54 protein-coding genes, 3 pseudogenes and 1 riboswitch (1 of these 58 running past the window's edge) are annotated in these 56027 nt (G+C 67.8%); of the genes and pseudogenes, 30 read left to right on the top strand and 27 right to left on the bottom strand.

What is annotated here, in order from left to right; translation table 11 throughout:
• Nucleotides 1-227, top strand: the 3' end of a protein-coding gene (locus AC5Y4N_RS20390; protein ID WP_499911440.1) for an error-prone DNA polymerase. Its footprint begins 3097 nt before the window's first position; only the last 227 of its 3324 coding nucleotides appear in the window; the start codon falls outside the window, past its left edge; the stop codon is at nt 225-227.
• A gap of 48 nt (nt 228-275) precedes the next feature.
• On the opposite strand, the gene AC5Y4N_RS20385 is transcribed toward AC5Y4N_RS20390, so the two are convergent.
• Nucleotides 276-686 carry a TIGR03667 family PPOX class F420-dependent oxidoreductase gene (locus AC5Y4N_RS20385; RefSeq protein ID WP_499911442.1) on the bottom strand — a complete coding sequence of 137 codons (411 nt, stop codon included), beginning with the start codon at nt 684-686 and terminating at the stop codon, nt 276-278.
• Nucleotides 687-709: 23 nt separating this feature from the next.
• Between AC5Y4N_RS20385 and AC5Y4N_RS20380 the strand changes: the two genes are divergently transcribed.
• Nucleotides 710-1357, top strand: a complete 648-nt coding sequence (locus AC5Y4N_RS20380; protein ID WP_499911444.1) for a nitroreductase family protein — start codon at nt 710-712, stop codon at nt 1355-1357.
• 25 nt (nt 1358-1382) lie between these two features.
• Here AC5Y4N_RS20380 and AC5Y4N_RS20375 read toward each other — a convergent pair whose 3' ends face one another.
• Nucleotides 1383-1835, bottom strand: a complete 453-nt coding sequence (locus AC5Y4N_RS20375; protein WP_499911446.1) for a tRNA (cytidine(34)-2'-O)-methyltransferase — start codon at nt 1833-1835, stop codon at nt 1383-1385.
• A gap of 334 nt (nt 1836-2169) precedes the next feature.
• On the opposite strand from AC5Y4N_RS20375, the gene AC5Y4N_RS20370 reads away from it, so the two are divergent.
• The 6 genes from AC5Y4N_RS20370 (at nt 2170) to AC5Y4N_RS20345 (ending at nt 8621) form a co-directional block, all read left to right on the top strand.
• Nucleotides 2170-4776, top strand: a complete 2607-nt coding sequence (locus AC5Y4N_RS20370; RefSeq protein WP_499911448.1) for a HAMP domain-containing sensor histidine kinase — start codon at nt 2170-2172, stop codon at nt 4774-4776.
• On the top strand, nt 4773-5180 hold the full coding sequence (locus AC5Y4N_RS20365; protein ID WP_499911450.1) for a roadblock/LC7 domain-containing protein: 408 nt from the start codon (nt 4773-4775) through the stop codon (nt 5178-5180). Before AC5Y4N_RS20370 ends, AC5Y4N_RS20365 begins: the two co-directional genes overlap by 4 nt.
• A gap of 6 nt (nt 5181-5186) precedes the next feature.
• Complete coding sequence (locus AC5Y4N_RS20360) at nt 5187-5543, top strand: DUF742 domain-containing protein (protein ID WP_499911452.1); 357 nt, start codon at nt 5187-5189, stop codon at nt 5541-5543.
• Nucleotides 5524-6099: a GTP-binding protein gene (locus AC5Y4N_RS20355; protein WP_499911453.1), complete on the top strand. Its 576-nt coding sequence runs from the start codon at nt 5524-5526 to the stop codon at nt 6097-6099. Before AC5Y4N_RS20360 ends, AC5Y4N_RS20355 begins: the two co-directional genes overlap by 20 nt.
• Nucleotides 6100-6197: 98 nt before the next feature.
• On the top strand, nt 6198-7733 hold the full coding sequence (locus AC5Y4N_RS20350; RefSeq protein ID WP_499940551.1) for a flavin-containing monooxygenase: 1536 nt from the start codon (nt 6198-6200) through the stop codon (nt 7731-7733).
• Between the two features lie 39 nt (nt 7734-7772).
• A complete protein-coding gene (locus AC5Y4N_RS20345; RefSeq protein WP_499911457.1) occupies nt 7773-8621 on the top strand; it encodes an SDR family NAD(P)-dependent oxidoreductase in 849 nt (282 codons plus the stop codon).
• 14 nt (nt 8622-8635) lie between these two features.
• On the opposite strand, the gene AC5Y4N_RS20340 is transcribed toward AC5Y4N_RS20345, so the two are convergent.
• Together AC5Y4N_RS20340 and AC5Y4N_RS20335 are read right to left on the bottom strand one after the other, a co-directional pair.
• Nucleotides 8636-9310, bottom strand: a complete 675-nt coding sequence (locus AC5Y4N_RS20340) for a Crp/Fnr family transcriptional regulator (protein ID WP_499911459.1) — start codon at nt 9308-9310, stop codon at nt 8636-8638.
• A 192-nt stretch (nt 9311-9502) separates the two neighbouring features.
• Nucleotides 9503-10399: a L,D-transpeptidase gene (locus AC5Y4N_RS20335; protein ID WP_499911461.1), complete on the bottom strand. Its 897-nt coding sequence runs from the start codon at nt 10397-10399 to the stop codon at nt 9503-9505.
• A gap of 178 nt (nt 10400-10577) precedes the next feature.
• Here AC5Y4N_RS20335 and AC5Y4N_RS20330 point away from each other — a divergent pair, with 178 nt between their 5' ends.
• Entirely contained in the window at nt 10578-10892 is a 315-nt protein-coding gene (locus AC5Y4N_RS20330; RefSeq protein ID WP_499911463.1) for a hypothetical protein, read from the top strand.
• 27 nt (nt 10893-10919) lie between these two features.
• Here the strand turns inward: AC5Y4N_RS20330 and AC5Y4N_RS20325 are convergent, their stop codons facing one another.
• Both AC5Y4N_RS20325 and AC5Y4N_RS20320 read right to left on the bottom strand, forming a co-directional pair.
• Nucleotides 10920-13520 (bottom strand): FHA domain-containing protein, encoded by a 2601-nt coding sequence (locus AC5Y4N_RS20325; protein WP_499911465.1) that lies wholly within the window; start codon nt 13518-13520, stop codon nt 10920-10922.
• Nucleotides 13521-13558: 38 nt separating this feature from the next.
• Nucleotides 13559-14752, bottom strand: a complete 1194-nt coding sequence (locus tag AC5Y4N_RS20320; protein WP_499911467.1) for an NADH:flavin oxidoreductase — start codon at nt 14750-14752, stop codon at nt 13559-13561.
• A 38-nt stretch (nt 14753-14790) separates the two neighbouring features.
• On the opposite strand from AC5Y4N_RS20320, the gene AC5Y4N_RS20315 reads away from it, so the two are divergent.
• Nucleotides 14791-15639, top strand: a complete 849-nt coding sequence (locus AC5Y4N_RS20315) for a bifunctional methylenetetrahydrofolate dehydrogenase/methenyltetrahydrofolate cyclohydrolase (RefSeq protein ID WP_499911469.1) — start codon at nt 14791-14793, stop codon at nt 15637-15639.
• A complete protein-coding gene (locus tag AC5Y4N_RS20310; RefSeq protein ID WP_499911471.1) occupies nt 15636-15929 on the top strand; it encodes a DUF3017 domain-containing protein in 294 nt (97 codons plus the stop codon). The genes AC5Y4N_RS20315 and AC5Y4N_RS20310 overlap by 4 nt, the downstream gene beginning before the upstream one ends.
• Nucleotides 15930-15986: 57 nt before the next feature.
• On the opposite strand, the gene AC5Y4N_RS20305 is transcribed toward AC5Y4N_RS20310, so the two are convergent.
• The 5 genes from AC5Y4N_RS20305 to AC5Y4N_RS20285 are packed head-to-tail and all read right to left on the bottom strand — an operon-like array spanning nt 15987 to nt 20209.
• Nucleotides 15987-16625, bottom strand: a complete 639-nt coding sequence (locus AC5Y4N_RS20305) for an ATPase (protein WP_499911543.1) — start codon at nt 16623-16625, stop codon at nt 15987-15989.
• Complete coding sequence (locus AC5Y4N_RS20300; RefSeq protein WP_499911473.1) at nt 16622-16978, bottom strand: type II toxin-antitoxin system prevent-host-death family antitoxin; 357 nt, start codon at nt 16976-16978, stop codon at nt 16622-16624. The genes AC5Y4N_RS20305 and AC5Y4N_RS20300 overlap by 4 nt, the downstream gene beginning before the upstream one ends.
• 32 nt (nt 16979-17010) lie before the next feature.
• A complete protein-coding gene (locus tag AC5Y4N_RS20295; protein ID WP_499911476.1) occupies nt 17011-17742 on the bottom strand; it encodes a class I SAM-dependent methyltransferase in 732 nt (243 codons plus the stop codon).
• Complete coding sequence (gene metX, locus AC5Y4N_RS20290) at nt 17739-18860, bottom strand: homoserine O-acetyltransferase MetX (protein WP_499911478.1); 1122 nt, start codon at nt 18858-18860, stop codon at nt 17739-17741. Before metX ends, AC5Y4N_RS20295 begins: the two co-directional genes overlap by 4 nt.
• Nucleotides 18857-20209: a bifunctional o-acetylhomoserine/o-acetylserine sulfhydrylase gene (locus AC5Y4N_RS20285; RefSeq protein WP_499911480.1), complete on the bottom strand. Its 1353-nt coding sequence runs from the start codon at nt 20207-20209 to the stop codon at nt 18857-18859. The genes metX and AC5Y4N_RS20285 overlap by 4 nt, the downstream gene beginning before the upstream one ends.
• 49 nt (nt 20210-20258) lie before the next feature.
• Nucleotides 20259-20378, bottom strand: a riboswitch (SAM riboswitch).
• 160 nt (nt 20379-20538) lie between these two features.
• Here AC5Y4N_RS20285 and AC5Y4N_RS20280 point away from each other — a divergent pair.
• Nucleotides 20539-22776, top strand: coding sequence for an NADP-dependent isocitrate dehydrogenase (locus tag AC5Y4N_RS20280; RefSeq protein WP_499911482.1), 2238 nt, complete (start codon nt 20539-20541; stop codon nt 22774-22776).
• 40 nt (nt 22777-22816) lie between these two features.
• A complete protein-coding gene (locus AC5Y4N_RS20275) occupies nt 22817-24040 on the top strand; it encodes an NADP-dependent isocitrate dehydrogenase (RefSeq protein ID WP_499911484.1) in 1224 nt (407 codons plus the stop codon).
• Here the strand turns inward: AC5Y4N_RS20275 and ephH are convergent.
• Nucleotides 24037-24870: an epoxide hydrolase EphH gene (ephH, locus tag AC5Y4N_RS20270; protein ID WP_499911486.1), complete on the bottom strand. Its 834-nt coding sequence runs from the start codon at nt 24868-24870 to the stop codon at nt 24037-24039. The genes AC5Y4N_RS20275 and ephH overlap by 4 nt on opposite strands.
• A gap of 75 nt (nt 24871-24945) precedes the next feature.
• Between ephH and trpS the strand changes: the two genes are divergently transcribed.
• Together trpS and yhjD are read left to right on the top strand one after the other, a co-directional pair.
• Complete coding sequence (gene trpS / locus AC5Y4N_RS20265; protein WP_499911488.1) at nt 24946-25956, top strand: tryptophan--tRNA ligase; 1011 nt, start codon at nt 24946-24948, stop codon at nt 25954-25956.
• A 10-nt stretch (nt 25957-25966) separates the two neighbouring features.
• Nucleotides 25967-26977, top strand: a complete 1011-nt coding sequence (gene yhjD, locus AC5Y4N_RS20260) for an inner membrane protein YhjD (RefSeq protein ID WP_499911490.1) — start codon at nt 25967-25969, stop codon at nt 26975-26977.
• 55 nt (nt 26978-27032) lie between these two features.
• On the opposite strand, the gene AC5Y4N_RS20255 is transcribed toward yhjD, so the two are convergent.
• The 3 genes from AC5Y4N_RS20255 to AC5Y4N_RS20245 all read right to left on the bottom strand — a co-directional run bounded on the left by AC5Y4N_RS20255 (nt 27033) and on the right by AC5Y4N_RS20245 (nt 30215).
• Nucleotides 27033-28292: a D-alanyl-D-alanine carboxypeptidase family protein gene (locus AC5Y4N_RS20255; protein ID WP_499911492.1), complete on the bottom strand. Its 1260-nt coding sequence runs from the start codon at nt 28290-28292 to the stop codon at nt 27033-27035.
• Nucleotides 28293-28371: 79 nt separating this feature from the next.
• Nucleotides 28372-29757, bottom strand: a complete 1386-nt coding sequence (locus AC5Y4N_RS20250; protein WP_499911493.1) for an aspartate aminotransferase family protein — start codon at nt 29755-29757, stop codon at nt 28372-28374.
• On the bottom strand, nt 29754-30215 hold the full coding sequence (locus AC5Y4N_RS20245) for an Lrp/AsnC family transcriptional regulator (protein ID WP_499911494.1): 462 nt from the start codon (nt 30213-30215) through the stop codon (nt 29754-29756). The genes AC5Y4N_RS20250 and AC5Y4N_RS20245 overlap by 4 nt, the downstream gene beginning before the upstream one ends.
• A gap of 146 nt (nt 30216-30361) precedes the next feature.
• Between AC5Y4N_RS20245 and AC5Y4N_RS20240 the strand changes: the two genes are divergently transcribed.
• Nucleotides 30362-31267, top strand: a complete 906-nt coding sequence (locus AC5Y4N_RS20240; protein ID WP_499911495.1) for a sigma-70 family RNA polymerase sigma factor — start codon at nt 30362-30364, stop codon at nt 31265-31267.
• Between the two features lie 312 nt (nt 31268-31579).
• Here AC5Y4N_RS20240 and AC5Y4N_RS20235 read toward each other — a convergent pair.
• The 4 genes and pseudogenes from AC5Y4N_RS20235 to sdhC form a co-directional block, all read right to left on the bottom strand.
• Nucleotides 31580-32239 (bottom strand): annotated as a pseudogene (locus tag AC5Y4N_RS20235) (Imm52 family immunity protein); the annotation flags it as partial.
• A 153-nt stretch (nt 32240-32392) separates the two neighbouring features.
• Complete coding sequence (locus AC5Y4N_RS20230; RefSeq protein WP_499911496.1) at nt 32393-32986, bottom strand: carboxymuconolactone decarboxylase family protein; 594 nt, start codon at nt 32984-32986, stop codon at nt 32393-32395.
• Between the two features lie 41 nt (nt 32987-33027).
• Entirely contained in the window at nt 33028-33417 is a 390-nt protein-coding gene (locus AC5Y4N_RS20225; RefSeq protein ID WP_499911546.1) for a succinate dehydrogenase hydrophobic membrane anchor subunit, read from the bottom strand.
• Entirely contained in the window at nt 33411-33746 is a 336-nt protein-coding gene (gene sdhC, locus AC5Y4N_RS20220) for a succinate dehydrogenase, cytochrome b556 subunit (RefSeq protein ID WP_499911548.1), read from the bottom strand. Before sdhC ends, AC5Y4N_RS20225 begins: the two co-directional genes overlap by 7 nt.
• A gap of 122 nt (nt 33747-33868) precedes the next feature.
• Between sdhC and AC5Y4N_RS20215 the strand changes: the two genes are divergently transcribed.
• The 4 genes from AC5Y4N_RS20215 to AC5Y4N_RS20200 all read left to right on the top strand — a co-directional run bounded on the left by AC5Y4N_RS20215 (nt 33869) and on the right by AC5Y4N_RS20200 (nt 36992).
• Nucleotides 33869-34288, top strand: a complete 420-nt coding sequence (locus tag AC5Y4N_RS20215) for a cytidine deaminase (RefSeq protein ID WP_499911497.1) — start codon at nt 33869-33871, stop codon at nt 34286-34288.
• Nucleotides 34285-35553 carry a thymidine phosphorylase gene (locus AC5Y4N_RS20210; protein ID WP_499911499.1) on the top strand — a complete coding sequence of 423 codons (1269 nt, stop codon included), beginning with the start codon at nt 34285-34287 and terminating at the stop codon, nt 35551-35553. The genes AC5Y4N_RS20215 and AC5Y4N_RS20210 overlap by 4 nt, the downstream gene beginning before the upstream one ends.
• Nucleotides 35550-36638, top strand: coding sequence for an adenosine deaminase (locus AC5Y4N_RS20205; RefSeq protein WP_499911501.1), 1089 nt, complete (start codon nt 35550-35552; stop codon nt 36636-36638). Before AC5Y4N_RS20210 ends, AC5Y4N_RS20205 begins: the two co-directional genes overlap by 4 nt.
• A gap of 150 nt (nt 36639-36788) precedes the next feature.
• On the top strand, nt 36789-36992 hold the full coding sequence (locus tag AC5Y4N_RS20200; RefSeq protein WP_499911504.1) for a VOC family protein: 204 nt from the start codon (nt 36789-36791) through the stop codon (nt 36990-36992).
• Here AC5Y4N_RS20200 and satS read toward each other — a convergent pair whose 3' ends face one another.
• Together satS and AC5Y4N_RS20190 are read right to left on the bottom strand one after the other, a co-directional pair.
• Nucleotides 36993-38267, bottom strand: coding sequence for a protein export chaperone SatS (gene satS / locus AC5Y4N_RS20195; protein ID WP_499911506.1), 1275 nt, complete (start codon nt 38265-38267; stop codon nt 36993-36995).
• 14 nt (nt 38268-38281) lie between these two features.
• Nucleotides 38282-39805, bottom strand: coding sequence for a PE-PPE domain-containing protein (locus AC5Y4N_RS20190; RefSeq protein ID WP_499911508.1), 1524 nt, complete (start codon nt 39803-39805; stop codon nt 38282-38284).
• Nucleotides 39806-40017: 212 nt separating this feature from the next.
• On the opposite strand from AC5Y4N_RS20190, the pseudogene AC5Y4N_RS20185 reads away from it, so the two are divergent.
• Both AC5Y4N_RS20185 and AC5Y4N_RS20180 read left to right on the top strand, forming a co-directional pair.
• A pseudogene (locus AC5Y4N_RS20185) lies at nt 40018-41064 on the top strand (ABC transporter permease); the annotation flags it as partial.
• Nucleotides 41065-41070: 6 nt separating this feature from the next.
• Nucleotides 41071-42063 carry an ABC transporter ATP-binding protein gene (locus tag AC5Y4N_RS20180; RefSeq protein WP_499911550.1) on the top strand — a complete coding sequence of 331 codons (993 nt, stop codon included), beginning with the start codon at nt 41071-41073 and terminating at the stop codon, nt 42061-42063.
• 48 nt (nt 42064-42111) lie between these two features.
• Here AC5Y4N_RS20180 and AC5Y4N_RS20175 read toward each other — a convergent pair whose 3' ends face one another.
• Both AC5Y4N_RS20175 and AC5Y4N_RS20170 read right to left on the bottom strand, forming a co-directional pair.
• Nucleotides 42112-43209 (bottom strand): C40 family peptidase, encoded by a 1098-nt coding sequence (locus AC5Y4N_RS20175; RefSeq protein ID WP_499911510.1) that lies wholly within the window; start codon nt 43207-43209, stop codon nt 42112-42114.
• Between the two features lie 2 nt (nt 43210-43211).
• Nucleotides 43212-43514, bottom strand: a complete 303-nt coding sequence (locus AC5Y4N_RS20170; RefSeq protein ID WP_499911512.1) for a hypothetical protein — start codon at nt 43512-43514, stop codon at nt 43212-43214.
• 65 nt (nt 43515-43579) lie between these two features.
• Between AC5Y4N_RS20170 and upp the strand changes: the two genes are divergently transcribed.
• Complete coding sequence (gene upp, locus AC5Y4N_RS20165; RefSeq protein WP_499911514.1) at nt 43580-44203, top strand: uracil phosphoribosyltransferase; 624 nt, start codon at nt 43580-43582, stop codon at nt 44201-44203.
• On the opposite strand, the gene AC5Y4N_RS20160 is transcribed toward upp, so the two are convergent.
• Both AC5Y4N_RS20160 and AC5Y4N_RS20155 read right to left on the bottom strand, forming a co-directional pair.
• Nucleotides 44185-45741 (bottom strand): phospho-sugar mutase, encoded by a 1557-nt coding sequence (locus tag AC5Y4N_RS20160; RefSeq protein ID WP_499911516.1) that lies wholly within the window; start codon nt 45739-45741, stop codon nt 44185-44187. The genes upp and AC5Y4N_RS20160 overlap by 19 nt on opposite strands.
• Entirely contained in the window at nt 45738-46178 is a 441-nt protein-coding gene (locus tag AC5Y4N_RS20155) for a MarR family winged helix-turn-helix transcriptional regulator (protein WP_499911518.1), read from the bottom strand. Before AC5Y4N_RS20155 ends, AC5Y4N_RS20160 begins: the two co-directional genes overlap by 4 nt.
• A gap of 76 nt (nt 46179-46254) precedes the next feature.
• Here AC5Y4N_RS20155 and AC5Y4N_RS20150 point away from each other — a divergent pair, with 76 nt between their 5' ends.
• Nucleotides 46255-47352 carry an AbrB family transcriptional regulator gene (locus AC5Y4N_RS20150; RefSeq protein WP_499911520.1) on the top strand — a complete coding sequence of 366 codons (1098 nt, stop codon included), beginning with the start codon at nt 46255-46257 and terminating at the stop codon, nt 47350-47352.
• Here the strand turns inward: AC5Y4N_RS20150 and AC5Y4N_RS20145 are convergent.
• The gene (locus tag AC5Y4N_RS20145) at nt 47298-48092 is read right to left on the bottom strand and encodes a purine-nucleoside phosphorylase (RefSeq protein ID WP_499911522.1); all 795 of its coding nucleotides are present in this window, start codon (nt 48090-48092) and stop codon (nt 47298-47300) included. The two genes, AC5Y4N_RS20150 and AC5Y4N_RS20145, sit on opposite strands and share 55 nt — an antisense overlap.
• A 37-nt stretch (nt 48093-48129) precedes the next feature.
• Between AC5Y4N_RS20145 and AC5Y4N_RS20140 the strand changes: the two are divergent.
• Both AC5Y4N_RS20140 and AC5Y4N_RS20135 read left to right on the top strand, forming a co-directional pair.
• Nucleotides 48130-49310, top strand: a pseudogene (locus tag AC5Y4N_RS20140) (M20 family metallopeptidase).
• A complete protein-coding gene (locus AC5Y4N_RS20135) occupies nt 49307-50479 on the top strand; it encodes a M20 family metallopeptidase (RefSeq protein ID WP_499911525.1) in 1173 nt (390 codons plus the stop codon). The pseudogene AC5Y4N_RS20140 and the gene AC5Y4N_RS20135 overlap by 4 nt, the downstream one beginning before the upstream one ends.
• Before the next feature lie 7 nt (nt 50480-50486).
• Here AC5Y4N_RS20135 and AC5Y4N_RS20130 read toward each other — a convergent pair whose 3' ends face one another.
• A complete protein-coding gene (locus AC5Y4N_RS20130; protein ID WP_499911527.1) occupies nt 50487-50966 on the bottom strand; it encodes a gamma-glutamylcyclotransferase family protein in 480 nt (159 codons plus the stop codon).
• 27 nt (nt 50967-50993) lie between these two features.
• On the opposite strand from AC5Y4N_RS20130, the gene AC5Y4N_RS20125 reads away from it, so the two are divergent.
• The 4 genes from AC5Y4N_RS20125 to AC5Y4N_RS20110 form a co-directional block, all read left to right on the top strand.
• Complete coding sequence (locus AC5Y4N_RS20125) at nt 50994-52400, top strand: NAD(P)H-quinone dehydrogenase (RefSeq protein ID WP_499911552.1); 1407 nt, start codon at nt 50994-50996, stop codon at nt 52398-52400.
• A 49-nt stretch (nt 52401-52449) separates the two neighbouring features.
• Nucleotides 52450-54207: a glycerol-3-phosphate dehydrogenase/oxidase gene (locus AC5Y4N_RS20120; protein WP_499911529.1), complete on the top strand. Its 1758-nt coding sequence runs from the start codon at nt 52450-52452 to the stop codon at nt 54205-54207.
• Between the two features lie 7 nt (nt 54208-54214).
• Nucleotides 54215-55069 carry a pseudouridine synthase gene (locus tag AC5Y4N_RS20115; protein WP_499911531.1) on the top strand — a complete coding sequence of 285 codons (855 nt, stop codon included), beginning with the start codon at nt 54215-54217 and terminating at the stop codon, nt 55067-55069.
• Nucleotides 55070-55364: 295 nt separating this feature from the next.
• The coding region (locus tag AC5Y4N_RS20110; protein WP_499911533.1) for a DUF222 domain-containing protein at nt 55365-56027 on the top strand (663 nt) is incomplete at its 3' end.

Below are 56027 nucleotides of genomic sequence, written 5' to 3'. Positions count from 1 at the left end.
GCACTGCACGGGGAGTGACCTTTTTGAACCTCGAGGACGAAACCGGAATGGTCAACGTACTGTGCACGCCGGGGGTGTGGGCACGGCACCGTCGCGTCGCGCAGACCGCCCCGGCCATGCTGATCCGCGGCCAGCTGCAGAACGCCACCGGCGCGGTCACCGTGGTGGCCGAGCGGATCGGCCGCATCGAGCTGGCGATCGGCTCGAAGTCCCGCGACTTCCGGTGATTTCGGTGCGCTAACCGGCGCTCAGCGCACGTTAGCGCACCGAAATCGCTACTCGGCGGTCGGTGTGGTCCAGACCCGCTCGACGTTGATCCTCAGCCGTGTGCTGTACGCGGCGATCGCCTCTGTCAGCCCGAACTGCTCCGCGTCCGCGCGGTACTTCTCCCAATACGGCCCGTCTTGGCGGGGGTCGACGCCCACCTCGTCGACCACCGCGTTGCCACCGACGACGACGATCCCGCCGCCGTTGCCGTCAGAGTCCAGGTTCAGGCTCACTCGCGACCGCGCCTCGATGTGAGAAACCTTGGCGGCGTTGGGCATTGAGTACACGATCAGGTCGTCGCCGTCGAAGTAGAACCACACCAGCCGCGGGACGGGTTGCCCCGACTTCGCGACGGTGGTCAACCACCCGTAGTGGTCGTTGGAGAGCCTGTCGGTGACTTCTGGTGTCAGTTCGGCCATGAAGCGAATGTAGTCTCCACAAGATGGCCCCCCTCAATCTTTCCGTCGACGAACTGCTGACCACCACACGATCGGTACGCAAGCGCCTCGATTTCGACAAGCCGGTGCCGCGGGAGTTGCTGTTGGAGTGCCTCGAGCTGGCAATCCAGGCGCCGACCGGCTCCAACCAGCAGGGCTGGCAGTGGGTGTTCGTCGAGGACGCCGACAAAAAGAAGGCGCTCGCCGACATCTACCGCAAGAACTTCCAGTGGTACGGCGCGCAGCCCGGTCCCGAGTACGCCGAAGGCGACACCCGCGCCGAGCGGCGCGACCGAGTGGTCTCGTCGGCCATGTATCTGGCCGAGCACATGCACGAGGCGCCGGTGCTGCTGATCCCGTGCTTGCAGGGCACGGTCGAAGACGCGTCGCAGAGCCCGGCGTCGTTCTGGGGGTCGCTGCTTCCGGCCGCGTGGAGCTACATGCTGGCGCTGCGGTCGCGTGGGCTCGGGTCGGCGTGGACGACGCTGCATCTGATCAACGGCGGCGAAGAGCAGGCGGCTGAGCTGCTCGGCATCCCCTACGAGGACTACCGCCAGGGTGGGCTGTTTCCGATCGCCTACACGAAGGGCACCGACTTCAAGCCGGCCAAGCGGCTGCCGGTCGAGCAGATCGTGCATTTCGACAGTTGGTGACGCCGAGCGCGGTCGGCCTCGAAACTCAGCGGCCTCCGGCAAACCCGTGCTGGCGCCACGCCTCGTACACGGCGACGGCCGCGGCATTGGACAGATTCAACGATCGGCGCCCGGGGATCATCGGAATCCGTACTGCGGCGGTGACATGCGGGTCCGTCAGCGTCTGCGCGTCCAGCCCCGTCGGCTCCGGGCCGAACAACAGCACGTCACCGGGCTGGTAGCTGATATCGGCGAACGACGCCGCCGCGTGGGCGGTGAAGGCGAACACGCGTGCCGGCCAAACCGCCCGCCATGCGTCGGCCAGGGATGCGTGCACAGTGACGGATGCGAGGTCGTGGTAGTCGAGTCCGGCGCGTCGGAGCTTCGGCTCGGACAGGTCGAACCCGAGCGGCTCGACGAGGTGCAACTCGCAGCCGGTGGCCGCCACCATCCGAATTGCGTTGCCTGTGTTCGGCGCGATCCGCGGCGAGAAGAACATCACCTTGAACAACGGCTGAGCACGATCGAGGTCGTCACTTGCATTGCATCCGATCGTATTCGCCTCCGGCGACGGGCCGGACTCGGACGAGCGTCAACGTAGAAATTCGGATCGCAGTGTGCAAAAGGACAGGCGCACGAATGCGAACAGCGCACAACCGAAAGAAAAACCAGCCGTCCTGCGGACACCCGAATTCACTCGCGTAGAATTCCAGCGCGGCAAACGCCTCTGAACTGCGCTTGTTCTGCAGGCGGTTACCGCGCCGCCCGACGTCGGGGTCGACAAAAGCAGGAAAGTCTATGAGCCAGGCGCACATTCGAAACAGCGTGCAGCGATGACGATGTTCGAGCAGCCGGTGCTGCCCGACGACGCGGAAGAAAGTCCGCCGGAAGCGCCGCCCAAACGTCCGCCGTCGTGGTCGCCGTCGAATTGGCCGGTGGCCTGGAAGGTACTCGCGATCGTCGTCATCCCGATCGCGCTGGCGGTGGCGTTCGGCGGTCTGCGCGTGTATCACAGCGTCAACGACGCCCGGAATCTGCGCGCCGCCGCCGCCCGCGCGGACCTCGTCGCACCGATCGAGGACTACACCGGCGCCTTGGAGAGCGCCCTGCTGGCCTACGCATCGGGTCCTGACGGCCCGGTCGCCCGCAAGGCCTTCGACGACTCCCGCGCGGCACTGGAGCGCAAACTGGCCGGCACCGACGTCGACGCGGATGTCCGCTCCGGCATCACCACGCTGTTGAACAGCGGTCCTGCGCTACTCGACCAGGCCGCGTCGAACAGCATGGCAGTTCGCGACACCGTGACCACGTACGCACCGATCCTGCTGACCGCCGAAGACGCGATCAACGGGTCGGTGCGGGTTGACGACGAACAGATCCGCGCACAGGCCCAAGGGCTCAGCCGCGCCGTCGGGGCGCGCGGCCAGATGACGATGCAGAAACTTCTGGTCAACCGTGGTGGCGAGCTGCCGGAGCCGGAGCTGCGCACGTCGATGATCACGCTGGCCGGCACCGAGCCTTCCACGCTGTTCGGCATGAACCAGGTGCTCGGCGTCGGCTCCGCGGACGCCAAGGCACTGCAACAGCAGATGGTCAGCCGGATGGCCGTCATGTCCGATCCGAACGCCGTGCTCGCCGGCAATCCCGACCTCCTGCAGTCCCTGCAGGCCACCGAGGACATCGCCAAGAAGGTGATCAGTGACACCACGCCCTCGGTGACCGCCGCGGTGGACCAGCAGGCGTCAGCGGCGCGTGCCGCCGCGATCCGGGATGCGGCGATCGTCCTGGTCGCGCTTTTGCTCGGCATTGTCGCCGTGGTCCTGGGCGCTCGGTCGCTGGTCCAGCCGCTGCGCCGGCTGCGGGAGGGCGCGCTGCGGGTGGCCCACGAAGACCTACCCGCCGAAGTGGAACGTATCCGCGCCGGCCACGAGCCCGAGCCCGTCGTGCCGATTCCCGTCTACACCACCGAGGAGATCGGCCAGGTCGCCCACGCGGTCGACGACCTGCACGAGCAGGCATTGATGATGGCGGCCGAGCAGTCGCGGCTTGCCCTGCACGTCAGCGACATGTTCGAGACGATGTCGCGGCGCACCCGCTCGCTGGTGGACCAGCAGCTGTCGTTGATCGACGAGCTCGAACGCAACGAGGACGACCCGCGGCGGCTGGAGGCGTTGTTCAAGCTCGACCACCTGGCCGCGCGGATGCGCCGCAGCGGCAGCAACCTGCTGGTGCTGTCCGGGGCGAAGCCTCGCCGCGAGCACGCCGAATCGATGGCGGTGGCCGATGTCGTCAAGGCGGCGACCTCGCAAGTCGAGGATTACCAACGGGTGGTCATCACCACGGTGCCCGACAGCGCGGTCGTCGGCTCCGCGGCACCCGACGTCGTGCACCTACTCGCGGAGTTGATCGACAACGCGCTGCGCTACTCGCCGCCCACCTCCGAAGTTCGGGTGTCTGCGGTGCGCACCGGTCCGCGCGGGCTGGTCATCGAGATCAGCGACAGCGGCCTCGGCATGACCGAGGGCGACCTGCGGATGACCAACATGCGCCTGGAGTCCGGCGGCGAGGTGACCCCCTACACCGCCCGCCACATGGGGCTGTTCGTGGTCGGGCGGCTGGCCCAGCGGCACGGGCTGGTGGTGCGGCTGCGCAGCTCGGTGGCCGGCGAGCCGGGCTCAGGCCTGACCGCCGGCGTGTTCATCCCCGCCGAGCTGATCGAACGGCCGGGCGCGACGGGCTGGACCCGCCCCGAGCAGCACGACGAAACCCTGGAAAGCGACGACGCGACGGCGGCCATCAGCCAGGCTGCCACCCGCCCTGCATTCGCGGAACCATCGCACCGCAACGACATTCCGGCGCAGGACGACCAGGACTCGCTGCTACCGCGGCGGGCTCCCGGCGCCAGCGGCATCGTCGCGCTGCCGGGCGAGCAGCTAGAGCAGCCAGCCGAGCCCCGCACGCCCGCGGACACGTCGGCGTACTTCGCTTCCCGTGAGCAGGCCGCCGAACCGCAGGAGCCTGCGGCCCGCACCCGGCCGCCGTCGTCACCGCTGGGCGACACCGACGTGATCTTCCAGAAGATGGTCTCGGAGTGGCTGATCGATCCGCAGGAGTTGATGCAGCCGTTCCAGTCGTGGGAATCGGTATGGGACAGCGGCTGGGAGGCGGCCGCGCAGGCCGAAGAGGTGCCGGTCGAACAGCGCACCGAGCATGGCTTGCCGGTGCGCGAGCCCGGCGCACGGCTGGTGCCCGGCTCGGCTCAGGCCTCCACCGGGCGGCCGAACGGCGCCGCGCACCGCAAACCTGACGACGACCGCGACGTGGATGCGACGGCCGAGCGTGACCCCGAAGCCGTGCGGGCGTCGCTGTCCAGCCACTGGAGCGGGGTGCGCGCCGGCCGGTCGCACGCGCGCGAAGACGACGCGGGAGACGACGAATGACGCGTCCCGCGCGCAACCAGTCGCTGGACTGGCTGGTGTCGGCGTTCGCACGGGACGTGCCCGGCGTGTCGCATGCGATCCTGGTGTCCGCCGACGGCCTACTGGTGGCCGCCAGTGCGCATCTGCCGACAGAACGCGCCGACCAATTGGCCGCTGTCAGTTCGGGATTGGCGAGCTTGTCGACAGGCGCGGCGCAACTGTTCGAAGGCGGCCGTGTGCTGCAGTCGGTGGTCGAGATGGAAAACGGCTACCTGCTGCTGATGCGGGTGGGCGACGGGTCGCACCTGGCGGCGCTGGCGTCCACGTCGTGCGACATCGGTCAAGTCGGCTACGAGATGGCGGTCTTGGTGGAACGCGTTGGGGCAGTGGTGAAGTCGGCACGGCGAGCGACGCAGCAGTCGTGAGGCGTAGTGAACCCCCGCAGTGAACCGAACCTGGTCCGGCCGTACACTCTGACGGCCGGGCGGACGAGCGCGAGCATTGCGCTGCCGCTTGAAGCGCCGATTGCGCTCTGCCGGTCCGCCGACGACAACGGCTGGCTTCCCAACGACGTACGAGAGGACATCGTGAAGCTCTGTGCCGCAAGGCCGTCCGTTGCGGAGATCGCGTCGAAGCTGAGCCTGCCGCTCGGCGTGACGCGGGTGCTGGTGGCTGACCTAATCGAATCCGGGCACCTGCGGGTACTCGCCACTCTCGACGACGACTCGTCGGTCGAGGAGCGGCGTGAGTTGATCGGAAGGACGCTGCGTGGCCTCCGCACACTCTGAGACCCAAGCCTCCACCAAGATCGTGATCGCCGGCGGATTCGGCGCAGGCAAAACCACTTTCGTCGGTTCGGTGTCCGAGATCATGCCGCTGCGCACCGAGGCGATCCTGACCGAGGCCTCGGTGGGTGTGGACGAACTCGACGGCACGCCCGACAAGAGAACCACCACGGTGGCCATGGACTTCGGCCGCATCACCTTGGCAGAAGAGGACCTGGTGTTGTACCTGTTCGGCACGCCAGGGCAGCGCCGCTTCTGGTTCATGTGGGACGACCTGGTGCGCGGTGCGATCGGCGCGATCGTCCTGGTGGACGTACGCCGGCTGCAAGACAGCTTCGCGGCCGTGGACTTCTTCGAAGCGCACCGACTGCCGTTTCTGGTGGCGGTCAACCAGTTCGACGGCGCACCGCGCTACCCGGCCGACGAGGTGCGCAAAGCGCTTTCGCTGCCGCCCGGCGTTCCGGTGATCGATGTCGATGCGCGACAACGGGATTCGGCGAAACAGGCGCTGATTGCGCTCGCGGAGTACGCGCTGGAGCAGCTGACGCCGGCGCGGTGAGCGCCCGGCCGGTTACTATTCGGTAACCTACGCTAACGTAGGTAGGTGCGTTCGCCCTTGCGGGGCGATTAACTAGAGCGGTCTGGAACCGTCGACAGATGAAGGAGCAGACCGTGACGCAGGTGTCGTCCAGTCCCTCGCATCCGGATCGATTGCCGCGTCACGTCGGCGTCGCGATTGTCGGTAGCGGTTTCTCCGGCCTGGGCGCGGCCGTCAAGCTGGACGAAGCCGGTCACCGCGACTTCGTCGTACTCGAGCGCGGCACCGACGTCGGCGGGACCTGGCGCGACAACACCTACCCGGGCGCCGCCTGTGACGTGCCGTCGCACCTGTACTCGTACTCGTTCGCCCTGAACCCGGACTGGACGCGGTCGTTCTCGAGGCAGGAGGAGATCCAGAACTACCTGCGCGGAGTCGCTCGCCGGGCCGGTGTCCTCGACCGGCATGTGTTCGGCTGCGAGGTGAAAAGGGCGGCATGGAACGAGCGCCGCAACCACTGGGAGCTGTCGACGTCACGCGGGACGATGACTGCCGACGTGCTGATCGGCGCCTTCGGCGCGCTGGCGGAGCCCAAACTGCCGGACATACCCGGGATCGATGCCTTCGACGGCGAACTCTTCCACTCGGCGCAGTGGAACCACGCGGCCGACTTGCGCGGAAAGCGCGTCGCTGTGATCGGCACGGGCGCGTCGGCGATCCAGATCGTGCCGGCCATCGCGGACACGGTGGGCCACATCGACGTCTATCAGAGAACCGCCCCCTGGCTCTTGCCGCGATTCGACCGGCCGTTCACCCCTGTCGAGCGGTGGGCGTTCCGCAATGTGCCCGGTGTGCTGTGGCTCGCCCGGTTCGGGATCTACGCCGCCCGCGAGACCCAGGTGGTGGGGCTGGCCAAGTATCCGCCCCTGATGAAGGTCTTCGAGTTGATATCGCGGGCCAAGATCCGCAGCGAAATCCGCGACCCCGACCTGCGACGCAAGGTCACGCCTAATTTCCGCATCGGATGCAAGCGCATGCTGATCGCCAACGACTGGTATCCGACGCTGGACCGCGACCACGTCGACTTGATCACCGACGGCATCGAGCGGGTGGACGGCCGCAGCATCGTCACCAAGGACGGCACAGCGCGGGAAGTCGACGCGATCATCGTGGCGACCGGCTTCCACGTCACCGACTCGCCGATGTTCGAGACCATCTGCAACAGCGACGGGCGAAGCCTGGCGCAATCCTTCGCCGACAAGGGCATGCAGGCCTACAAGGGCACCACCATCGCGGGATTTCCCAACGCGTTCTTCCTCGTCGGGCCGAACACCGGGCTCGGGCACACGTCGATAGTGTACATGATCGAGTCGCAACTGAATTACGTCGTCGATGCGATCGAGACCATGAAAGCGCGCGGGCTCACCCGCGTCGAGGTTCGCCGAAACGTCCAAGACGCCTACAACGAGCAGCTGCAGCGCAAGCTCGCGCGCACCGTGTGGATGACCGGCGGCTGCGCCAGCTGGTATCTGGACGCCCATGGCAACAACACGACCCTGTGGCCTGACTTCACGTTCCGGTTCCGCGCACAGACGAAGCACTTCGACGTCGACGCGTACGAGACGTCGGCGCGTCAGCTCAGCGACGCGAATTGATCTGCAGCGCAACGCAACTCGTCGGGAAGGCAGAACACGGTGGGATCGTTCGAAGGCAAAGTAGCGGTGGTCACCGGCGCGGGCTCCGGCATCGGACGCTCGCTTGCGCTGGGCCTGGCGCGCCGGGGCGCGCGGGTGGCGATCTCCGACGTCAACGAAGAGGGGCTGGCAGAAACCGCTGAGATGGTCACCGCGCTCAACGGTGAGCCGCATGCCGAACTTCTCGATGTCAGCGACCGCTCGGCGGTGCAGACCTACGCATCGTCAGTCGCCGCACACTACGGAGTGGTCCACCAGATCTACAACAACGCTGGAATCGCAAGCGGGGCAGCGCCACTCATCGACTGCGACTACGAAACCTATGAGCGGATCATCGCCGTCAACCTCTGGGGCGTCATCAACGGCACCAAGGAGTTCCTGCCGCATTTGATCGAGTCCGGCGACGGACACGTCGTCAACATCTCCAGCCTCAACGGCCTGATGGCCCAAGCGTCGATGACTGGTTACTGCACAACCAAATTCGCCGTGCGAGGATTCACCGAGGCGCTTCGTGCCGAGATGTTGTCGGCGGAATATCCGGTGAAAGTCACCGTCGTGCACCCGGGCGGGATCGCGACGAACATCGCCACGTCGGCCCTCACCGAGGCCGAGCGCGCCGGCCGAGAAATCACCGACGCGCAGCGCCGACGCGCCGAGGCGTACAACCGCAAGCTGCTCAAAATGTCTCCCGAGCGAGCCGCCGACATCATCCTCGACGGCGTCGAGGCCAACCGGAGCCGGGTGCTGGTAGGTAGAGACGCCAAGGGTGTCGACCTGCTGGTTCGGCTCCTCCCTCGCGCGCACGTCCGGCTGGTTCTGTGGTGGGAGAAGCGGACTTTCGGCGGCTAGGCGACAGACGGCTGCTACCGGGCACGCCGAGCGAGCCGCTCCGGGTCGTCGATCAGCACACTCTTGCCTTCGACTCGGATCCATCCCCGTTTGGCGAAGTCACTGAGGGCCTTGTTGACCGTCTCGCGCGACGAGCCGACCAATTGAGCGAGCTCCTCTTGGGTGAGGTCGTGGTCGACGCGCAGCGCCGAGCCTTCGCGGGTGCCGAACCGCTGCGCGAGGTGCAGCAGTTGCTTGGCGACCCGGCCCGGAACGTCAGTGAAGATCAAACTGGTCAACGCATCGTTGGTGCGCCGCAGCCGCCGCGCCAGCACCCGCAGCAGCTGTTCGGCGATATCCGGATACTGAGTGATCCACGAGCGCAGCGCGGCGCGGTCCATCATCACCGCGCGTACCTCGGTCAAGGCGGTGACCGTGGACGTGCGCGGTCCAGGGTCGAAAAGTGCGAGCTCGCCGAACATGTCAGCCGGCCCCAGCAACGTGATCAGACTCTCGCGCCCGTCCGGAGTGCGGCGCCCGACCTTCACCTTGCCCGCGGTGATGATGTAGAGCTGCTCGCCGGGATCGCCTTCGCGGAAGATGGTGTGTCCGCGAGGGAAGGTCACCGGCTCGAGCTGCTGGGTGAGCGCGCCGACGGTGCTGGGCGCCACCCCCTGGAAAATGCCGGCGCGTGCTAGCACCTCGTTCACGACGACTTCCTCTCAGGTGACGAACCGGGACTGCACGGTGATCGGGGAGTGGTCGACATTGACCAGCAGGATGTCCTGGCGATGCGACGCTACGCGCTTCAGCGCGTCCGCGGAGCACAATCGAGAAAGCTCTAAGTCATTGCGCAGAAAGCAATTACGCCGTGCAACGCCGATAGCGGCGGCAGGTGCCGGCTACATCTGCCAGTCGTTGGACCCGTCGTGCCTGGAGTAGGTGCCGCCGCTGGAGTTCTTCACGATGATCGGATCGCCGGGTCCGAAGTTGTCGAAGAACCACCTGGCGTTGGACGGGCTGATGTTGATGCAGCCATGACTGACGTCGCGCTTACCCTGGTCGTCCACAGACCACGGAGCGCTGTGCACGAAGTCGCCGCTGTCGTCGAACCGGACCGCGAGCTCGACCGTCGTCTTGTATCCGTAGGTGGAGTTGACCGGAACGCCGTAGGTCGAGGAGTCCATCACCACCGACGGCATCTTCTCTTGGACGTAGTAGGTGCCGTTCGGGGTCTGATGGCCGCCGGCTGACATACCCATCGACATCGGCATCGTCTTCACGACGGCTCCGTTGCGGGTGACGGTCAGCTGATGTGTGGCGTCGTCGGCGGTGGCGACCAGCGCGTCACCGGTACGAAAGCTCGACACCGTGCCGCCGGCATCGACGGTCACCGCGGTGTGGGCGGGCCAGAAGCTCAGCGGACGCCAGCGCAATTGCGTCGGTGTCATCCAGTAGAACTTTCCCGGAACCGGAGGGACCGAGGAGACGTGCACGGCGCCTTCAGCTGCGACGGCGTCGTCGACCAGACCGGGGAAGTTGATGATGATCGGCTGCCCCACGCCCACCGTGGAGCCGTTGGCAGGGACGATCCTCGGCGGTCCGAACGGCGGCGTGCCGGTGAACGGCGTCGGGTCCTGCCCTGCGGCCGGCCCCGCAACGACCCCTGGGTCAGGCACGGCCGGATCCGGATCTGCAAGTGCGGGAGCCGCATTCAATGCCAACGCCGAAACCACGAGTGAAGCCACTACGGCCGCCCTCGACACCGTCAAGAGACTTCTCTTCGTCCGGCCCGGCATACAGTCCCTCCAGTCGCGTTCCGCATGCAGTGTCGCATAGCGGCCGGTGCGGCCGTATCTTCGCCGTCTGTCCCGTGTCTGGCTCTGGCGTACGGGAGGTGGCACGTTTCGCGGGGCATGTCTGTGGGAAGAAGACAGGCGCCGGGGGACTGCACGCTTGCGGATGGAGGGGCCTTTGATGAGCAAGTTGTTTCCTCGTTTGGCCGGCGCCATTGCCGTTGCATTGGCGCCCTTGGCGTACGTGACGGTCGTCTCGCCAGCGGTGAGTCACGCCGACTGCGAGTGGGGTACGTGGTGGGACCCGGTGGCGAGCGTGTGTCGGCCGGTGGTGCCGCCGCCTCCGCAGGATTGCGGCTGGGGCAATTGGTGGGATCCGGCAGCCAACGTGTGTCGGCCGGTGGTGCCGCCGCCTCCGCAGGATTGCGGCTGGGGCAATTGGTGGGACCCGGTAGCCAACGTGTGTCGTCCCGTGGTGCCGCCTCCGCCCGAGTAGTCGTTTCCCGGAGGAACCGGGCCGACGCTACGAGCCTTTGAGCCGGATCCTCCAGCGCACGAACGAGGCGTAGCCGACACAGATCGCGGCCAGCATCGCCATGTCGAACAGCCAGGCGCTCGACGTGTGGTGCCAGTGCGAGTCCTTCGGCGTGAGCGGACCGGGGACGAGCTTGATCAGATCCACCGTCGACGCCGACGCGGCGAATCCCCAGCGCGCCGGCGTGAACCACGAAAGCTGGTCCAGCCCAACGCGATGCGTCACGGGGATCATGCCGCCGGAGAACACCAGCTGCGACATGATCGCCACCACCAGCAGCGGCATGATCTGCTCGTTGGACTTGGCCAGCGCCGACAGCGCCAGGCCCACCATCGCCGCGGCCACACAGGTGAACGCCACGTCGACGAACAGCTCGAAGGCCGGACTCTTCAGCAGCACTGCGCCCTGGGTGGGAGCGCCCTTGCCCCACACCGCGATCGCCACCACGATCGCCGACTGCACCACCGCGAACACCGTGAACACACAGATCTTCGCCAACAGGTAGGCAGTCGTGGACAATCCCACCGCCTGTTCGCGAAGGAAGATCGGCCGCTCGCCGATCAGCGTGCGGATGGTCAGCGCGGTGCCCATGAAGATCGCTCCGACGTTGAGCAGCACCAGAATCTGGCCCGGCTCGTTCGGTGCGTCGCCGTAGGGGTTCGGAATCCCGAACCCGACGTCGCCGGGCACCGCCTTGACCAGTGCACCCATGATCAGCGGCAGCAGCATCAAGAAGACGAAGTAGCCGCGGTCGGCGACGATCAGCCGCACCTGCCGGCGGGTGACCGTCGAGAACTGCCGCCACAAGCTGGTGTGCACCGGCTTACCCAAGTCCGTCGGCTTCTCGGTCTCCGGCAGCGACGGCGGGGCCGGATGGCGTTCCAGGAACCGCAGCTTCGCGCCCTCGGGGTCGCTTGCCACGGCGCTGAAGATGTCGGCCCAGTTGGTGGTGCCCATTGCCGAGCCGATGTCGCTGGGCGCCCCGCAGAACGCGGTCTTGCCGCCCGGGGCCAGCAGCAGCACCTGATCGCACACGTCGAGGTAGGTCAGCGAATGGGTCACGACGATCACGGTGCGGCCCGCGTCGGCCAGCTGGCGCAGCATCGTCATCACCTGGCGATCCAGCGCCGGATCCAGACCCGAGGTGGGCTCGTCGAGAATCAGCAGCGACGGGCCGGTGAGCAGCTCCATCGCCACCGAGGCGCGTTTGCGCTGTCCGCCGGACAGCTTGTCCACCCGGGTGCCCGCGTGTGGGGTGAGCTCGAGCTCCTCGAGCACGTTCATCATCACCTGACGCCGGTCTTCCTTGGTGGTGTCCGGCGGCAGCCGCAGCTCGGCCGCATAGCCGAGCGCCTGCTCGATGGTCAGCTGACCGTGCACCACGTCGTCTTGCGGCACCATCCCGATACGACTGCGCAACGACGCGTACTCGGCGTGGACGTCGTGGCCCTCGAACAGCACCCTGCCGCGGGTCGGATTGCTGGCCCCGACAATCACTTTCGCCAGCGTCGACTTGCCGGCGCCTGACGGGCCGATCACCGCGGTCAGCGTGCCGGGCCGCGCCGAGAACGAGATGTTGTCCAGCAACGTGCGGCCGTGCTCGATCTCGAGGCTGACGTCGCGAACCTCCAAACCGCCTGTGCGCGTGGCGGCTTCGGTCTCGGTGCGACGGACCAGCGTGCCGCCCTGGAACACCAGGTCGACGTTGCCGATCGTGACGACGTCGCCGTCGCGCAGCAGCGCCCGGTCCACCCGGTTGCCGTTGACGAACGTGCCGTTGATGCTGCGCGCGTCCTGGATCTCGACGCCCTCGGCCGTCGGCACCAACGTCGCGTGGTGCCGCGACGCCAGCACGTCGGGAATCACGATGTCGTTGTCGGTGGCGCGGCCGATCGTCGTCGCTCCCGGCGGCGGAGGCGCAGCGCCGCCACGCAGGATGCGGATCATGCTGGTCGCCAGGTTCTGGCCGTCGGCGCTGGTGGGACGTGCCGTCGGCCGGATCTGCGTCGGCGGCGGCTGAGTGTCCGGCTGCGACACAGGCGCCGACGGCACCCGGGACGCCGGCGCAGGCGTGCTGGGCGGCCGCGTCTGTGGGCCACTGGACGGGCCGGGCGGATATGTGTGCGGCGGCTGCGTCGGCGGGTACGACGGCTGCGGCGTGCTCGGCGGATACCCCGCGGGGGCGTGCGACATGGACTGCTGGTGGCCCTGCCGGGCGGCCGCGCCGCGGGCTTGGGCCGGCACCGACGTGGTCTGCGGGGGCCGGCCCACAGCACCTTGGTGGCGCCCGACCTCGAATGTCAGCCGCGGGCCGTCCGGGTTGCCGATGTTGATGCTCTGCCCGTCGCGGATCTCCACCGACGGCACGCGGCGGTGGTCGACGAACATCCCGTTGAGGCTGCCGTTGTCGATCGCCACCCAGCGGCCGCGGTCGAACCGCAGCAGCACGTGCGCGCGTGAGACGAGTGGATGAGCGACCCGGACGTCGGCGCGCAGATCGCGGCCGATGACCACGTCGTGGCCCGGCGCGAAGGTGCGTTGCGACCCGTCGGTCCGAACAGTCAGCGCGGGCGGTGATGGTCGGCTCATTAGCCGTCACTCTATAAGGACAGCGGCGTCCCGATGCGTTAGCCGGGCGCTCCGGTGACGACGCATCGGGTGCGCACGGTGGGCCGCGAGCGAAAAGCGGCGGGCATGCACTTGTTGCAGTGCGTGCAGGCCGATCGCACCGCGGTGCCGCCCGCGGCGATCCGGTTGACCAGATCCGGTTCGGCCAGCAGCGCACGGGCCATCGCGACGAATTCGAACCCCTCCGCCATCGCGAGGTCCATGGTTTCGCGGTTGGTGATGCCGCCCAGCAGGATCAGCGGCATCGACAGCTCGGCCCGGAACGTGCGCGCCAAGTCGAGCAGATACGCGTCGCGGTAAGGGTATTCGCGGAAGATCTTCTTGCCCACCAGCCGCAGCCCCCAGCTCGTCGGGGGCTTGAAGATCTTCGCGAAGTCCTCGATCGGAACGTCGCCGCGGAACAGGTACATCGGGTTGACGAACGAGCTGCCCGCCGTCAGTTCCAGGGCGTCGAGGGCGCCGTCATCCTGCAGCCACGTGGCAGTGGTGAGCGCTTCGTCGACGGTGATGCCGGTCCGAATCCCGTCTGCCATATTGAGTTTCGCGGTCACCGCGATCTGGTTGCCCACGGCCTGGCGCACGGCCTGCACCGCCCTGCGGGCCACCTTCGCGCGGTTGTGCAGCGAGCCGCCGAACTCGTCGTCACGACGATTCACCAGCGGGCTGAGGAACGAACTGCAGAAATAGCCGTGCCCCAAATGTATTTCGACGGCGTCGAAGCCGGCGTCGACGGCCAGCCGGGCCGCCGCGGCGTGGTCGGCGATCACCCTGTCGATGTCCTCGTGGGTGGCTTTCTTCGCGAACCGCAGAACGATCGGGTTGAAGCTGCGGACCGGCGCCAGCGCCGGCGACTTGTCGGCCGGGCCCACGCGGACGGGCCCGGCGTGCCCGATCTGCGCGCTGGCCGCGGCGCCTTCGGCGTGCACGGCCTCGGTCAGTCGGCGTAGCCCCGGCACCGCCTCGGGTCGCATCCACAGCTGGCCGGCCTCGGTGCGGCCGCCCGGTGACACCGCGCAATAGGCGACCGTGGTCATCGCCACCCCGCCGGCCGCAGGCAACCGGTGGTATTCGACGAGTTCGTCGGTCACCAGCGCGTCGGGGGTCGCCGCCTCGAACGTCGCCGCCTTGATGATCCGATTGCGCAGCGTGATCGGCCCCAGCTTGGCCGGGGAGAACACGCTCGTCGGGGCCATGGCTCAAAGCGTGCCACAAGCCTGTCAGACTGAGGTTCGTGACTGCGACGGTGCTCGACGGCAAGGCCACCCGCGACGAGATCTTCGCCGACTTGACGCAGCGGGTGCAGGCGCTGACAGCCGCCGGGCGCACCCCCGGACTGGGCACGATCCTGGTGGGCGACGACCCCGGCTCGCAGGCCTATGTCCGCGGCAAGCACGCCGACTGCGCGAAGGTCGGCATCACCTCGATCCGCCGCGATCTGCCCGCCGACATCAGCCAGGCCAAGCTCGACGAGACCATCGACGAGCTGAACGAGAACCCCGAGTGCACCGGCTACATCGTGCAGCTGCCGCTGCCGCGGGGTCAGTTGGACGAGAACGCCGCGCTGGAGCGCATCGACCCGGAGAAGGACGCCGACGGCCTGCATCCGACGAATCTCGGCCGGCTGGTGCTGGGCAAGGCGGCACCGCTGCCGTGCACGCCGCGCGGGATCGTGCACCTCCTGCGCCGCTACGACGTACCGATCGCCGGCGCGCACGTGGTGGTGATCGGCCGCGGTGTGACCGTCGGCCGCCCGCTCGGCCTGCTGCTCACCCGACGGTCGGAGAACGCCACAGTCACCCTGTGCCACACCGGAACTCGTGATCTGCCGGCGCTGACGAAGCAGGCCGACATCGTGGTCGCGGCGGTCGGCGTTGCGCACATGGTGACCGCCGACATGGTCAAGCCGGGGGCCGCGGTCGTGGACGTCGGGGTGAGCCGGGTGGACGGCAAACTCACCGGCGACGTGCATCCCGACGTCTGGGAGGTGGCGGGCTACGTGTCGCCGAACCCCGGCGGCGTGGGGCCGTTGACCCGGGCGTTCCTGCTGACGAACGTCGTGGAGCGTGCGGAGTCGCGATGAGCACGCGCGACGCCGCCCGTCAGGTCGTCCGCACCCAGTGGCCGATCCTGTTGGTGTTCCTGATCTTTGCGGCCGCATTCGTGCTCGTGGTGGCGGACTTCTGGCGGCGCGGGTCGTTGTTGATCGGCATCGGCGTCGCGGTTGCTGCGGTGCTGCGGTTGGTCTTGTCGGACAGTCGCGCGGGCTTGCTGGTGGTCCGCAGCCGGCTCACCGACTTCGTGACGATGGCGGTGGTCAGCGCGGTGGTGATCTACATCGCGTGGACGATCGATCCGCTGGGCACCCGATAGTTGTTGTCCCGAGTGTTGGGTTGATCCACGCTTTTGGCAGGCGCAGCGGAGCGTGGCTCAAGTCCACACTCGGCGCGAATGAGCCGCTGCGACAACGGGCTTCGCCCACTCCGGCGTCGACGTCAGGTCGTCCGGCCCGACCACCGCACCACGCGCCACGTGCAGCACCAGCGATGGACGGGGTGCGCGGCCGGTCGCGGGGTCGGCGTCGGCTGAGTTGTCGTATACCCGCAGTTCGGTGAGGGCGGGCAGCAGCCGTATCAGGTTTTGCCTGCTGTGCCGCCACCGGCGCCGGATGACAGCCTCGGGGATGTCGTGACCGCCTGCCCGGACACGATGCCGCACCCGCGCGATGTGTGTTTCGGGACTGTCGAGCCCGACGTACCACATGCGCACCTCGAAGCCATCCAATGCCGCGTCCGTGATCAAGCGCGGGATGGTGTTGCCGCCCAGAGTGGTCTCGAGCGCGAAGTCGAGCCGCTGCTCGATCGCCCGCTCCAGCAGTCGCTTGCCCTCATGCCACGCGGCAGCATTGGCCTTCAATTGATCGAGCCCGGGGTTCGCGGCCGTCAAGGCCTTCGCGGCTTCGTCAGGGTTGTAGTAGTCGGCGCCGGCCGCGCGGATCATCGCGCCGACGATGCTGCTCTTCCCGGCGCCGTTGACGCCGGCAACAACATAAAGCCGTGGCGGTGTCAGCGTCGGCGCTTCGGACGGGCGGCCTCGACGGCGGCCCGGCCGAGCTCGTCAGGCGTCGCGTCGAACGCAGCGGCCATAGCTGCCTTGGCCTTCGACGTCTGCAAGCGCTCCAACAAATGGTCGAAGTCTGCGGTCAACTCGTCCAGTGCCGGCACACTGCCCTTCGTCAGCGCCTCGAACTCGTCGTACGACAACAGCACCGCTTTCGGTGTGTTGTGCTTGGTGATCGCGACTGCGCCGCGGCGCGAGGCCTCTTCGAAGACCGCGCCGAACTCGTTCTTGAACCGGGTGGCAGCGACCGTCGGCACGTCGACCAGCACACCGTCGCGGTTGCGGAACGTCAAAGTAGCCATATTGGACATTTTAGCCAACACGACGACGCGCGCTAGGTCGACAGGGTGGCCCGAATGCACACTGTCACGTACGGCAGGGCCAGGCCCGTCGAGTTGGCCAATGCGGGATGCGTGGTCAGAAGCTCGCGCACCTGCTCGAGGGTCCGGGTGCGCACCTCCGTCGGCGAGGTGATGCAGTAGCTGCGCGACGCCACCAAGTCGATCAATGCTTGCGGCGTCAGGTAATTCGTCCACTCCACCTGATGGCGCTGGACGTCGACGAACGGCTCGGGCAGCGTGACGCGGTTGTTGAACGGATCGTCCTCATGGCCGATGATGCGGCCCAGCTCGCGTACCCAGCCCATCCGCTCGTCGCGCACGTTCCACACCAGGCCGAGCCGCCCGCCGGGCCGCAGCACCCGCGCCACTTCCGCCACAGCGCGGGCGGGGTCGAACCAATGCCAGGCCTGCGCCACCAGCACCGCATCCACGCTGTCGTCGGACAGGGGGATCTCCTCGGCGGTGCCGAGCAGCGCGGGCGTGTCGGGCAGCGAATGGCGAAGCAGCTCGAGCATTTCCGGGATCGGATCGACCGCCACCACGGACAGCCCGCGCTCGACGAGCCGGGTGGTGAGTTTGCCCGTGCCGGCACCGAGGTCGAGCACGTCGCGCACATCTGGCGGCAGCAGCCAGTCGATGGCCTCGGGAGGGTACGACGGCCGGCCGCGTTCGTATGCGGCCGCTTCGGCGCCGAACGACAGCGAGCGGGCCAGCTGGTCGGTCATGCCGATGCGAGCTTGAGCGTCTGCCGGATCAAATCTCCGACGGCCTCGGATTCGATCAAGAACCCGTCATGCCCGTACACCGAGTCGACGACGTTCAGCCCGGGGCAGCCCGGCAACAGGTCGGCCAGCTCCTCCTGCAGCCGCAGCGGATACAGCCGGTCGGAGGTGATGCCGCCCACCACCACGGGAACCTGACATCGACTCAGCGCCGCCGGCACACCGCCACGGCCGCGTCCGACGTCGTGGCTGGACAGCGCGTCGGTGAGCACCACGTAGCTGCCCGGGTCGAACCGGTCGACCAGCTTGGCGCCCTGGTACTCGAGGTAGCTCTGCACCGCGTACCGGCCGCCGGTCAGCGGGTTCTCCGAGGCCTGCGGCTGATTGGCAAAGCGCCGGTCCAGTTCCACCTCGCCGCGGTAGGTCAGATGGGCGAAGCGCCGGGCGATGTCCATGCCGTCGACGGGTTCTCGGCCGGTGCCGTAGTAGTCGCCGCCCTGCCAGTTCGGGTCGGCTTTGATCGCGGCGACCTGGGTGGTCTGCGTGCCGATCTGGTCGGCGGTCGCACGTGCGCCGACGGCCAGCACCAGCGCGGCGCGCACCTTGTCGGGATGGCCGACGATCCACTCCAGCGCCCGCGCGCCGCCCATCGAACCGCCGACCACCGCGGCGACCTCCGTGATGCCCACTGCCGCCAGCGCTGCGACGTCGGCCTCCACTTGGTCGCGCACGGTGATCGTGGGAAACCGTGAGCCCCAAGGCTTTCCGTCGGTTGCGGGTGAGCTGGGCCCGGTCGAGCCGCGGCAGCCGCCCAGCACGTTGGTGGCCACCGCGCACCAGCGGTTGGTGTCGATCGGCGCGCCGGGACCGACTGCGCTGTCCCACCAGCCGGGGGTCGGATGGTTCGGGCCCGCGGGCCCGGCGACGTGCGAGTCGCCGGTGAGCGCGTGCAGCACCACCACTACGTTGTCGCGTGCCGGCGACAGCTCACCCCAGCGTTGCAGCGCGATCGACACGTCGTCGATCACCCGGCCGCTCTCCAGTCGCAGCGGGCCGATGTCGACGACGCCCACCTCCCCTTCGGCGGGCAGCTGGGTGGTCGGGACGTCGAAATCCGTCACGACAGCGACCCCACCGACTGGGGGTCGGCACCCCGCGCCGAACTGAACGGCTTGGCGGCGGCGAAGCCGCGCTCGAGGTCGGCGATGATGTCGTCGATTCCCTCGATGCCGACGGCAAGGCGCACCAGGCCCGGCGTGACGCCGGTGGCCAGTTGCTCCTCGGGGCTGAGCTGGCTGTGCGTAGTGGATGCCGGATGGATCACCAGCGAGCGCACGTCACCGATGTTGGCGACGTGGCTGTGCAGGGTCAGCGCGTTGACGAACGCCTTGCCGGCCTCCACGCCGCCGGCCAGTTCGAACGCCAGCACAGCGCCGGTTCCCTTGGGCGCCAGCTTCTTTCCCAGCTCGTACCACGGCGAGCTCGGCAGCCCGGCGTAGTTCACCGACACCACGTCCTCGTGCCCGGAGAGGTACTCGGCGACGCGTTGCGCATTTTCCACGTGGCGCTGCACCCGCAGGCTCAGCGTCTCCAGTCCCTGCGCGATCAGGAACGCGTTGAAAGGCGAAGGGGCAGAACCGAGGTCGCGCAGCAGCTGCACCCGCGCCTTCAGTGCGAAGGCGGGCGGGCCGAGGTCGGCGAACACCACTCCGTGGTAGCTGGGGTCGGGCGTGGTGAACCCGGGGAAGTTACCGTTGCGCCAGTCGAACGTGCCGCCGTCGACGATCACTCCGGCGATCGCCGCGCCGTGGCCGCCCAGGTACTTGGTGGCGGAGTGCACGACGATGTCGGCGCCGTGGCTGATCGGCTGGATGAGATATGGCGTCGCGATGGTGTTGTCGACGATCAGCGGCACGCCGACGTCATGGGCCACCGCCGCGACGCCGGGGATATCGAGGATGTCGATCTGGGGGTTGGAAATCGTCTCGGCGAAGAACGCCTTGGTGTTCGGCCGCGCAGCCGCCCGCCACGACTCGAGATCGTCGGGGTCTTGGACGAAGCTGACCTCGATGCCCAGCTTGGGCAGCGAGTAGTGGAACAGGTTGTACGTGCCGCCGTACAGCCGAGGGCTGGACACGACGTGGTCGCCGGCGTTGGCGACGTTGAGGATCGCGTACGTCTCCGCCGCCTGCCCGGACGCCAGGAACAACGCAGCCACGCCGTTCTCCAGCGCGGCGATGCGCTGCTCGACGACCGCGGTGGTGGGGTTGCCGATCCGGGTGTAGATGTTGCCTTCGACCTCGAGGCCGAACAGTGCGGCGGCGTGGGCGGTGTCGTTGAACGTGTACGAGGTGGTCTGGTAGATCGGCAGCGCCCGGGCGTTGGTGGCGGCGTCCGGGACCTGGCCGACGTGAATCTGTTTGGTCTCGAACGCCCAGCGGCTGCTGGGATCGTCCTGTTCGTTCGTCATCGATGTGCTCCTGTGGTGAGGGCCGTCCGGTCCGGGGCCCGTCATCACGGACCCGCGCTTGCCGTGTAGCCGCTGGCGGCTACTCAACCTGGTCATCACCCGGGGCACCCCACCGCGGTTGGAGGGTTGCCGGCCAGCGAGCCGGGGCTTGGCGCTGGCGCTCTTGACCGATGAGAAGAGTATCGCATGCCGCAAGCCGACTGCCACCGAGTTCGCGTCGCAGACGCCCGCGCTGACCTCGCTACCGGACCCACCCCTGACACGACGGGTGCCTCGACGGAATACTGATACTCGGCTTGTCCGAACCGATGGCGGGAGACACCCAACACATGAGCAATGAGCAACCGACCATCATCTACACGCTGACCGACGAAGCGCCGCTGCTGGCTACCTACGCCTTGCTGCCGGTCATCCGCACTTTCACCGAGCCGGCGGGCATCAAAGTCGAAACCAGTGACATCTCGCTGGCGGCCCGCATCCTGGCGGAGTTCTCCGACTGCCTGGAGGAGGATCAGCGCGTGCCGGACAACCTCGCCGAGCTGGGCCGGCTGACGCAGCTGCCCGACACCAACATCATCAAACTGCCCAACATCAGCGCCTCGGTGCCGCAGCTCACCGACGCGGTCAAGGAACTGCAGGAGAAGGGCTACGCAGTGCCCGACTATCCGGCGCATCCCAAGACCGACGAGGAGAAGGCGCTCAAGGAGCGCTTCGCGAAGGTACTCGGCAGTGCCGTCAATCCCGTTCTGCGGGAAGGCAATTCGGACCGGCGCGCGGCCAAGGCGGTCAAGGAGTACGCGCGCAAGCACCCGCACAGCATGGGCGAGTGGTCGCAGGCCTCGCGCACCCATGTGGCGACGATGAAGAGCGGCGACTTCTACCACGGCGAGAAGTCGATGACGCTGGACCGCCCACGCGACGTGCGGATGGAGCTGAAGACCAAGCGCGGCGAGACGATCGTGCTCAAGCCCGAGGTGAAGCTCGACGAGGGCGACGTCATCGACAGCATGTTCATGAGCAAGAAGGCGCTGTGCGCGTTCTACGAGCAGCAGATCGAGGACGCCTACAAGACCGGCGTGATGTTCTCGCTGCACGTCAAGGCCACGATGATGAAGGTCAGCCACCCCATCGTGTTCGGCCACTGCGTCAAGGTGTTCTACAAGGACGCGTTCGCCAAGCATCAAGACGTGCTCGACGAACTCGGCGTGAACGTCAACAACGGCATGGTCGACCTCTACAACAAGATCGAGGCGCTGCCCGGATCGTTGCGCGAGGAGATCATCAACGACATCCACGCCGTGCACGAGCATCGTCCCGAATTGGCGATGGTCGATTCGGCGCGGGGCATCACGAACTTCCACTCGCCGTCCGACGTGATCGTCGACGCCTCGATGCCTGCGATGATTCGCCTCGGCGGCAAGATGTACGGCGCCGACGGCCGGACCAAGGACACCAAGGCGGTCAACCCCGAGTCGACGTTCAGCCGCATCTACCAGGAGATGATCAACTTCTGTAAGACCCACGGCCAGTTCGACCCGACCACCATGGGCACCGTGCCGAACGTCGGGCTGATGGCGCAGAAGGCCGAGGAGTACGGCAGCCACGACAAGACCTTCGAGATCCCCGAGGACGGCGTCGCCGACATCGTCGACAACGAGACCGGGGAAGTGCTGATGACGCAGAACGTCGAAGAGGGCGACATCTGGCGCATGCCCGTCACCAAGGACGCGGCGATCCAGGACTGGGTGAAGCTGGCCGTCACCCGGGCCCGCGACTCCGGTATGACCGTGGTGTTCTGGCTCGACATCGAACGCCCGCACGAGGTCGAGCTACGCAAAAAGGTCAAAAAGTACCTGCAAGACCACGACACCGAGGGCCTGCACATCCAGATCATGCCGCAGGTGTGGGCGATGCGGTACACGCTCGAACGCGTGGTGCGCGGCAAAGACACGATCGCGGCCACCGGCAACATCCTGCGCGACTACCTGACCGACCTGTTCCCGATCCTGGAGCTGGGCACCAGCGCCAAAATGCTGTCGATCGTGCCGCTGATGGCCGGCGGTGGGATGTACGAAACCGGCGCGGGCGGCTCGGCGCCCAAACACGTCAAGCAGCTGGTCGAGGAGAACCACCTGCGGTGGGATTCGCTCGGCGAGTATCTGGCGCTGGGCGCATGCCTGATGGACATCGGCACGAAAACCGGAAACAAGAGGGCCACGGTTCTCGGCAAGGCGCTCGACGGGGCGATCGGCTGCTTCCTGGAGAACGACAAGAGCCCGTCGCGCAAGACCGGCGAGCTGGACAACCGGGGCAGCCACTTCTATCTCGCTTTGTACTGGGCGCAGCAGCTGGCCGAGCAGAGCGACGACCAAGAGCTCGCGGATCATTTCGCGCAGCTGGCGAAGTCGCTGTCGGAGAACGAAGACACGATTCTGTCGGAACTCGCTGCCGCGCAAGGCAATTCGGTCGACATCGGCGGCTACTACTACCCCGACCCCGAAAAGACCACCGCAGTGATGCGGCCCAGCAAGACGTTCAACCAGACGCTGGAGGCCGCCCAAGCCTGAGCGCAGTTTCGCGGCATTCGGCCCTTGTAGTGTGGCTCACATGTCCAGGATCAAGGTCGAAGGCACGGTCGTTGAGCTCGACGGCGACGAGATGACCCGGATCATCTGGAAGTCCATCAAGGACACGCTGATCCTGCCGTACCTGGACATCGACCTCGAGTATTACGACCTCGGCATCGAGCACCGCGACGAAACCGACGACCAGGTGACCGTCGACGCCGCGCACGCGATCCAAAAGCACGGCGTCGGCGTCAAATGCGCCACGATCACCCCCGACGAGGCCCGGGTCAAGGAGTTCAACCTCAAGAAGATGTGGCTGTCGCCCAACGGCACCATCCGAAACATCTTGGGCGGCACCATCTTTCGTGCACCGATCGTCATCAACAATGTCCCCCGCCTGGTGCCCGGCTGGACCAAGCCGATCATCATCGGCCGCCACGCGTTCGGCGACCAGTACCGGGCCGAGAACTTCGCGTTCGACCGGCCGGGCACGTTCACGATCACGTTCACTCCCGACGACGGCAGCGAGCCCATCCAGCAGGAGGTCGTCCACATTCCCGACGAGGGCGGGGTGATCATGGGCATGTACAACTTCAAGCGCTCGATCCAGGACTTCGCGCGCGCGTCGTTCAAGTACGGGCTGAAAGAGAAGTACCCGGTCTACCTGTCGACCAAGAACACGATCCTCAAGGCCTACGACGGGATGTTCAAGGACGAGTTCCAGCGAATCTACGACGAGGAGTTCAAAGACGAGTTCGAGCGCAACGGCCTGACCTACGAGCACCGGTTGATCGACGACATGGTCGCCTCGGCGCTGAAGTGGGAGGGCGGCTACGTCTGGGCGTGCAAGAACTACGACGGCGACGTCCAGTCGGACGCCGTCGCGCAGGGCTACGGGTCGCTGGGATTGATGACGTCGGTGCTGATGACTCCCGACGGCAAGATCGTCGAGGCAGAGGCGGCGCACGGCACCGTGACGCGGCATTTCCGGCTGCACCAGCAGGGCAAGCCGACGTCGACGAACCCGATCGCGTCGATTTTCGCGTGGACCAGGGCGCTGGAGCACCGCGGCAAACTCGACGACACCCGCGAGGTGATCGAGTTCGCGCAGAAGCTGGAGAGCGTGGTCGTCGACACCGTCGAGGGCGGGCAGATGACCAAGGACCTCGCGGCGCTGATCGGTCCGGACCAGGAGTGGCTGACCACCGAGGACTTCATGGCCGCCCTCGACGACAACCTGCAGAAGGCGCTCGCCGAGGCCTAACCGGTCGACTTCACCGGCGGCGTGCCGATGTACTCGTCGACCCAATTCACGATCACGTCGGCGATGCGCTCGGGTGCCTCGAACATCGGGATGTGACCCACGCCGTCGAGCTCGGTGACCTTGTTGATCTCCGGAATGTGGGTGTGGAAGTGCCGCGTGTAACGCGGGTGCGGCAGCACGCGGTCCTTTTCGCAGATCACCAGGTGGGTGGGCGTGCAGGTCTCGGCCAGTTCCAAGAGGCCGGGCGCCATCAGCGACTTCATCAACAGCTGGTAGTAGGCCGGGCAGTTGCGGACGTCGTCGATGATGTCCAGCAGGTCGCTCTCGGGCAGAGTTTCCGGAGATGCGCTGATCGGGAAGTGCGCGAGATATCGGCTGAACGGCAGGCTCAGCACCCGCGGGCCGAGCAATTTCACCAGCACATACAGCGGTGCGCCGGCCAGGAACTTGGCGACGATCTCGAACTTCACCGGCGACCACTGGTGCCAGCCGCCCGCCGGAGCGATCGCGGTGATCGTGCGGGCCCGGCCCCGGCGCTCCAGCTCGAACGCCACCCAGCCGCCCAGCGAGTTGCCCACGATGTGCGCAGTTTTCCAGCCGAGGTCGTCGAGCTGGCGCTCCAGATGATCGGCGAGCGTGGCGCTGTCGAGCTTCCAACTGCCTTTCGGGCCGCCGTTGTGGCCGGCCATGGTCGGCGCGAACACCTCGTAGCGGCCCGTGTCGGCGATCCGCGGGGCGACTTTCTTCCAGACGTTCTGCGACATCATGAACGGGTGCAGCAGAAGCATCGGTTCGCCGGAGCCGAGATGGATGGGGGCACGCTCGCGCATGATGGCGACCATAAAGCCGGTACCGCCGGTACCGCAAGCGCGCTGGACGCCTGCGGGTGAAAAGATTGGCCGACCATGAGCAAGCAGAAACGCGTCTTCTCCGGCGTCCAGCCGACCTCCGACTCGCTGCACCTGGGCAACGCCTTGGGCGCGGTGACGCACTGGGTGGGGCTGCAGGACGAGTTCGACGCGTTCTTCTGCGTGGTCGACCTGCACGCGATCACCGTCCCGCAGGACCCCGATGTGCTGCGCCGGCGCACGCTGGTGACCGCCGCGCAGTATCTGGCGCTGGGAATCGACCCGGCCCGTAGCACCGTCTTCGTGCAGAGCCACGTGCCCGCGCACACCGAATTGGCTTGGGTGCTGGGCTGTTTCACCGGTTACGGGCAGGCGTCGCGGATGACGCAGTTCAAGGACAAGGCTCAACGGCAGGGCACCGAGTCGACGACGGTCGGGCTGTTCACGTATCCGGTACTGATGGCTGCCGACGTGCTGTTGTACGACACCGATCTGGTGCCGGTCGGTGAGGATCAGCGTCAGCATCTGGAGCTGGCGCGTGATGTCGCGCAGCGTTTCAACAGCCGCTTCCCGGACACGTTCGTGGTGCCCGAGGTGCTGATCCCGAAGGCGACGGCCAAGATCTACGACTTGAGCGACCCGACGTCGAAGATGAGCAAGTCCGCACCCACCGAGGCCGGGTTGATCAACCTGCTCGACGATCCGGGCCTCACCGCGAAGAAGATCCGCTCGGCGGTCACCGACAGCGGCCGCGAGGTCCGCTACGACCCGCAGAACCAGCCGGGGGTGTCGAACCTGCTGACCATCCAATCGGCGATCACCGGCACCGACGTCGACAAGCTGGTCGAGGGCTACACGGGCCGCGGCTACGGCGACCTCAAGCGCGACACCGCCGACGCGGTCGTGGAGTTCGTCACCCCCATCCGGGCGCGTGTCGACGAATTGCTGAGCGACACAACCGAGTTGGAAGCGATTCTCAAGAAGGGCGCCGACCGGGCCCGCGAGGTGTCGGCAAAGATGATCGCCAATGTCTATGAGCGGCTAGGGTTCTTGCAGATTTCCTCATAGGAGACGGCCCATGCCGGACAAGCCGGGCATCCTCGATCGGCTGCGGGCGCGCTATGGCTGGTTCGACCACGTGATGCGGGCTCAGCAGCGCTACCGCGACGCCAACGGCGACTTCTTCGCCGCAGGAATCACCTACTTCACGGTGTTCGCGTTGTTTCCGTTGCTCATGGTGGCGTTCGCGATCGCCGGGTTCGTGTTGTCGCGCCAGCCGGAGCTGCTCACACAGATCGAGGATCGCGTCAAGCACACGGTGTCGGGCGAATTCGGCCGCCAGGTCGTCGAACTCATCGCCGCGGCGATCGAGTCGCGGACGTCCGTGGGCGTCATCGGCCTGGCCACCGCGCTGTGGGCGGGGCTGGGCTGGATGGCCAACATCCGCGAGGCGCTCAGTGCGATGTGGGACCAACGGCATGAAGGCGGGGGTTTCGTGCGTACCAAGCTGTCGGACCTCGGCGCGCTGCTGTCGGTGTTCCTCGCACTCGTCGTCACCATCGGGTTGTCCGCGTTGTCGAGCCGTCCGCTGATGCGAAACATCCTGCGCTGGTTGGGCATTGCTCACCTTCCGGGGGTCGGCGTAGCACTGCAGATCACCTCGGTGCTGGCGTCGGTGCTGGTTTCCTGGCTGTTGTTCGCGTGGATGATCGCCCGGCTGCCGCGGGAGTCGCTGAGCGTGCGCAGCTCGCTGCGAGCGGGGCTGATCGCCGCGGTGGGTTTCGAGGTGTTCAAACAGTTGGGCTCGTTGTATCTGGCGACGGTCATGCATGGGCCGGCGGGGGCGACGTTCGGGCCGGTGCTGGGTCTTTTGGTATTCGCCTACATCACGGCGCGACTGGTGTTGTTTGCGACGGCGTGGGCGGCGACGTCGTCGGAAAACCTCGCCGCCGCGCCGGTGGTGCCGCCGGACGCCGCGATCATCGCGCCACGTACCTCCGAGGGCGTCGGGTTGCGTGGGGCGCTGGTGGCAGGAGCGCTGGGAGCCCTCGGGGCGCTGGGGATTTCAAGGCTCACGCGCCGAATGTGAACTCACTGCGAGAATCCGGCCGGATCGTCGCAGCCAGCGCACGCTCGGCGAAGGACTATGTCTGGGCGCGGCGGTTGATCGAGCGGGCGGCCAGGATCAAGCCGAACACGATCAGCGCGCCCACGATCGCGACACCGACGCGCACCGGCAGGTCGTTCATCGAACCCGGCAGGCCCGCCGCAGCCGACGGGGCGCTGGTGTCAGAAGCGGTCTTGGGCACCAGCGACGGGTCCGGCTCCACCAGCTTGCCCACCATCGTGCCCGGCGGCGTCGCGAACCCGTAGTCCAGCAGATGCGCCGCCTGCTGCCACGGCGGGATGGGCTGGCGGGTGCCGTGCAGCAGCACCGCCATCAGGCGCCGGCCGTCGCGGTTGGCCGCACCCACGAACGTCTGGCCGGCGTCGTCGGTGTAGCCCGTCTTGCCGCCCATCGCGCCCGGATAGTTGTAGAGCAGCTGGTTGTCGTTCTCGAGCGTGTAGCCGGGGTGCGGCTCGTCGCCGGGAACGTTGGGCCGGGCCGGGTGACCGGGGAACTCGAACGTCTTGGTGGCGACGATCTGCGCGAAGATCGGGTTCTGCCAGGCATACCGGTAGAACAGGCCCATGTCGTAGGCCGACGTGCTCATCCCAGGGCCATCCAGGCCGGACGGGGTGGCGGCGCGGGTGTCGGTGGCGCCGAGCTTGCGCGCCAGCGCGTTGATCTTGCCGAGCGCGACGTCCATGCCGCCGAGCTGCATCGCGAGCGCATGCGCGGCGTCGTTGCCGGAGTGCATCAGCAGCCCGTGCAGCAGCTGGAAGACCGTGTAGGTGCCGCCTTGGTCGACGCCGACGCGGGTGCCTTCGGCGTTGCCGTCCTCGGCGGTGCCGGTGACCACCTTCCCGATGCCGAGTTCGTTGATCGCCTGCATCGCGACCAGCACCTTGATGATGCTGGCTGGCCGGTGCCGCCCGTGCGGATCCTTCGCGGCGACGACCGCGCCGGTGTCGAGGTCCGCGACGAGCCACGCGTCGGCGGAGATGTCGTTGGGCAGGGGCGGGGTGTTGGGCGCGACGACCACCCCGCAGCCGCTCAGTGCGTCACCGCCCATCGGTTTGGCCGGAACCGGCAACGGCTGGGGCGCCTCGCCGGCGGTCGGCACCTCGGATTCGTCGACGGCAGGCGGGGTGGCCACCCGGTACGGGCACGAAGGCGTGTCAGGGGCAGCGACCGGCTCGGCGGACGCCGGCGGCATGCCGCCCAGCGTCGGAAACCCCATCAACACCGCTGCCGAAGCCGCGCACAGTACGCGCCGGCCGGCCTTCGTCAACCCACCCATCGAGACCGCAGGTTACGGGACGAAGGTCACGGCAGCCGTCATGACCCGCCGCTTGCCGGTTACAGGTCTGCCACATCGCCTACAGGCGCCGCCACGCCTCCGACAGCACGTGGCGCAGGATCTGCTCGATCTCGTCGAACTCGGCTTGGCCGCTGATCAGCGGCGGCGCGAGCTGCACCACGGGATCGCCGCGGTCGTCGGCGCGGCAGTACAGCCCCGCCTCCAGCAGTGCCGACGACAAGAAGCCCCGCAGCAGCCGTTCGCTCTCCTCGTCGGTGAACGTCACCTTGCCGGCCTTGTCCTTCACCAGCTCGACGGCGTAGAAGTAGCCCTCGCCGCGGATGTCACCGACGATCGGCAGGTCGTGGAGCTTCTCCAGCGTGGTGCGGAACGCGGCGGCGTTGTGTTTGACGTGGTCGTTGATGCCCTCGCGTTCGAAGACGTCGAGATTGGCCAGCGCGACCGCCGCCGAGACCGGGTGGCCGCCGAACGTGTAGCCGTGCGGGAACGTCGTCTTGCCGTCGGCGAACGGCTCGAACAGCCGGTCGGAGGCGATCATCGCGCCGATCGGCGAGTAACCCGACGACATGCCCTTTGCGCAGGTGATCATGTCGGGGACGTAGCCGAAGTCGTCACACGCGAACATCGATCCGATCCGGCCGAACGCGCAGATCACTTCGTCGGACACCAGCAGAACGTCGTACTCGTCGCAGATTTCGCGGACCCGCTCGAAGTAGCCGGGTGGCGGGGGGAAGCACCCACCCGCGTTCTGCACCGGCTCGAGGAACACCGCAGCGACGGTGTCGGGACCCTCGGATTCGATCACCTCGGCGATCCGGTCTGCAGCCCACCGCCCGAACTCCTTGACGTCGGTGTTCACCGGCGCGGGCGCGCGGTAGAAGTTGGTGTTGGGCACCCGGAAGCTGCCCGGTGGCAGCGGCTCGAACGGCTTCTTGAAGTTCGGTAGGCCGGTGATCGCGAGCGCGCCGTGCGGGGTGCCGTGGTAGGCGATCGACCGCGAAATCACCTTGTACTTATGGGGTTTGCCGACCAGCTTGAAATACTGCTTGGCCAGCTTCCATGCGGTTTCCACCGCTTCGCCGCCGCCGGTGGTGAAAAAGACCCGGTTCAGGTCGCCCGGCGCGTAGTGCGCCAGCCGTTCGGCCAGTTCGATCGCCGGTGGGGTGGCGTAGGACCACAGCGGAAAGAACTCGAGCTGCCTGGTCTGTCGGGCGGCGGCCTCGGCCAGGTCGGCGCGGCCGTGGCCCACCTGGACGACGAACAGTCCGGACAGCCCGTCGAGGTAGCAGCTGCCGCGGCTGTCCCAAATCCGCACGCCCTCACCGCGAGTGATGATCGGAGGCGTGATGCCGGCGCCGTGCCGGGCGAAGTGGCCCCACAGGTAGCGGTCGGCCTTCGCCGAAAGCTCAGCCGAAATGTCTTGGGCGGGACCGTTTATGGTCACCGCGTCCCCCAATTGTATTGCTGCTTGACGAGTTTGAGGTAGACCAGTGTCTCGGCGCACGTGACGCCGGGCAGCGCCCGGATCTGGGTGTTGAGCAAATCCAGCAAGTGGTCGTCGTCCTCGCAGACGACTTCGGCGATCACGTCGAAGGAGCCGGCCGTCAACACTACGTAGTCGACCGACGTCAATGCGGCCAGCTGCTCGGCGAGCTTGCCGGAGTCGCCGGTGCAGCGGATGCCGATCATCGCCTGGCGGGCGAAGCCCAACTGCATCGGGTCGGTCACGGCGACGATCTGCATCACCCCTGCGTCGATCATCCGCTGAACCCGTTGGCGCACAGCGGCTTCCGACAACCCCACTGCCTTACCGATGCCCGCGTAGGACCGGCGGCCGTCCTCCTGCAGCTGCTCGATGATCGCTTTCGACAGCTCGTCGAGTTGGCCGTCGGTGCTGGGCATGGGAAAGATTCTGGCACGGATTCCGTCGTCGTGGGCAACCCACACAACGCTTTGACTCGTGGCTTTCGGATGCACGCAACGGATTGGGTGAGCGAATAATCATGGCCTCGAAGCGTGGTCGGCCGGCCGCTAATAGACTCTGGTGAATGACCGCAGCGCAGCGGGTCGACGAGTTCGAGGCTTTGCGCCCTCATCTGCTTTCGGTGGGTTACCGGCTCACCGGCACAGTGGCCGACGCCGAGGACGCGGTACAGGATGCGTGGTTGCGGTGGCAGCACTCCGGAGACGAGCCCGAGGACTTGCGGGCCTGGCTGACCAGAGTGGTGAGCAGGCTGGCGCTGGACCGGCTGCGGTCAGCGGCCAGACGGCGCGAAACCTATGTGGGGGAGTGGCTTCCGGAACCGGTGGTCACCACTCCCGGCACCGATGATCCGCTGGCCGCGGTGGTCGCCGACGAAGACGCACGGTACGCGGCGATGGTGGTGCTGGAGCGGTTGACGCCGGATCAGCGGGTGGCGTTCGTGCTGCACGACGGCTTCGGGGTGCCGTTCTCGGAGATCGCGTCGATTCTGGGTACGACGGAGGCGTCGGCGCGGCAATTGGCGTCGCGTGCCCGCCGGATCGTCGGCGACGAGCCGCTCGCGCGGCCGGTGGATGCGTCGCACGACGAGGTGGTGGGCCGGCTGCTGGCCGCGATGGCCGAGGGTGACATGGATGCGGTGATCGGACTGCTGCACCCCGACGTCACGCTCGTCGGCGACGCAAATGGCAAGACCCGCACCGCAATTCACACGATCACAGGTCCGGACAAGGTGGCGCGGTTCCTGTTCGGGCTGGCCCGCCGCTACGGTCCCGGCTGGCTGGAGTCGAGCCGGCTGGCGCTGGTGAACGGCGAACTCGGCGCCTACTCGGTCGGCAGCCCCGGCAGCGACGGCCACGAGCCCGTGCACCCGAGGATCATCGCGGTCGCCGTGCGCGACGGCAAGGTCGCGGCCGTCTGGGACGTGGCCAACCCGGACAAGTTCACCGGTTCGCCGCTGCATGGCCGGTAGCTGGCGCGGCACAATTGACTTTGTGCCCCAGCGCGTTCCCTGCCGTCGCTGGTCTTGCACTTGGGTCCAGCCACTCAGCGCCTGGGTATCAAGTGGACGTTGCGGGTCTTGCCCGCGCTCCTGCCGATCTGAGGCAGTCGAAGCCGAGCTCTCTCGATCTTCGCCTTGCAGCTGAGCAAAGCTAGCACTTGACGATGACTCGACCTGCGGTGCGGGTGACGTCTCTCGTTGCGGCACGGCGTATCCCATCGCGGCCCGTACTGCTAACACTTCATTCAGGGGCGGATTGGCAGGATCGTCGCCGATCAGAACAAGCGACCCGTTATCGATCCGCTCGACGGTCGCCGTTGGCGGAAGCGCCCGCCACTCAAAGCGAATCGAGTCATCGTCCGCGAGGAAGGTGGCCCACCCGGCGGGCTGGCCAATCACTTGCCCGTAGGCGATACCGCCATTCTCCAGCGGTTGATCCGGCTCGGCTTGCGCTCTCGTCAATGCGCTACTGGACCACACCGCGCGCTGCGGCTGAAACGTTGCAATGACAGCTGTCAGTATCGAGATGGCGGTGTCCCGGGCGTAGAGCGTGGGGAACCGCGACGAGTCGGGGAAGTTGATCGTCACGTTATTGCCGACGTACTGGGACGTCACGCTCAAATGCATAGAAAGCGTGACGCCACCATCTTTGTTGTCGCGGCTGTTCCACCAATACAGGGCATATCCCAGATCTTCCATGACGTCGTGCCCGACGTCCTTGCGGTTCCGTCCCGCCAAGAGACGATCAATGAGGTCCGTTCGCTCCGCGGTAACTAGTGGTTCCTTCAGCGCCTCCTGTCGCGAGCGCCCTTTTCCGCGCCAATCAGTTAGGAGAGGATCGATCTCAGCCAAGACGCCAAGGAATCTTGCGACCTTGTCGGCACACTGCTCGACAGACTCTGCGCGAGCGCCCCAATACGCCCCTAGATACGATTTCGTCATAGTGTTCCCCTACTGTGGCGGGACCCAAACAACGCGGATCTGCGGGTAAGCGTGCATAAGCATTTCTCGGACGAGATTTGCGCTTGCTTCCTCGGCGAACGTCCATTGAACCGGAGTCCCGCCGGCCGCTGCTACCTGGCGGGCAGCTTGTGGTCAGAGCAACTTCATTGTGGGACTCGCCCACGGAACCCGGCACGCCTCACCAGAGCTGAAGCCCTGTTCGGTGATGCCCAGCGCGGTGTTCATCCGGGCTCGCATGTTCTCGACGCCGATCTGGTACGTCAGCTCGATCACCCCGGCGTCGCCGAAACGGCGTCGCAGATCGGCCACCTGTTCGTCGGTGACGGTGTGCGGGTCGCGGGTCATCGCGTCGGCGTAGGCGATCGCGGCGCGCTCGTCGTCGTTGTACAGCGGCGACGTGGCGTAGTCGTCAATGTGCTTGAGCCGCTCAAGATCCAGGCCCTCGAGGCGGATCAGCATCGAGCCGAAGTCCACGCACCACGAGCAGCCGACGGTGCGGGCGGTCCAGTACACGGCGAGCTCGCGGACGTTCGCGGGCAGCTTGGTCGAGGCCTTCTCCAGCGCGGTCTCGTGGACCGCATTGGCCGTCAGTAGGCCGGGGTGATGTGCCGCGACCGCGAACGGTTCGGGCACTTCGCCGAACCGGCGCTTGGCGTAGCGGTACATCAGCCGGGTCAGCAGATTGGCGCGGTGAGGGGGCAGAGGCGGGATGCGGGTGTTGGTCATACCCCTTAGACGCCGCAGCCCACCGATGTGTGACAGCCGAATCACGAGATGTTGGGGTCGAACGTGACGATCACGTAGGTGCCGAGCACCAGGGTGAACGTCATCGACACCGCGAGCAGGCCCTTGAGCCAGCGCCGGGTGGAGTCCTTGCGGGCGTAGTCGTCGATGATCACGCGCATGCCGTTGCCGCCGTGCAGCTGCGCCAGCCACAGCAGCAGCAGATCCCATATCCGCCACCATGGCGAATGCCATTGTGCAGCAACGAAATTGAAGTCGATCCGGTGTACACCGTCGTCGGCGATCAGCGTGACGTACAGGTGTCCCACCGCCAGCACCACGAGCGCGAGCCCGGAGAACCGCACGAAAAGCCACGCGGACCTCTCGAACCGCCGGCCCCGCGGAGAGCGGGGCGCATCCACCGGCGTCACGATCGCTGCACCAGGTGCGCGCCCAGCACGATCAGTGCCGGAATCACCGCGGCTAGCCACAGGATGACGACGGCCCACCGCAAGAACGTCTGGAAGCGCTCACGCGGCGACAGGAAGTCGACGACGACCACGCGGATCCCGTTGAGCGCGTGAAAGAGCACCGCGGCCACCAGTCCTGCCTCCATGAGGCCGACGACCGGCGTCTTGTAGAGCGCGACCACCTGGTCGTAAGCCTGAGGGCTGACCCGCACCAGCGCGGTGTCGAGGACGTGGACGAAGAGGAAGAAGAAGATCGCCGCCCCCGAGATGCGGTGCAGCACCCACAACCAGATCCCCGGATCGCCGCGGCGGACGGCCTTGCGCTCCATCGACGTGGTGCTCATGACGACAGTAAACCCTGCCGCCCCTTCGTCCCGAACCATGCGTCGGGGCCACTAGGGTAAGGCGTGATCCGATGACTACGGCGGAAGCGGCGACGGTGGGCGCAGACATCGACTGGAAAGCATTGCGCGGCAAGGCAATTAGCCTAGCTGCCCGTGCCTACGCGCCGTATTCGCGGTTCCCGGTCGGTGCCGCGGCGCTGGTGGACGACGGCCGCGTGGTGGCCGGCTGCAACGTCGAGAACGCCTCGTACGGGCTGGCGCTGTGCGCCGAGTGCGCGGTCGTGTGCGCGCTGCACAGCGGTGGGGGCGGGCGGCTGGTCGCGTTGGCCTGCGTCGACGGGGGCGGCCGGCCGCTGATGCCGTGCGGGCGCTGCCGGCAGCTGTTGATGGAGCACGGCGGCCCGGAACTGCTGGTCGACGCGCCCGGCGGTGCGCGCCGCCTCGTCGAGCTGTTGCCGCACGCGTTCGGGCCGGACGACCTGCAGCGATGAACTTCGACGCGCCCACCGTGATCCGGGCCAAGCGCGACGGCCACCGGCTGTCCGGCGAGGCGATCGACTGGGTGGTGCACGCCTACACCGCGGGCGAGGTCGCCGACGAGCAGATGTCGGCGCTGCTGATGGCGATCTTTCTGCGCGGGATGGACCGCGACGAGATCGCCCAGTGGACCGCGGCGATGGTGGCCTCAGGACAGCGGTTCGACTTCTCGGACGTCGGCCGGCCCACCGTCGACAAGCACTCCACCGGCGGCGTCGGTGACAAGCTCACGCTCACCGTCGTGCCCGTCGTCGTCGCGTGCGGCGGCGCCGTGCCGCAGGCAGCCGGTCGGGGGCTCGGCCACACCGGCGGCACGCTGGACAAGCTCGAGTCAATTCCAGGGTTCACCGCTGAACTCACGAAACACCAAGTGCACCAACAACTTCAAGATGTCGGCGCGGCGATCTTCGCCCCGGGCGAGCTGGCCCCGGCCGACCGCAAGATCTATGCGCTGCGCGACGTCACCGGCACCACCGAGTCGTTGCCGCTGATCGCCAGCTCGGTGATGAGCAAGAAAATCGCCGAGGGCACCGGCGCGCTGGTTCTCGACTGCAAGGTCGGCTCGGGAGCGTTTCTGAAAACCGAGGCCGAGGTGCGTGAGCTGGCCCGCACGATGGTCGAGCTCGGTGCCGCCCACGGTCTGGCGACCCGCGCGCTGCTGACCGACATGAACACCCCACTCGGGCGTGCGGTCGGCAACGCGGTCGAGGTCGCCGAGGCGCTGGAGGTGCTGGCCGGCGGCGGACCCGACGACGTCGTGGAGCTGACCCTGGCGCTGGCCAGCGAGATGCTCGACGCGGCCGGCCTCGACGGCCGCGACCCGGCGGACACCCTGCGTGACGGGTCGGCAATGGACTGCTTCCGCGCGGTGGTCGCCGCGCAGGGCGGCGACCTGGGCAAGTCGCTGCCGTTGGGCGCGCACACCGAGACCGTCACCGCGGACCGAAGCGGCACCGTGGGCGACATCGACGCGATGGCGGTGGCGATGGCGGCGTGGCGGCTCGGCGCGGGCCGAGCACGGCCGGGCGATCCGGTGCAGCCCGGCGCCGGGGTGCGGATCCACCGCCGGCCGGGGGAGCAGGTGGTCGCCGGCGAACCGGTGTTCACGCTCTATACCGACACTGCGGAGCGCTTGGCGCCCGCGCTGGCCGAACTCGACGGCTGGCGTGTGGGGATGTTCACCCGCCGGCCGCTTGTGATCGACAGAATCGTGGGATGACGGCTCCGCTGAACCTGGACACGATCGGTCGGGCGCCCAAGGCCCTGTTGCACGACCACCTCGACGGCGGCCTGCGCCCGACGACCGTGCTCGAGCTCGCCGAGCAGTGCGGTTACCGCGACCTGCCGGCCACTGACGTCGACGCGCTTGCCACCTGGTTCGCCACCTCCGCGCACAGCGGCTCGCTGGAGCGCTACCTCGCGCCGTTCGCGCACACCGTCGGCATCATGCAAACCCAGGCTGCGCTGTACCGGGTGGCCTACGAGTGCGTCGAGGACCTGGCCGCCGACAACGTCGTCTACGCCGAGGTGCGGTTCGCGCCGGAGCTGCACATCGACGAAGGCCTGTCGCTCGACGAGGTGGTGGACGCGGTGCTGGCCGGGTTCGCCGACGGGGAGAAGGCCGTGCGCGCCGACGGTCGGACCATCACCGTGCGGTGCCTGGTCACCGCGATGCGCCACGCCGCCCGCTCACTGGAGATCGCCGAGCTGGCGATCCGATTCCGCGACAAGGGCGTGGTCGGCTTCGACATCGCCGGCGCCGAGGCGGGACATCCGCCGACCCGTCATCTGGACGCCTTCGAATACATGCGAAACAACAGCGGCCGCTTTACCATTCACGCTGGCGAGGCATTCGGCCTGCCGTCCATCCACGAGGCGATCGCGTTCTGTGGCGCCGACCGGCTGGGCCACGGGGTGCGGATCGTCGACGACATCGAGGAGCGGGCCGACGGCAGCCACCACCTTGGCCGCGTGGCGGCAATCGTGCGCGACAAGCGGATTCCGCTGGAGATGTGCCCCAGCTCCAACGTGCAGACCGGCGCTGTGCGCAGCATTGCCGAGCATCCGTTCGGCCTGCTGGCGCGGCTGCGGTTCCGGGTGACCGTCAACACCGACAACCGGTTGATGAGCGACACCACGATGAGCCAGGAAATGCTGCGGCTCGTCGAGACCTTCGGTTACGGCTGGGCCGACTTGCAGCGCTTCACCATCAACGCGATGAAGTCGGCGTTCATCCCGTTCGACGAACGGCTCGCGATCATCGACGACGTCATCAAGCCGCGATTCGCGGTGCTGATCGGGTAGGAGGACATAACGATCACCGGCGCCCACGTCATCATCTACAGCACCGACGCCGACGCCGACCGCGCATTCTTCCGCGACGTCCTCGGCTATCCGCATGTCGACGCCGGCGGCGGCTGGCTGATCTTCAAGCTGCCGCCCGCCGAGGTCGCGGTGCATCCCGCCGGACAGGGCGCCCATGAGTTGTACCTGATGTGCGACGACCTCGACGCCACCATCGCCTCGCTTGCCGAGCGCGGGATCGGCTGCACGCCGCCGACCGACGAGGGCTGGGGGATCTTGACGACGATCACGCTGCCCGGTGGCGGCAGCCTCGGGCTGTACCAGCCGCGGCACGATCGTGCCACCGAGCTGTAGCTACTCCTGGCGCAGGCGCGACTCGACGAACGCTTCCAGCTCGCCCCATTGGTCGACGGCCTTGACGTACGGCGGCTTGGGTTTGCTGACGCCGTCGGGATCGAGCACATGCGCGACCAGTTGCCCCAGCGGGGTGTCCGGCTCCAGGATCCTGTCGACCGTGGTGTCCTCGGAGTAGTCGCCGACGTCGCGAAGCAGCTCGACGGCAAGCGCCAGTTGCTCGCGGTCCACCGCGTCGGGGCCGTCGGCCAAGTCGTCGGCGATGCCGGTCAGCACGTACACGTTGTCCTCGGTGACGTCGATCCGCAGTGAGCCGTCGGTGGCGGCGGTGCGGATGTCGTCGTAGGTCGCCAGGTCGGAAAGGTCGTGGTCGTGCTCGTCGGCCAAGTACCGCGCCAGCGCCCGCTCGGAGCCGAACACGCTGATCCGGCCGTTGCGCCCCAGAAACACCGGCGTGTCGTCGAGGTAACACCGCAGCGTGTAGAACGTGCCGGTGCTCGTCATCATCCGGACCGGGTCGATGCCCACCTTGGCCCAGAAGTCCTCGTCGCCACCCAGCACCACATCGTGCGCGGCAGCCGGTTCGGGTTCCTCAGAGGTCTCCCCGTCGGTCTGTGCGCCGAGCTCGACGCTGTCTTCTTCCTCTTCGGGCTCCTCGGGAGCCGGTTCGTCGAGTTCGGCCTTGGCTTTCTCCGCGGCCGCGCTGTCCACCTCGGGGGTGGTGATGACGTCCTCGATCGCGTCGATGACCTTGTCCCAGCCCTTCTCCACGACCGCGCCGATCTCGTCCCAGCGCCGCAGCCCCGCCTTGTCGGAGAAGTTCTCGATCCCGGCGGACACCGCGGTCAGCACCGGGTTGCCGTTGAAGAACTTGGTCACCGCAGGCAATTCGCAGACCGATCCGATCGCCGAGGCGATCGCCAGCGTCCCGGCCAGCTCTTCGACGGACTCCGCTGTCGGCTTCTCGGCGAGCAGCTCGTAGACCTCGATCAGGTCGAAGCGCTTGTCGTCTTTGGGGTTGAGCTTGTGGGCCGACCCGCTTTTGAGCTTTTCCCACGCCGGGTGGTCGGTGAGGTCGTTGTCGTGGTCGGAGCGCACGAACGCGACGAGATCGGCGACCGACTCGAACGCGTAGAGGTCGTCGTCCTTGCCGAGGAACGCCTCCCACTCGTCGTTGGCGTCGCGCCAGCGCGGCGCGTACAGCGTGAACACGTCGCGGTCGTCAAGAGACAGCTCGATCGGCACGATGTCAGCCACGCGCCACAGCCTAGCCATTGACGCGCGGGCGGCTACTTCGTGCTCGCGGCGGCGCTCCCGGCAGATGCCGAACTGCTGTCGGACGTGTCGTTGCCGGATGGCGCGTGCCTGCTGATCGCCAGCGACGGCAGCCGAACGCGGGGCGGCTTCGGATCGTCCGTCTTGCCTGCGGGCGGTGTGGTCGGCTGCTTGGTCACGTCAGGACGGAACGCCGCGACGAGATCGGCCGGCTTGGTCAGCCTCGGCGGCTTGACCGGCTTGGTCTTCGGCGGGTCGTTCTTGAGCGTCGGCGTCTCGATGCGCTTCTGGTCGGTGGGCGCCAGATCGTCTGCCGGTGTGGCCGGCGCGACCTGGGCCGACGGGTTCGTCGCCACGTACGGTGTCGGACTGCCGCAGTTGGCGCCGCCGCCGCAGCCGGCGTTGATCGGTGGCCCGCCCACCCCGTACGGAGAGGTCGGAACCGTCGTCCCGAGCGGCCGGCTGCCGGTGAAGTAACTGATCCCGTTGTCCAGCCCCACCGGGACGGCACGCACCGCGTTGACCAGCGTCGTGATCGGGTTGCCGAAGTACAAGAAGTTGGCGTGCGTCGGAGCTCCGGGGTTGATCGTGCGGTCGTAGCCCGCCTCCACCAGCACCCGCAGCACCGGGTCGAGGGTCTGTGCAAGCGGGGTTCCGATGACCGGGATCTGCGTGAGCGGCATCAGCAGCGGCAGCACCGGCGTCGGAACGAGGTAGTAGGTGGTGTCGCCGTACTGTCCCTGCAGTTGCGGTGTGCCGATGCCGGTGTAGTTGCCGCCGTGGAGGTAGTAGATGCCCATCGCGGCGTTGAGGTCGGACAGCAGAAACAGCGGGTTGAGCGGGAAGTCGGTCCACCCGTCGTACTGGCGGGCGACGTCGACGGTCGTCATGTCCGTCGGCGTACCGTCCGGGTTGTTGGTGGGCGTGGCGCCGTCAGCGGTCACTCCCAGGATCGGGATGTGCAGACCCTCGAAGCGCTCGAGGATGCCGCCGTTGGGGCGGTTCGGGTTCCCGACGAGCACGAAGTGCACGGGAACGCCGGCCGGGTTGGCCATCAGGTCGCGCTTTTCTTCCGTCGCGATGGTCGCGCTCTGCGAATAGCCGTACACCACATAGCTCGTGTCGGTGACGTCTTGGTTCGGGCTGGTGGCGTCATAGGGAGCCGCCGTCGCTTGGCAGGCGCCGTTGCGAATACAACGGTCGAGGTTTGCCTTCCCCGCCGCCACGGACTGGTCGAACGTCATGTCGGTGAGCCCGGTATCGAACCGGAACTGCTCGGGGGTGTAGACCGCGACGAGGGTGCAGGGCGAGTTGCCGCAGAACCCAGTGTTGTCGATGTAGGTGTCGTTGGCGCCGGTCACATAGTTGCTGATGAACTGCTGGGTGTCCTGCGGCCGACTGAGCGGATGTTTCGTTCCGCCCATGATGAGCGCGGTTGCGGCAAGCACGACCGACGTCATCGTCGTGGAGACGGCCAGCAAGAAGGTGAGGCCCAGCGTCAGCAAAGCCACTGCCGCGGCGCGGATGAAGGGGCGCATTCCGACCTCCCTGGGTGCGCCGAAACCGATTCTCACCGCGTTGGAACTCGAAAAATCCCCGCCCCGACGCCGTGGGTGAGAACATCCTGACATTTTCGGAGCACTCCCGTAGCAAAATCGAACTACTTTTTTGTGCGACAGTCAGCAAACTCCGCAGTGGTGCTTTTCCAAAGCGCAGCCGCGCGCCGGTTGACGCCGGTAACGTCGCCGCCATGCTGTTCGCGGCGTTACGCGATATGCAGTGGCGAAGACGGCGCTTTTTCATAGCGATCGTGAGCACCGCATTGGTCTTCGCGATGACGCTGGTTCTCACCGGCCTGTCCAACGGCTTCCGGGTCGAATCACAACGAACCGTCGATTCCCTGGGTGTCGATCGATTCCTCATCGAGGCGGGCGCGAATGGCCCTTTCATGGGCGCCACGGCATTTGCCCCAGTTGATCTCGCTCGGGTGGCGAGTACGCCCGGTGTCGTGGCCGCGGCTCCGCTGACCATGGCCGCGGTGACGATCCGGCAGGGCACCTCGACCAAGAACGCCACCGCGTTCGGGGCGCCGGAGCATGGCCCTGGCATGCCGGCCGTCGCGGAGGGACGCGCGCCGTCGAGGGCCGACGAGGTCGCGGTGTCGAGCACGTTGGGACGCCACGTCGGCGACGATCTTCAGGTCGGCAAGCGCACCCTGCGGATCGTCGGGATAGTGCCCAATTCCACTGCGCTGGCGCGGATGCCGAACATCTTCATGACGACCGAGGGTGTGCAGCAGTTGGCTTTCAACGGTCAACCGATCGTCACCTCGATTGGGATCGTCGGCACACCGCAAGAAGTACTGCCCGGCTACCAGGTCGTCGATCGGGCGGCTGGCATGACTGACCTGATGCGCCCGATGAAGGTGGCGGTCGACGCGATCACCATTGTCGCGGTGCTGCTGTGGATTGTGGCGGCGTTGATCGTCGGGTCAGTTGTGTACCTCTCGGCGCTCGAGCGGTTGCGCGATTTCGCGGTGTTCAAGGCGATCGGCGCGCCGACGCGGTCGATTCTGGCGGGACTGGCCGTGCAGGCCGTTGTCGTCGCGCTGCTGGCCGCGGCGCTGGGCATGCTGCTCGCCCAAGCGCTCGCACCGTTGTTCCCGATGAACGTCGTGGTACCGATGCGCGCCTACCTCGCCCTGCCGGCGGTCGCGGTGGTCATCGGTCTGCTGGCCAGCCTTGCCGGGCTCCGGCGTGCGGTCGCGGTTGACCCGGCGCTTGCCTTCGGAGGTCCCTTAGCAGTGGGCGATCTGAGCATTCGGGACCTGGTGGTCGAGTACTCCAGCGGCGGATACGCTGTGCGGCCGATCAACGGCTTGAGCCTCGATGTGGCGGCCGGGTCGTTGGTGATCCTGCTGGGTCCCAGTGGCTGCGGGAAGACGACCCTGCTGTCGTGTCTCGGCGGCATCCTGCGCCCGCATTCCGGATCGATCAGATTCGACGGCGCCGACATCACCGGGCTCGACGGCAGTGCGTTGGCGAAGTACCGGCGCCAGACGGTGGGCATCGTGTTCCAGGCGTTCAACCTCGTCGCCAGTCTCACCGCGATCGAAAACGTCATGATCCCGATGCGCATTGCCGGCATCCCGCGCGCATCGGCGCGCGAGGCGGCCACGAAGCTGCTGACCCAGGTCGGTCTCGCGGACCGTCTGAGACATCGTCCGGGTGACTTGAGCGGCGGTCAGCAGCAGCGCGTGGCAGTCGCGCGGGCCATCGCATTGGATCCACCACTGATCCTCGCCGACGAACCAACCGCACACCTCGACTTCATCCAGGTCGAGGAGGTGCTGAGGCTGATCCGCTCGCTCGCTTCGGGGCAACGTGTGGTGGTCGTCGCGACCCATGACAGTCGGATTCTGCCGATGGCGGATCGGGTCGTCGACCTGATTCCCGATGTCGTGCCGACGAACCAGCGGTCCGAAACGACTCATCTCTCGGCCGGTGAGGTGCTGTTCGAGCAGGGCACGATGGGAAGTCTCATCTACGTCGTCACCGAGGGTGAACTCGAGATTGTGCGTGAATTAGCCCACGGCGGTGAGGAATTCGTGCGCATAGCCCGTCCGGGCGACTACTTCGGCGAGATCGGTGTGCTGTTTCACTTGCCGCGGTCGGCGACGGTGCGCGCCCGCACCGACGCGACGGTTGTGGGATACACCGCCCAGGCGTTTCGTGAGCGGCTCGGCGTCAGCGGTTTCGCCGAGCTGATCCAGCGTCGCGAGCTCAGCATCGACTGATCACGAGCTCGTCGATACGCGCTTCAAGAGCGATGTGCGGTCTCATGCTCAACCCGTCGGCCGCCAGAAACCCTGGAAACCCTGACCGGCGTTGCTGGTTCGGATCGGTGACAGCTGAACAGGATCGCCGGCCTCGATCATCATGCCGTTGCCCACGACCATCGCCACATGCCCGTCCCACACGGCGAGGTCGCCAGGCAGCAATGCGTTCGGCGCTACCGCGGCGCCGATGTCCTGCTCTTGGGCCAGCCGCGGAAGGTCAAGTCCTGCTTGGTGATACGCCCATTGCGTCAAGCCGCTGCAGTCCAGCCCGACGCCCGGCGACGTCCCGCCCCAGTCGTAGGGCACGCCGAGTTGCGTGAGCGCATGCCGCACGGCCTCGGCGGCCACCTGGTTCGGTGCCAGTGCGGTGCTGCCGTCGGGCAGGCGCACCGCGACCCCGCTGCCCAACGCGTCGGGGTTCAGCATGGGCGCTTCGGCGACGTCTTCGAGACCGGTCGTGGTCGGCAACGCGCCGGAGGTCGGGCTCGTGAGTCCGGAAAGCCCGGAGAGCCCGGAGGGAATCCCCGACGCGGCCGGAGCCATCGTGGCCGGCATGGCCGGCGACAGCCCCGCGGGTGACGTCGTCGGAGCCTGGGCAGCCGACGGCGCCCCTGGTCCCGACGCGACAGCCGCGGCATGACCGTCGAGCTCGGCTTCCAGGTCCGCGACCACGCGGCCGGCCTCCGCGAGTGCCTGTCGTGCCGCATCGGCCAGCGCGGGCGCGCTTTTCGGCAGAGCAGGTTCCAGCGCCTGAGCGGTCGCGTGGAAGTCGTCGATGATGCGCTGCAGCTGGGCCTTCGCACGCGCGACCGCGTCCGACGCGGCCCCCACGCGGTTGGCCATGCCTGACGCGTGGGCCGCGAGTTCGGCCGCGCCGGTGAGCGCCGTGGAAATCGCCTGCCCCGCCGCGTCGGCGGCGAGACCCGACCATGCGGCACCCATTTGCCCGAGCGCCGCTGTGCCTGCGGACGCCGCGTCGGCGACGACCTGGCTGGCGGTGAGCAGTGTCCGGGCTGGGTCGTCACCGGTGAAGACGCCGGCACCGACGGCGGCGTGCAATTCATGCAGTGGTGCCGCGAGCGCGGCGACCAGGGCGCTGGGCACCGTTAACTGGCCAGGCTCGTGAGGTGCGACCGGGACCGTTGGTCCACGTCGTCGAAGTGCCCGGCGGCTGCTGCCGTCGCGGCGCCGGCCGCCGCCACGTCGTCGGCGATGCTGCTCAATCCGACCGCCAGCGCCTCGGTGGCGGCGACTAGTGCGTGGGCGAACCGGCTGCCGATCGGGCCGAACGCCGCAGCGATCGTCGGGCCGAGGTCGACGGACAGGGTGGTGGCCGCGGCGTGAAGGTCGGCGCCCAGGCAGGCGGTAGCGCTCCCGTAGCCGCGGATGGCGTGGGTGTCGGCGTGCATGCCGTGTTGGACGTGGCATCGCGACGATCCGGTTCCGCCGCAATCGCCGGGCTAATGTCTGCGCCATGGACGTGCGCGTCGTAGACCACCCGCTGGCCCGGACCCGGTTGACCACATTGCGCGACGAACGCACCGACAACGCGGCGTTCCGCGCGGCGTTGCGCGACCTGACGTTGATGCTGGTCTACGAAGCCACCCGCGGCGCGCCCACGGACACGGTCTCGGTGCGCACGCCGTTGGCGGTGACCACCGGCTGCCGGCTGGCCAAGCCGCCGCTTCTGGTGCCGGTGCTGCGGGCCGGGCTCGGGATGGTGGACCAAGCGCACGCGCTGATACCGGAGGCACGCGTCGGGTTCGTCGGCGTCGCCCGCGACGAGCAAACCCATTCGCCCACACCGTATTTGGAGTCGCTTCCCGACGATCTGTCACGCCAGCCGGTGATGGTGCTCGATCCGATGCTGGCCACCGGCGGGTCGATGGCCCACACTGTCGGGCTGCTGCAGGCGCGCCAAGCCACCGACATCACCGCGGTGTGCGTGGTGGTGGCGCCGGAGGGCATCGCCGCACTCGAGAAGATCGCACCCGACATGCGGGTCTTCACCGCCACCGTCGACGACCGCCTCAACGAGATCGCCTACATCGTCCCAGGGTTAGGCGACGCCGGGGACCGTCAGTTCGGTCCACGCTGAAGCAGCGCGGTCGCCTCGGCCCGAACCTGAGCGCACATCTCCTCGGCCCGGCGGCGGGCCACCCGTAGCTCGTCGCCTGCCACGCGAATCTCGATGTATCCCTTGGCTTTCGGCTCGGTGCCCGACGGTCGAACCGCCAGTCGCACGCCGTCGCCGGTGAAGATGAGCACGTCGGCCCATTCGGTGACGGTCACGGCGACGCCGCAGAGCCTTACCGGCGGATCGCTGCGCAGGCGCGCGATCAGCGCTGCCGCGTCCTCGGTGCGCACCGTGATCGACGCGGTCAGGTGCACGCCGTGGCGGCGGGCCAGGTCGTCGAGCGCGTCGGCCACCGAGCGCCCGTCGGCTTTCAGCGCCGCGACCAGGTCGCAGCACAGCACCGCCGCGCTGATGCCGTCCTTGTCGCGGACGGCCTGCGGGTCGACGCAATGGCCGATCGCCTCCTCGTAGGCGTACACCAGGTCGTCGCCGGCGGCGCGGGCCAGCCACTTGAACCCGGTGAGCGTCTCCACGTGCCGAGCGTTGTGGGTTGCGGCGATCGCGGCCAGCATGCGCGCCGACACCACCGTGCTTGCCACCGCGACGCCCGGCTTCGCGTAGCGCAGAATGTAATCGCCCAGCAGACAACCGGTTTCGTCGCCGGACAGCATGCGCCAGCCGTGCTGCGCCGGTATGGCGATCGCACAGCGGTCGGCGTCCGGGTCCAACGCGACTGCGAGGTCCGCGCCGACGTCCGCAGCCAGCTCCAGCAGCATGTCCACTGTGCCCGGCTCTTCGGGGTTGGGAAATGCGACGGTGGGAAAGTCCGGGTCGGGGGCGAACTGGCCTGCGACCGTATGCACGTCGGTGAAACCGGCCCGCCGCAAAGCCTCGACGGCGACCTGCCCGCCCACTCCGTGCAGCGGCGTCAGCGCCACGCGCACGGTGCCGGAGCCACGGCGCACAGTCGCTGTGCGCTGGAGATAGTCCTCCAGAACGCCTGCGCCAGTGGGGGTTACCGGAATCCGCCGGATGTGGTCGGCGTACGGGGCGTCGGCCATCGCGGCCTCGATCTGGCGGTCGATGGGTGAGACGATCTGCAGGCCGCCGTCGAGGTAGACCTTGTAGCCGTTGTCGGAGGCCGGATTGTGCGACGCGGTGATCTGCACGCCGGCCACGGCGCCGCGTCGCCGCACGGCGAACGCGAGCACCGGGGTGGGCAGCGGCTTCGGAAACAAAGTCACCGAAAAGCCCTCGGCTGCAAGCACTTCCGCCGCCGCAGTCGCGAACTCCCGCGATCGGCGTCGGGCGTCGTAGCCGACGAACACCGGTCCTGGCTCGACCACGCGCGTCAGCGCCCAGGTGGCGCGCAGCACGACGGCGAGGTTCATGCCCGCCGGACCGGCCCGCATCGGCCCGCGCAGTCCGGCCGTGCCGAACCTCAGCGGTCTGCTGAACCGCTCGGCGAGCTCTTCGGGCCCGCAGGCCGACAACTCCGCCACCGCGCCGGGTTCTGGATCGTGGGCGATCCACTGCGCGATCCACTCCTGGGGCGTCACTCCCTCGATTCTGCCCTGGCCAGTTTGCGCAGAATCGGCGCAACCAGCATCACCAGGTCGCATTCCAGATCGGTCAGGTGCTCGCGCATCGCCTCCTGCAGCCAGCGGTCCCTCTCGGCCCGATCGATCTCGAGCAGGGCGGTGCCATCAAGGGTGATCTCGACGAGCTGGCGGCGCCTGTCGGCGGTGTCGGCGCGGCGAGACACCAGCCTCCGCGCCGCCAGGTCGTTGATGCTGTCCGTCAGCGACTGCACTCGCACATGCAGTCGTTGGGCCAGTTCTGCGGGAGTGCTGACACCGGTGCGGCTGACTTCGCTGAGCACCTCCAACTGGCTCAGCGTGAGCCCGTGGTCGGGCCGATGCCGTCGCAACTGGCGGGCCAGCGCCATCATCGCCTCGCGCAGTTCTGTGGCGGCGGCGGAACGTTGCGCGCCCATAAGCAAGTTATACCTTGACAATTTTCGCTGATCTACGCACTTTGAGTCGCAAAATTGCCAAGGGCATACTTGAAGAATGAGGTGGCTGGTTCTGGCGGGTATGACGGTCGCCGCGACCGTCCCGCTCGCCAGGCTAGGCGTGCCGTCGGCGGCGTTGTTCGCGGCGCTGGTGGTGGGCATTGCGCTGGCGCTGGTGCCGTTCGCGCCGCGGCGCGTCCCGCGACTGGCCGGAGTAGCCGCCCAGGGCGTGCTCGGCGTCTACATCGGCACCATGGTGCACCGTGAGTCGTTCGCGGCGCTGGGCCCGGACTGGCCGGTTGTCGCGGCCGTCGCAATCGGCACGCTGGTGCTGTCCGTCGTCGGCGGTGCGCTGCTGGGTCTGCACCGGGACGTGACGCCGCTGACCGGGGCGCTGGCACTCGTGGCCGGCGGCGCGTCCGGTCTGGTGGCGATTGCGCGGGAATTGGGTGGCGACGACCGCGTGGTGGCCGTGGTGCAGTACTTGCGCGTCGCGCTGATCACCGCGTCCATGCCGGTCGTCGTCACGCTCGTCTATCACGCGACCAAGGCGCCGCACCAGACATTGGTGTCCGAAACCGGTTCGCTGCCTTGGTATCTCAGCATCCCGCTGATGTCGGTGATCGTGGTCATAGGGGCTGTGGCCGGGCGGTTGGTGCGGATGCCCGGTGCTGGATTGCTGGGTCCGATGGCGCTCACGATCGCGGCCGAGCTCACCGGGCTCTCGTTCCGGCTGACTGTGCCCGCGGTGCTGGTGCAGATCGGCTACATGCTGATCGGCTGGCAGGCCGGCCTGGCGTTCACCCGCGAGTCGCTGCGCGCGATCGAGCGCATTCTGCCGGCCGCACTCGGGCTGATCGTGATGCTGAACGTCGCCGCGGCGGGCTTCGGTGTGGTGCTGTCGAAGGTGGCAGGGATCAGTGAGCTCGACGGCTATCTGGCGACCAGTCCCGGCGGCATCTACGCCGTGCTGGCGACGAGCGTCGAGACCGGCTCCAACGTCACGTTCGTCATTGCCGCACAGATGATTCGCGTGCTGCTGATGCTGTTCACCGCGCCGTTGGTGGCTCGGCTGTTCCTGCGGTTCTCGCCGCACACTGCTCAGACCATGCCGACGATCGAGCCCAGCAGGGCGCCGATCCGCGCTGCGGATTGACGCCCGGCTTCCAGCACCTCGTCGTGGCGGATCGGCTGGCCCGTGATGCCGGCGGCCATGTTGGTCACGAGCGAGAGCCCCAGCACCTCCAGCCCCGCGGCTCGCGCGGCGATGGTCTCGTGCACCGTGGACATGCCGACCAGGTCGGCGCCCAGAGTGCGCAGCATCCGGATCTCGGCGGGCGTCTCGTACTGCGGCCCGATCAGGCCGGCGTAGACCCCCTCGGGCAGTGTCGGATCGGCCTCGCGCGCCAGCGCGCGCAGCCGCGGGGAGTACGCGTCGACCATGTCGACGAACCGCGGGCCGACCAGCGGTGAGCGGCCGGTGAGGTTGAGATGATCGGCGATCAGCACGGCCTGCCCCACGCGGTAGTCGTCGCGCAGCGCACCGGCGGCATTGGTCAGCACCACCGCCCGCACGCCGCTGGCCGCCGCGGTGCGGACCGCATGCACGACATGTCGCAGCTCGTGTCCTTCGTAGGCGTGAATTCGCCCGAGCAGCAATAGGATTCGGGTGTCGCCTCGCATGATGGACGACACCGTGCCGCGATGCCCGGCGGCGGTCGGAGGCGTGAAGCCGGGCAGCTCCGCCATGTCCAGGGTGGCGATGGGACGGCCCAACGCGTCGGCGGCCGGCGCCCACCCGGATCCGAGCACCACGGCGACGTCGTGTTTGCTGACTCCGGTGTGATCGGCGATGGCCGCGGCGGCCTGTCCGGCCAGCTCGTCATCCCGAGTCACGGTCAGCGAGCTTAGTCCGCAATGCGATACTGCGAGGATGCCCGCCACTTCGCCGCCGCGCCGTCACGCCGCTGCCGACGTGGCCGAGCAGGTGGTCCGGGACCGCGGCGGTGACCTGATCGCGCTGTCGCACGACATTCACTCCGAGCCCGAACTCGCGTTCGCCGAACATCGCAGCTGCGCCAAGACGCAGGCGCTGGTGGCCGAGCGGGGCTTCGCTATCACCGCCGCGCCTGCCGGATTGGACACCGCGTTCCGCGCCGACTACGGCAGCGGTGACCTCACTGTCGCGGTGTGCGCCGAATACGACGCGCTGCCCGGCATCGGACATGCCTGCGGGCACAACATCATCGCCGCGTCCGCGGTCGGTGCGGCGCTGGCGCTGGCCGACGTCGCCGACGAGCTCGACCTGACCGTGGTGCTGATGGGCACCCCCGCCGAGGAGTCAGGCGGCGGAAAGGCGTTGCTGCTCAACGGCGGAGCCTTCGACGACGTACATGCCGCGGTGATGGTCCACCCCGGACCGGCTGACATCGCGGCCACCCGGTCGCTGGCGCTGTCGGAGGTGACCGTGCAATTCCGCGGCCACGAATCACACGCCTCGGTGGCCCCGCACCTCGGCGTCAATGCCGCAGACGCGGCGACCGTCGCGCAAGTGGCGATCGGGCTGCTGCGTCAGCACCTCGGGCCGGGGCAGCAGGTGCACGGAATCGTGACCGAGGCCGGCCGGGCGCCGAACGTGGTTCCCGGGCACGCCTCGATGACGTACGCGTTGCGGGCCGTCGACAAGCAGTCCCTGCATCATCTTCAGGGCCGGGTTTTCGACTGCTTCCGCGCCGGCGCTCTGGCAACCGGATGCGAATGCGCCATCGACGCCCGCGGGCCCGCCTACGACGAACTGCGCCCAGATCCGTGGCTGGCGAACGTGTTTCGCGACGAAATGATCCGGTGCGGCCGCAGTCCCGTGCCCGCCGAGCTGGAAAGCGCGCTGCCGGTGGGCAGTACAGACATGGGCAACGTCACTCAGGCAATACCCGGGATCCACCCCATCGTCGGCGTCGAGGCGGGCGGCGCGCGCTGCACCAGCCGGAGTTCGCTGCGGCCGCGGTGTCGCCCAGCGCCGACCAAGCCGTCGTCGACGGATCGATCATGTTGGCGCGCACCGTGATTCGGCTGGCGGAAACTCCCTCGGAGCGGGCGCGGGTGATGCGCGCATGAGCCTTGCCGACACCGCCGAATCTTGGCTGGCGGCACACTATGACGAATTGGTCAGCTGGCGCAGGCACATTCACGCTCACCCGGAACTCGGCCGGCAGGAGTTCGCCACCACGCAGTTCGTCGCGACGCTGCTCGCCGACGCCGGGCTCAATCCGAAGGTGCTGCCTTTGGGCACCGGCCTCACCTGCGATCTCGGACCCGATCACCTGCCGAAGATCGCGCTGCGCGCGGACATGGACGCCTTGCCCATGTCGGAGCGCACCGGCGCGCCGTATGCGTCGGTGGTGCCGGGCGTCGCGCACGCCTGCGGCCATGACGGCCACACCGCGATCCTGCTGGGCACCGCCCTGGCCCTGGCTGGAGTGCCGGACTTGCCCATCGGGGTGCGGTTGATCTTCCAGCCGGCCGAGGAGTTGATGCCCGGCGGCGCAATCGACGCGATCGCCGCGGGGGTGCTGGCCGGGGTCTCACGGATCTTCGCGCTGCACTGCGACCCGCGGCTGGAGGTCGGCAAGGTGGCGATCACCGCAGGGCCCATCACCTCCGCGTCGGACTCGATCGAGATCACGCTGCATTCGCCGGGCGGGCACACCGCGCGGCCGCATCTGACCGCCGACCTCGTGTATGGCATCGGCACGCTGATCACCGGCTTGCCGGGAGTGCTGTCGCGGCGCATCGACCCGCGCAACAGCACGGTCATGGTGTGGGGGGCGGTCAATGCGGGGATGGCGCCCAACGCGATCCCCCAGAACGGTGTGCTGGCGGGCACTGTGCGCACGGCCAGCCACGCCACCTGGCTGACCCTGGAGTCGCTGGTCCGGGAGACGGTGGCATCGCTGCTGGCGCCGCTGGGCGTCGAGCATTCGCTGCAATACCGGCGCGGGGTGCCGCCGGTGGTCAACGAAGAGCTCGCGACGCGGATTCTCAGCCACGCGATCGAGGCTGTCGACCCTGACGCGCTGGCCGAGACGCGGCAGTCCGGCGGCGGCGAGGACTTCAGCTGGTACCTCGAGGAGGTGCCGGGTGCGATGGCACGGCTAGGAGTGTGGTCGGGCCGTGGGCCTCAGCTGGACCTGCACCAACCGACGTTCGACCTCGACGAGCGCGCGCTGGCCATCGGGGTGCGGGTACTGGTGAACACCGTCGAGCAGGCCGCGGCCTTGCTCTAGCGGTGTGCTAGTCGCCGTGGCCGGGACCGATGTTGCGTGAGGGCCGCGTGCGCAGCGCGTGCACGTATTCCGGTGGCGCACCGGCGATTTCGGCTGCGTCGGCCATCACCCCGAGGTAGCGGGCCGACGGCAGGCCACCTTCCCACGCGTCGAGCACGTACAGCCACGCCAGCACGGGATCGGTTGTGGTGTCCGACGAGATCCGCTCCACACGACAGCGGATCTTCTTGTGGATGCCGAATTCCGAACCCTCCCAGCGGTCGAGGTTCTTCTCGTCTTCCTTGGTCATGTCGTAGAGCACCACGAAGACCTTGGAATTGGGGTCCTCGACGATGGTGGCCAACGCACCTTCCCAGCCGATGTCCTCGCCGCCGAACGTCAGGCGCCAGCCGTGCAGCCAGCCGGTACCGGCCATCGGGGAATGCGGTGCGCGCTGCAGCATCTGCTCTGGATGCATGTTCGACCCGTACGCGGCGTAGAGCGGCACGGAGAAAGAGTAGCTACCGTGAGCACTGTGGCAACCCGCATCGTGATCATCGGGGGAGGGCCGGCCGGGTACGAGGCCGCGCTGATCGCGGCAGCGCACGAAGCGGACGTCTCCGTCGTCGACTCGGACGGCATCGGGGGAGCCTGCGTGCTGTTCGACTGTGTGCCGTCGAAGACGTTCATCGCGTCGACGGGCGTGCGGACCGATCTGCGCCGGGCACCCCAGCTCGGCTACGACATCCACATCGAGGACGCGAAAATCTCGCTGACCCAGATCCACGACCGCGTGAAGCGGCTCGCTGCGGCGCAATCGCAGGACATCGCCGAGCGCCTGCGCGGGCAAGGCGTGCGGTTGATCAGCGGGCGCGGCGAGATCGTCGACGCGGTGGAGGGCATGGCCCGCCACAGCGTCAAGGTCACCGAGCCCGACGGCAGCGAGCAGGTGCTCGACGCGGACGTGGTGCTGATCGCGACGGGCGCCAGCCCGCGGGTGCTGCCCAACGCCACGCCCGACGGCCAGCGCATCTTGACGTGGCGGCAGCTCTACGACCTGACCGACCTGCCCGACCATTTGGTGGTGGTGGGTTCCGGCGTGACGGGCGCGGAGTTCGTCAACGCCTACACCGAGCTGGGTGTCGACGTGACCGTGGTCGCCAGCCGCGACCAGATCCTGCCGCACGAGGACTCCGACGCGGCCGCCGTGCTCGAGGAGGTGTTCGCCGAACGCGGTGTGACGCTGGTGAAGAACGCCCGCGCGGAGTCGGTGACCCGCAGCGAGGACGGGGTCGTGGTGAAGATGACCGACGGGCGCTGCGTGGAGGGCAGCCACGCGCTGATCACGGTCGGGTCGGTGCCGAACACGTCGGGTCTGGGGCTCGAGCGCGTGGGCATCGACCTCGGGCGCGGCAATTACATTCCGGTGGACCGGGTTTCGCGGACCTCGGTGCCGACGATCTACGCCGCCGGCGACTGCACGGGGCTGCTTCCGCTGGCGTCGGTCGCGGCGATGCAGGGCCGGATCGCGATGTATCACGCGCTGGGCGATGCGGTCACTCCGATCCGGCTGCGGACCGTCGCCGCTGCGGTGTTCACCCGGCCGGAGATCGCCGCGGTGGGGGTGCCGCAGGCCAAGATCGACGACGGCACAGTCGCCGCCCGGACGGTGATGCTGCCGCTGAACACCAACGCGCGCGCGAAGATGTCGGGCCTGCGCAAGGGCTTCGTCAAGATCTTCTGCCGGCCCGCCACCGGCGTGGTGATCGGCGGGGTGGTGGTGGCGCCGGTCGCCTCTGAGCTGATCCTGCCGATCGCGCTGGCCGTGCAGAACGGCAACTCGGTTGCCGAGCTGGCGCAGACGCTGTCGGTCTACCCGTCGCTGACCGGGTCGATCACCGAAGCGGCCCGTCAGCTGGTGGCGCACGACGACCTGGACTGACTGCCGTTAACCTGGTGGTACTGACCAGTAACTTCAACCGGGAGTGTCTGTGATCGAGGCTGCCCCCGCCCCTGGCAACGGGCAGACGTTTCTGGGCCCACGCGAACGCGCGGTTGCCTGGGAACGGCTGGGCTCCGAGCAGTTCGACGTCGTGGTGATCGGCGGCGGCGTGGTGGGCGCCGGCGCGGCGCTGGACGCGGCCACCCGCGGGCTGAAGGTGGCGCTCGTGGAGGCCCGCGACTTCGCGTCGGGCACGTCGAGCCGCAGCAGCAAGATGTTCCATGGCGGCCTGCGCTACCTCGAGCAGCTGGAGTTCGGGCTGGTGCGCGAGGCGCTGCACGAGCGCGAGCTGTCGCTGACCACCTTGGCCCCGCATCTGGTGAAGCCGATGCCGTTCCTGTACCCGCTGACCAAGCGGTGGTGGGAGCGGCCCTATGTGGCTGCGGGAATCTTTCTCTACGACCAGCTTGGCGGCGCGAAATCGGTTCCGGCGCAGAAGCACCTGTTCAAGGCAGGGGCGCTGCGGCTGGCTCCGGGTCTCAAGCGCAACTCGCTGATCGGCGGGATCCGCTACTACGACACGGTCGTCGACGACGCGCGGCACACGATGACGGTGGTGCGCACCGCCGCCCACTACGGGGCCGTGGTGCGTGCCTCGACACAGGTCGTGGCTCTGCTGCGCGAAGGGGACCGGGTGATCGGCGTGACGGTCCGCGACTCCGAGAACGGCGAGGTGACCGACGTGCGCGGGCACGTCGTCGTCAACGCCACCGGCGTGTGGACGGACGAGATCCAGGCGCTGTCCAAGCAGCGCGGCCGGTTTCGGGTGCGGGCGTCCAAGGGCGTGCACATCGTGGTGCCGCGCGACCGGATCGTCAGCGAGGTAGCGATCATCCTGCGCACCGAGAAGTCGGTGCTCTTCGTGATTCCGTGGGGCACGCACTGGATCATCGGCACCACCGACACCGAGTGGAACCTCGATCTGGCGCACCCTGCAGCCACGAAGGCCGACATCGACTACCTCCTCGACCACGTCAACACCGTGCTGGCCACCCCGCTGACACACGACGACATCGACGGCGTGTACGCGGGCCTGCGGCCGCTGCTGGCCGGGGAGACCGAGGACACGTCGAAGCTGTCGCGCGAGCACGCCGTGGCGGTGCCGGCACCGGGGCTGGTGGCGATCGCGGGCGGCAAGTACACCACCTACCGCGTGATGGGCGAGGACGCGATCGACGCCGCCAGCGAATTCATTCCGGCGCGGGTGGCGCCGTCGATCACCGAGAAGGTGCCGCTGCTGGGTGCTGACGGCTACTTCGCACTGGTGAATCAGGCCGAAAGGGTCGGCGCCTACTACGGGCTGCATCCGTATCGGGTGCGCCACCTGCTGGACCGCTACGGATCGCTGATCGGCGAGGTCCTCGCAATGGCCAGCGAGCCGGGTGCAGCCAAGCCGGAGTTGTTGGCGCCGATCACAGAAGCGCCGGTGTATCTCAAGGTCGAGGCGTTGTACGCGGTGGCGGCCGAGGGGGCGCTGCATCTGGAGGACATCCTGGCCCGGCGGATGCGGATCTCGATCGAGTATCCGCATCGAGGGGTGGACTGCGCGAGGGAGGTCGCAGAGATCGTCGCGCCGGTGCTGGGTTGGGACGAGGCCGATGTGCAGCGGGAGGTGGACACGTACATCGCGCGGGTGGACGCCGAGGTGCGGTCGCAGCAGCAGCCCGACGACGAGTCAGCCGACGCGTTACGCCAGGCGGCGCCGGAGGCGCGGGCGGAGATCCTCGAGCCGGTCCCGCTGACTTGATCACGCCGTGAGGCCTGCGCCTTTGCCGGTTCGTGACGGGCTTGGTCCGGCACGGTTGCGGGTGCGCGGTGGATCGGTGCTCGAAGAGTTCACCGCGAGGTTCGGGGCGGCCGGCGCGGCGAAGGTTCTGGCGGGCGAGGTGGTGGACGCCGACGGCGCGGTGCTCGACGCGCGCAGCGCGCTGCCGCCGGGCTCGGTCGTCTACTGCTACCGCGTGCTGCCCGCTGAGGTGCCCGTACCCTTCGACATCCCCGTGCTCTACCGCGACGACGACATCGTCGTAATCGACAAGCCGCACTTCCTCGCGACGATGCCTCGCGGCCGCCACGTGACGCAGACGGCGTTGGTGCGGTTGCGTCGGGAGCTCGACCTGCCGGAGCTGACGCCGGCACACCGCTTGGACCGACTGACTGCCGGAATTCTGCTGTTCACCGCGCGGCGCGAGATGCGCGGGCTCTTTCAGTCGTTGTTCGCCCGCGGCGCGGTGCGCAAGACGTATCTGGCGAGGTCGTCGGGTGAACTGGAGGCGCCGCAGGTGGTGCGGAGCCGAATTGTCAAGCGGCGCGGGTGTTTACAAGCCAGCGTCGAACCCGGTGAACCGAATGCGGAGACATCGGTCGAGCCGTTGGGGGACGGTCTCTACCGGCTCACGCCGCGCACCGGCCGCACACACCAGCTGCGCGTACACATGGCGTCGCTCGGTCTACCGATCGTCGGGGACCCGTTGTATCCCACCGTGCTCGACGTCGCCGCCGACGATTTCTCGGCACCGCTGCACTTGCTCGCGCACAGCATCGAATTCGACGATCCGCGCCGCGGTGCCCTGATGCGGTTCGTCAGCCGGCGGACGCTTCCGGCATGACAAGCGCCTCCGTCAGCCGGCACCCCAACGGCGGCCGGACGTCCTCGGTCGAGGGCGATGGGCCGGCCGACGACGACTGGATCGGTTGCGATCTGCACATCGGCGCGAATAGCGAATCTCTTTGTGCAGGTTGGTATGTCGACGTGGTCAGGTCCGGTGTAATACATGTGGGGGACCCTGTGCGGGTCGAACGGGTCCAGTCTCGGCAACCAACATTCGCACCGTGTGCCTAGGGGCCACCGCGGGCGGGGCTCGTGGCCGCGGACTTGTCGGTGGTGGGTGCGATGGTGTCGTTATGTCCTCGATCGCGTCGTCGGCCGTTGTTGCGGTGAGTCCTGCGCAGCGTCTTGAGGTGTTGTTCGAGGAGTTGGCGGAGTTGGCGGGTCAGCGTAATGCGATCGATGGCCGGATCGTGGAGATCGTCGCCGAGATCGATGGTGAGGGGTTGTGGGGTGGGACGGGGGCGCGGTCGGTGCCGGCGTTGGTGGCCTGGAAGCTGGGCGTGTCGTCGGCGACGGCGCACACGATCGCTGCTGTTGCGCAACGCGTTGAGGAGTTTCCGCGCTGTGTGCAGGGATTGCGGGAGGGCCGGCTGTCGCTGGATCAGGTTGGGGTGATCGCCGCGCACGCGGGTGAGGGGTCTGATGAGCATTATGCGCAGCTGGCCGGCGTCGCGACGGTCAATCAGTTGCGCACCGCGGTCAAGCTCGAACCGCGACCCCAACCGCAGCCGGCGCGGCCGCGACCGCAGCGCTCGATCACCAAAACCACCAACGACGCGTTCAGCTGTTATCGGATCAGGCTTCCCCATGATGAGGCGGCGAAATTCGACGCCGCGTTGGCGTCACATCTGGATGGGTTGATCGGCGAGTACAAACGCGATCACGGCGACGAGGAGCGCTCGTCGGAGACGGCCCCGCCCATGCCGAGCAGCGTCGATGCGTTCATGCGGCTGGTG

It is taken from the genome of Mycobacterium sp. NGS19 (genome assembly GCF_059813155.1).
Note: the sequence above shows the minus strand (reverse complement) of the source record. Positions and strands in the feature narration are given on the sequence as shown.

Coding starts and splice junctions, on each gene's coding strand:
- AC5Y4N_RS20370 (WP_499911448.1), top strand. CDS start 2,170: ATGACGATGTTCGAGCAGCCGGTGCTGCCCGACGACGCGGAAGAAAGT.
- AC5Y4N_RS20155 (WP_499911518.1), bottom strand. CDS start 46,178: ATGGGCGCGCAACGTTCCGCCGCCGCCACAGAACTGCGCGAGGCGATG.
- AC5Y4N_RS20310 (WP_499911471.1), top strand. CDS start 15,636: ATGAGCACGCGCGACGCCGCCCGTCAGGTCGTCCGCACCCAGTGGCCG.
- trpS (WP_499911488.1), top strand. CDS start 24,946: ATGAGCAAGCAGAAACGCGTCTTCTCCGGCGTCCAGCCGACCTCCGAC.
- AC5Y4N_RS20170 (WP_499911512.1), bottom strand. CDS start 43,514: ATGCACGCCGACACCCACGCCATCCGCGGCTACGGGAGCGCTACCGCC.
- AC5Y4N_RS20375 (WP_499911446.1), bottom strand. CDS start 1,835: ATGTTCTTCTCGCCGCGGATCGCGCCGAACACAGGCAACGCAATTCGG.
- AC5Y4N_RS20365 (WP_499911450.1), top strand. CDS start 4,773: ATGACGCGTCCCGCGCGCAACCAGTCGCTGGACTGGCTGGTGTCGGCG.
- ephH (WP_499911486.1), bottom strand. CDS start 24,870: ATGCGCGAGCGTGCCCCCATCCATCTCGGCTCCGGCGAACCGATGCTT.
- upp (WP_499911514.1), top strand. CDS start 43,580: ATGGACGTGCGCGTCGTAGACCACCCGCTGGCCCGGACCCGGTTGACC.
- AC5Y4N_RS20335 (WP_499911461.1), bottom strand. CDS start 10,399: ATGCCGGGCCGGACGAAGAGAAGTCTCTTGACGGTGTCGAGGGCGGCC.
- yhjD (WP_499911490.1), top strand. CDS start 25,967: ATGCCGGACAAGCCGGGCATCCTCGATCGGCTGCGGGCGCGCTATGGC.
- AC5Y4N_RS20150 (WP_499911520.1), top strand. CDS start 46,255: ATGAGGTGGCTGGTTCTGGCGGGTATGACGGTCGCCGCGACCGTCCCG.
- AC5Y4N_RS20255 (WP_499911492.1), bottom strand. CDS start 28,292: ATGGGTGGGTTGACGAAGGCCGGCCGGCGCGTACTGTGCGCGGCTTCG.
- AC5Y4N_RS20230 (WP_499911496.1), bottom strand. CDS start 32,986: ATGACCAACACCCGCATCCCGCCTCTGCCCCCTCACCGCGCCAATCTG.
- AC5Y4N_RS20350 (WP_499940551.1), top strand. CDS start 6,198: ATGAAGGAGCAGACCGTGACGCAGGTGTCGTCCAGTCCCTCGCATCCG.
- AC5Y4N_RS20380 (WP_499911444.1), top strand. CDS start 710: ATGGCCCCCCTCAATCTTTCCGTCGACGAACTGCTGACCACCACACGA.
- AC5Y4N_RS20245 (WP_499911494.1), bottom strand. CDS start 30,215: ATGCCCAGCACCGACGGCCAACTCGACGAGCTGTCGAAAGCGATCATC.
- satS (WP_499911506.1), bottom strand. CDS start 38,267: ATGGCTAGGCTGTGGCGCGTGGCTGACATCGTGCCGATCGAGCTGTCT.
- AC5Y4N_RS20285 (WP_499911480.1), bottom strand. CDS start 20,209: ATGACGAACGAACAGGACGATCCCAGCAGCCGCTGGGCGTTCGAGACC.
- AC5Y4N_RS20205 (WP_499911501.1), top strand. CDS start 35,550: ATGACGGCTCCGCTGAACCTGGACACGATCGGTCGGGCGCCCAAGGCC.
- AC5Y4N_RS20275 (WP_499911484.1), top strand. CDS start 22,817: ATGTCCAGGATCAAGGTCGAAGGCACGGTCGTTGAGCTCGACGGCGAC.
- AC5Y4N_RS20210 (WP_499911499.1), top strand. CDS start 34,285: ATGAACTTCGACGCGCCCACCGTGATCCGGGCCAAGCGCGACGGCCAC.
- AC5Y4N_RS20215 (WP_499911497.1), top strand. CDS start 33,869: ATGACTACGGCGGAAGCGGCGACGGTGGGCGCAGACATCGACTGGAAA.
- AC5Y4N_RS20190 (WP_499911508.1), bottom strand. CDS start 39,805: ATGCGCCCCTTCATCCGCGCCGCGGCAGTGGCTTTGCTGACGCTGGGC.
- AC5Y4N_RS20280 (WP_499911482.1), top strand. CDS start 20,539: ATGAGCAATGAGCAACCGACCATCATCTACACGCTGACCGACGAAGCG.
- AC5Y4N_RS20240 (WP_499911495.1), top strand. CDS start 30,362: ATGACCGCAGCGCAGCGGGTCGACGAGTTCGAGGCTTTGCGCCCTCAT.
- AC5Y4N_RS20325 (WP_499911465.1), bottom strand. CDS start 13,520: ATGAGCCGACCATCACCGCCCGCGCTGACTGTTCGGACCGACGGGTCG.
- AC5Y4N_RS20385 (WP_499911442.1), bottom strand. CDS start 686: ATGGCCGAACTGACACCAGAAGTCACCGACAGGCTCTCCAACGACCAC.
- AC5Y4N_RS20135 (WP_499911525.1), top strand. CDS start 49,307: ATGAGCCTTGCCGACACCGCCGAATCTTGGCTGGCGGCACACTATGAC.
- AC5Y4N_RS20330 (WP_499911463.1), top strand. CDS start 10,578: ATGAGCAAGTTGTTTCCTCGTTTGGCCGGCGCCATTGCCGTTGCATTG.
- AC5Y4N_RS20320 (WP_499911467.1), bottom strand. CDS start 14,752: ATGGCCCCGACGAGCGTGTTCTCCCCGGCCAAGCTGGGGCCGATCACG.
- AC5Y4N_RS20295 (WP_499911476.1), bottom strand. CDS start 17,742: ATGACCGACCAGCTGGCCCGCTCGCTGTCGTTCGGCGCCGAAGCGGCC.
- AC5Y4N_RS20300 (WP_499911473.1), bottom strand. CDS start 16,978: ATGGCTACTTTGACGTTCCGCAACCGCGACGGTGTGCTGGTCGACGTG.